Origin of the sequence: Streptomyces sp. NPDC091209 (assembly GCF_044757755.1) — a bacterium.
Classification (GTDB): domain Bacteria; phylum Actinomycetota; class Actinomycetes; order Streptomycetales; family Streptomycetaceae; genus Streptomyces.
This window is the reverse complement of sequence record NZ_JBIVVR010000025.1, coordinates 1-41,347: the sequence shown is the minus strand read 5'-3', so window position 1 is coordinate 41,347 and position 41,347 is coordinate 1. Positions and strand designations below refer to the sequence as shown.

19 protein-coding genes and 2 pseudogenes are annotated in these 41,347 nt (G+C 68.1%); 10 read left to right on the top strand and 11 right to left on the bottom strand.

Annotated features, from left to right (window positions below; genetic code table 11):
- Positions 1–10: 10 nt before the first annotated feature.
- The 5 genes and pseudogenes from ACIQRL_RS40420 to ACIQRL_RS40400 all read left to right on the top strand — a co-directional run bounded on the left by ACIQRL_RS40420 (position 11) and on the right by ACIQRL_RS40400 (position 14,390).
- Positions 11–8,335 (top strand): hypothetical protein, encoded by an 8,325-nt coding sequence (locus ACIQRL_RS40420; protein WP_401341273.1) that lies wholly within the window; start codon positions 11–13, stop codon positions 8,333–8,335.
- Positions 8,336–9,191: 856 nt separating this feature from the next.
- A complete protein-coding gene (locus ACIQRL_RS40415; RefSeq protein WP_401341276.1) occupies positions 9,192–9,854 on the top strand; it encodes a hydrolase in 663 nt (220 codons plus the stop codon).
- Between the two features lie 49 nt (positions 9,855–9,903).
- Positions 9,904–10,413: a DoxX family protein gene (locus tag ACIQRL_RS40410; protein ID WP_401341272.1), complete on the top strand. Its 510-nt coding sequence runs from the start codon at positions 9,904–9,906 to the stop codon at positions 10,411–10,413.
- A 424-nt stretch (positions 10,414–10,837) separates the two neighbouring features.
- The gene (locus ACIQRL_RS40405) at positions 10,838–12,532 is read left to right on the top strand and encodes an MFS transporter (protein ID WP_401341270.1); all 1,695 of its coding nucleotides are present in this window, start codon (positions 10,838–10,840) and stop codon (positions 12,530–12,532) included.
- 351 nt (positions 12,533–12,883) lie between these two features.
- A pseudogene (locus ACIQRL_RS40400) lies at positions 12,884–14,390 on the top strand (ISL3 family transposase).
- Positions 14,391–14,701: 311 nt separating this feature from the next.
- On the opposite strand, the gene ACIQRL_RS40395 reads toward ACIQRL_RS40400, so the two are convergent.
- Both ACIQRL_RS40395 and ACIQRL_RS40390 read right to left on the bottom strand, forming a co-directional pair.
- Positions 14,702–15,355: a LuxR C-terminal-related transcriptional regulator gene (locus ACIQRL_RS40395; RefSeq protein WP_401341268.1), complete on the bottom strand. Its 654-nt coding sequence runs from the start codon at positions 15,353–15,355 to the stop codon at positions 14,702–14,704.
- A 175-nt stretch (positions 15,356–15,530) separates the two neighbouring features.
- A complete protein-coding gene (locus ACIQRL_RS40390) occupies positions 15,531–16,325 on the bottom strand; it encodes an SDR family NAD(P)-dependent oxidoreductase (RefSeq protein WP_401341266.1) in 795 nt (264 codons plus the stop codon).
- Positions 16,326–16,923: 598 nt separating this feature from the next.
- Here ACIQRL_RS40390 and ACIQRL_RS40385 point away from each other — a divergent pair.
- Positions 16,924–17,190, top strand: coding sequence for a hypothetical protein (locus ACIQRL_RS40385; RefSeq protein WP_401341264.1), 267 nt, complete (start codon positions 16,924–16,926; stop codon positions 17,188–17,190).
- Positions 17,191–17,228: 38 nt separating this feature from the next.
- Here the strand turns inward: ACIQRL_RS40385 and ACIQRL_RS40380 are convergent, their stop codons facing one another.
- The 6 genes from ACIQRL_RS40380 to ACIQRL_RS40355 form a co-directional block, all read right to left on the bottom strand.
- Positions 17,229–18,020, bottom strand: coding sequence for an SDR family NAD(P)-dependent oxidoreductase (locus ACIQRL_RS40380; RefSeq protein ID WP_401341262.1), 792 nt, complete (start codon positions 18,018–18,020; stop codon positions 17,229–17,231).
- A 343-nt stretch (positions 18,021–18,363) separates the two neighbouring features.
- Complete coding sequence (locus ACIQRL_RS40375) at positions 18,364–18,843, bottom strand: cupin domain-containing protein (RefSeq protein WP_401341261.1); 480 nt, start codon at positions 18,841–18,843, stop codon at positions 18,364–18,366.
- Positions 18,844–18,857: 14 nt separating this feature from the next.
- Positions 18,858–19,853 carry an alpha/beta fold hydrolase gene (locus ACIQRL_RS40370; protein ID WP_401341260.1) on the bottom strand — a complete coding sequence of 332 codons (996 nt, stop codon included), beginning with the start codon at positions 19,851–19,853 and terminating at the stop codon, positions 18,858–18,860.
- A 249-nt stretch (positions 19,854–20,102) separates the two neighbouring features.
- Positions 20,103–20,321: a hypothetical protein gene (locus ACIQRL_RS40365; RefSeq protein ID WP_401341259.1), complete on the bottom strand. Its 219-nt coding sequence runs from the start codon at positions 20,319–20,321 to the stop codon at positions 20,103–20,105.
- A 426-nt stretch (positions 20,322–20,747) separates the two neighbouring features.
- A complete protein-coding gene (locus tag ACIQRL_RS40360; protein WP_401341257.1) occupies positions 20,748–21,701 on the bottom strand; it encodes a helix-turn-helix domain-containing protein in 954 nt (317 codons plus the stop codon).
- 131 nt (positions 21,702–21,832) lie between these two features.
- Positions 21,833–22,795 carry a helix-turn-helix domain-containing protein gene (locus ACIQRL_RS40355; RefSeq protein ID WP_401341254.1) on the bottom strand — a complete coding sequence of 321 codons (963 nt, stop codon included), beginning with the start codon at positions 22,793–22,795 and terminating at the stop codon, positions 21,833–21,835.
- Positions 22,796–23,414: 619 nt separating this feature from the next.
- Between ACIQRL_RS40355 and ACIQRL_RS40350 the strand changes: the two genes are divergently transcribed.
- Entirely contained in the window at positions 23,415–24,068 is a 654-nt protein-coding gene (locus ACIQRL_RS40350) for a hypothetical protein (RefSeq protein WP_401341252.1), read from the top strand.
- 65 nt (positions 24,069–24,133) lie between these two features.
- Here ACIQRL_RS40350 and ACIQRL_RS40345 read toward each other — a convergent pair whose 3' ends face one another.
- Positions 24,134–24,394 carry a WhiB family transcriptional regulator gene (locus ACIQRL_RS40345; protein WP_401341249.1) on the bottom strand — a complete coding sequence of 87 codons (261 nt, stop codon included), beginning with the start codon at positions 24,392–24,394 and terminating at the stop codon, positions 24,134–24,136.
- 481 nt (positions 24,395–24,875) lie between these two features.
- Here ACIQRL_RS40345 and ACIQRL_RS40340 point away from each other — a divergent pair, with 481 nt between their 5' ends.
- The gene (locus ACIQRL_RS40340) at positions 24,876–29,060 is read left to right on the top strand and encodes a carboxypeptidase regulatory-like domain-containing protein (protein WP_401341247.1); all 4,185 of its coding nucleotides are present in this window, start codon (positions 24,876–24,878) and stop codon (positions 29,058–29,060) included.
- A 464-nt stretch (positions 29,061–29,524) separates the two neighbouring features.
- Here the strand turns inward: ACIQRL_RS40340 and ACIQRL_RS40335 are convergent, their stop codons facing one another.
- Positions 29,525–31,783 (bottom strand): ATP-binding protein, encoded by a 2,259-nt coding sequence (locus ACIQRL_RS40335; protein WP_401341244.1) that lies wholly within the window; start codon positions 31,781–31,783, stop codon positions 29,525–29,527.
- A 460-nt stretch (positions 31,784–32,243) separates the two neighbouring features.
- Here ACIQRL_RS40335 and ACIQRL_RS40330 point away from each other — a divergent pair, with 460 nt between their 5' ends.
- Positions 32,244–32,804, top strand: a complete 561-nt coding sequence (locus tag ACIQRL_RS40330) for an SsgA family sporulation/cell division regulator (RefSeq protein ID WP_401341242.1) — start codon at positions 32,244–32,246, stop codon at positions 32,802–32,804.
- A gap of 183 nt (positions 32,805–32,987) precedes the next feature.
- Positions 32,988–33,572 (top strand): annotated as a pseudogene (locus ACIQRL_RS40325) (transposase); the annotation flags it as partial.
- 498 nt (positions 33,573–34,070) lie between these two features.
- Here ACIQRL_RS40325 and ACIQRL_RS40320 read toward each other — a convergent pair.
- Positions 34,071–41,090 (bottom strand): hypothetical protein, encoded by a 7,020-nt coding sequence (locus ACIQRL_RS40320; RefSeq protein ID WP_401341239.1) that lies wholly within the window; start codon positions 41,088–41,090, stop codon positions 34,071–34,073.
- Between the last annotated feature and the right edge of the window lie 257 nt (positions 41,091–41,347).

Here is a 41,347-nt window from a genome sequence, read left to right as displayed (position 1 = left end):
GTCTGCGGAGATGGTCCAGAAGAACACGCTGGGGCTTTCCGCGCTGAAGGACACCATCGTCCGCGCGAGCAGCGCCGGCACGAACGCGGCCAGGAACAACGACCTCAACACCACCCGCAACCACACCACCCGCACCACGCCAGCCGGCCGCACCACCACGACCGCCCACGCCATCACCGGACGCGCCGCCTCGCCGAGAGATGCGCAGGAAGGTCCGGACGCCGCTCCCGCCACCAGTGTCCGCGCCACCGACGGTGTCGGCACGGGGTTGCGTGCCCACGTCCGCGACGACCTCCCATCCCGGACCGGTCGGCAGGCCATCGCCTCGGACCTCACCACTCCCGTCACCCCTCATGGCCCCGTCCCTCGCACGAAGACGGAGCTCACATCCGAGGGCGGCCTGTCCGGGATCACGACCGTCCTCCGGCGCCCCACACCAGCTGTCCCCTCCACCGCTGATTCAATGCGGGCCGGCGACCGCTCCACGACAACCGCCACGGCGCTCGCTGCCCCCACCGGGATCACCGGCGGAGGCGCTGTGGGAAGCAGCGGTGCTGACGCCGACAAGGGCAGCACCGGCTCAGACCGCCCGGCCACCGGACGCGAACGCGTCGGTTCGATCGCGCGGTCCGCGTCGGACGTACGGACGACCCCACCGTCCACGGGCAGCGGCACGACACCTTCCGCCGTGACCGGAAGGCGCGCGGCATCGGCGGAGTCCTCAGCACACCGTGGCGCGCAGGCCGTCGCCAATTCGGTGTCTGCGGGCTCGCCTAGAGTGGCCGGCTCCGACGCGGAGTCGGCGCGCGATGCTCACCCGATCACGGCTCTGTCGGCGAACCCGGCCCGGACGGACCCCCGGTCTCACTCTCTCGGCGACCCGGGCAGCCCTGCCGAGACTGTCGACGGGCCGCGTCCCCTCGCCGTCGAACTCGACCTGCTGAAAGCGAGGCCGGGCTCCGACGAGATCGCGCGCATCGACGCGTTGGCCGCCGAGGTGGCACATGAGGCCGTGGAGAGGGACAGGACCGGTCGGCCGTTGCCGGACGTGACGTACACCGTGCACCGTCCGACCGCCGTGGCAGGCCAGCCCCACTTCGGACGTTCCCTGCGGACCAGCACCGTATGGGTCGAGCGGATCCGCGCCGTCTTCGAGCAGAGCATCGACGCCCGTCTGCCGGACCTCGCCGCCCGTCTGAGGAGCCGAGTCGTGCTCGAACCCGCCGACGCGGACGGCGGTGGCCGGTCGGCCACCAAGGGTGTCTGGGGGACCGACCGGGCGGTCATCGCCGTCCGCGACACCGCCGTTCCGAAGGAGTTTCTGGAATGGGTGAACAGGCATCTGGGGCAGCTCGGTGGCACCGATGTCCCGGAGGAACGCGTGCGGGCGGCGGTCCAGGCGCTGGAACACACGCGGGCTGCCGCCTTCACCCGCATGGACATGAAGGCGCGCGCAGAGGCCACGGCACGGCGCATCAAGGGGGTGGAGTTCGCCGGTATGCGCGGGGGCGCGCGTCCGGACCGCACGGACGCCGAGTCCTCCTCCACCGGACGTCACGGCTTGGTCGGGGCCTCGCAGGAGGGACCGTCGTCCTCCGGGGGCGCGGTCGGACCGCCTCCCTTGCGCGCTGCCGCGACCGCTCCCCGGCTGGTGTCGATCGGGGCGGACCTGGATCAGCGCCGACCGCCACGGATCGATCGTGAGCTGCCTCCACCCCCGGATGCCACCGGGCCGGTCCTGTTCGATGACGGTTCCCGGCTACCCACCTACATGACAGGCGAGATGACCTCGCGCAAGGAGCCCGGTGCGGGCCGACATGAGACGACCCGACAGGTGGTGCCCGGTACCGGCCGGCCCCGGACGATCCGTCCGTTCGTGCTCGGTGCGGGCCGGCACGAAGTGCGCGGTGCAGAGCTGGTCGTGGGGGAGGTCGGCGGCTGGCTCGAGCGGAACGCCGCGGTCCGGCCCGAACCGGGCAAGGGGTTCGAGGCGCACCAGGAACCGCCCTTGCTGCGTCAGCTGCTGCACGCTCTGGGCGGGGACCCGAGAGAGTTCGTCGGCGTCGTCAAATCGTTCCCCTTCAAGACAGTCCGCGGACAGGCGCGGGAGCTGCGGATGAACACAGTGCCGTACGGCGAGCCGGAGCGGTGGCTGGACAACCCGACCAAGATCGACACTGCGCAGCGGCTGATCCAGGGTGGTGGCCGTACCCGGGTCAACGGGACCTCGTGGGGCCTCGGTTTGTCCACGGCTCTGGGACCTGCCAGCGGGGTTGTCGCCGGCTGGTTCCACGGTTACATCAAGTTCGCCTGGGGCAAGTCGGCACGGCACACCCTGCAGCACCAGGTGATGAACCACACCGAGACGCGAAGTACGGACGGCTCCCATGTCCATCTGGACGCACTGGGCTACGCGTTCTGGATCACGGACGGCTCCGGCCGCCAAGTCGGGCTGAACGGCGGGCCAGTTGTGGGCGACGGGCCGCACCGGGAGGCCACGGAGCTGCGGTTCGCGGTGCGTGACGGCCTCAGCCTGCGGCTGGCGGACTCGCTCACCGCCACGGCATCCGAGACCGGCTCAACCTTCCCCCAGACGATCGATCTCACCAACCGTCCCGCCCGCCTCCATGAGGTGAGCGTCGAGGACGTCGTCCTTCTGGAACCCGTCGCGGATGCGGCGCTCACCATGATGGGCCTGGAGGCTGGGGCGAAGGGAGCCGAGCAGGTCACCGAGCTCGTCTCACCCGCTGCCCTGCGGCGGAGCATGCGCGCTCTGCTCATGGGTCCAGTGACGAGTCCGGTGCTGTACGGCGGTGCGCACGGCACGGATCCGCTGGGCATGCTCCGGATGGAAGTCGTCCCCCAGCGGCTGGTGCGGATCGGTGACATGACGACGGCCGCGGAGATCCGCGACATCGCGCAGTCGGTGGTACGCAGCGAGCGGGCATCGGGGGTGACGCGCAGTGTCGAGCTCGGCGCGGCCGTTGGGCCGGGCTTCCACGCGTCGGTTCCGGGCGGCGCCAAGCTGCGTATCCAGGCGGGTCCCCATGGCCGTTACGGAGCGTCCGTCTCCCGCACCACCGCCTTGGGGAACGCCGCCGGGATCAAGGTCGGTGCGCAGAAGAAGGGTGCCCCGACCGCGCTGTATCTGCTGGAGCAGAATCTTGTGATGACCGGTCCCGCCCAGGTGCACGGCCGGGCGGGAGCCCCACCCGACCGGGGCGCTTCGGGCCAACGGACTCTGCGGAAGAACCAACCGCAGCGGCAGCCGCGCGAGAGCAGCCAGGTGTGGGCGCTGGTGCGGCTGTCCGAGGGCGAGGCGCGGCGACTGGATGAGCCGGTCCCCGCGCCCGGCCCGGTGGAGCAAGGGCCGACACCGATTCCCCTGCTCGTAACGGAGCGTTCGCTCGGGGTGAGCCGGGTGCACGAGGTGAGCTTCCCGGAAGGCGGCTCGGAGCAGGGCGACCGCGGTCGGGTGCGACCCGCCGAATTCTTCGCGGAGAGCGTGCTGAGCCGACTCGGCGGCGCCTACCCCGGCATGGTGGCATCGCTGCCGGAGCTGTATCCCGGAAATCCCCGATGGAGCAGCACCGATCACTTCCTGACCGTGCTGCACAACACGCGTGAGGTGTACGACCGGCTGTCCCATCAGAGCATGGCGTCGAACCTGGGCTCGATGCTGGACACGGGCCTGCGGATCGGGCTGACCCAATGGACCCCCCTGGGGCGCAGGCACGTCGACGTATGGGTCCGTGCGAGATTGCACGACCGGGAGTACCTCGGCAGGCGGACGGAACAGCGCGGCCGGTTCAGTGCGCCCGGCAGTGACAGCCTCAGCGGTCAGCGCGGCAGCAGCCGTTCCTGGCAGGTCGGCGTCGAAGGCGCGGTGGCCCTGCGTGACGGGGCCGCGGGTACCGCCGGCATGCCGCTGCACGTGGAGACCGCCGCCGTCGGCGTGCGCTATGGCCGAAGGACGCAATCGGAGAGCGGCTATGCCCTGTCGGGCGGGGACGAGGTCACCTCGATCACCACGGGTGGTGCGGACTGGTATCGCTACGGCGTGCGGTTCACGGTCGAGAGCGGCGGCCACTGGCGGCCGAGGCATTGGATGCGCGGCGTGCCCTCCGGATATCTGCTGGGTACTCAGGCATTCGTGTCCGCGGACCGGACGAGAGCGCTGATCGGACCGGGAGCGGCGGGCGGCGATCACGCCGCGGAGCGGGGCGAGGTGGTGCTGAGCGTGCCGGTCGAGTACACCGGTACCGTCGGCCTCGAACGAGTCGTGCAGCATCGGGGGGAAGTCATGACCGCCGCCGACGCCCGCGCCATGGCGCTGGGAACTCGGTCATGGCTGGACGAGGCGGCCGCGCGGGACACGAACTCCGTCGCAGGAGGTCCCCGGTCGGTGCTGAGCTATCCCTACACCACGATCGACGTCACGGAGGGTCCGCAACTGCTCGACATGGCCCGGACGGTACTGAACCGGGCGACGGGCGGGTCCTGGCAGTTTCGCCTGCGAGGTGCGGACGGCAGCAAGGAGGCGGAACTGCCGGTTCTGCTTGAGAGCCGGATCGCGAACTTCGGCACGACCTCCGCACCTGTGGGCGGGCACTGGACCCTGCTCACCGCGGCGCCGTACCTCGACCGGACCACGATGTTCGCCTACCGCACCAGGCTGATCGAGGCGGCGACCGCGGACCTGCGGGGACTGACTGCCCTTACCCTGCCGATGAAGATGGAGGTCGAAGCGGCGGCCAACGCGTCGGTGGGCACCTGGGGCCGCGAAACCACGATCAGCACGGGGGAATTCGGCGGCCGCATCAACCAGCTGACGTCCCTCACGGACGCCCGGGTCGCCAGCTCCGTCGGTCTTCAGCTCGGGGTCCGCATCGGCAACACGACGTCCGCGTTCGTCCAGCGGAACGCCACCTGGGCGATGAACCGCAAGGACGTGGGCGGCTACCAGGTCGTGGTGAGCGCGCCGGTGGAGCACGCGTACGCGGCGGCCTCCAGCAGACTCGGCAAGGGTGCCCACGGCGTGCTGGTGCCCCCGTCGCTGTCCGACGCCCATGGCGAGAAACGTCTGTCGCGGTGGGTCGGCGTCATTCCGGGCAAGGCCGCGTACGAGCTGGAAGCGGTGCGGGACGGTTACGGTGCGGTGCTCCGCTACGACGAGCTGGGATGGACGGAGTTCCCGTGGCTGCGCCAGGCCCAGTTCGGCGGTTGGCCGGCCGACTCCCTCAACCCCGCGGCCGCGCTGAGCCGACTCGAGGAGGTGCTGCGCCCGCTGGGTCTGCCGGACAACGACTTCGAGCACTTGCGCCGGCTGGTGTCCGGGCGGGTGATCCGGGCTCTGAGCAACGAGATGGCGGGGCAGGGCGTGGTGATCCCCGCGCGGCTCGGTCGCTGGGGTTCCGAGACGCTTCGGACCTGGATCCGTTCACGCGAGGTGCAACTCCGGGTGCAGTTGATCCCCACGGCGAACCGCCGCTTCCACGGCCTGGATCACGGCGTGGAGCTGGAGGAGCAGCTGCAGGCGACTGAGACGGTGCAGCACAGTCGTAGCCGTAGCACGCGACTGGCGGTCGGCCTCACCGTGGCGGAGCGCGCCGACACCGGCAATCCCACGGTCAGCTCGGCGGGACCCGCCTATTCGCAGACGGCTTCTGCGACGTGGGCGACCGGCGAGACGCAGAGCGATTCCACCGGCTTCGGAACGATCGTGACCTACGCGGACCACCTGCACGCCGCGGTCGCGCAGGAGTACGACGTGCAGATCGACGTGCGGATCTCCGGTGACGGGGAGACAGCTGAGGCCACGTTGCTCCCGGTACGCAGGCCGGCCGGGGTCCTGCACAAACATCTCCCGCTCAGCCTGATGTGGAGCGGCCCCGATCCCGCCAGGGACGACGATCCGCTGGCTCCGACCGACCTGGTCCTGCCGGGCCGGACCCGGCGGGTGGCGTTGCCGGCGATGAGGGGTGCACGTGGCTGGCGCGATGTCGCGCACGCTGCCGGGGGCGGTGCCCAGCCCTTCGCGATGCCGGCCGAGGGTTTCGCGGTCCGCGGCTTTGTCGGCCTGGAGGAGCTGCACTCCGCGAACATCCTCGCGCTGGGCGCCGCGTATGACTCCACCATCAGGCTGCCGAGGAACGTCGAGATCGACGACGACGGCCTTCTCGCGCGGGCCCAGGACACGCCTCTCACCAAGATCGGCACCGGGGCGCGGGAGAACCTCGAAGCTGGTACGTCCGCGCTGGCGTTGACGGCCTTCTTCGCGCAGACGCTGACGGCCGACGGCTACCAAGTGGCCGGGCTTGAATGGCGCGGCTTCTTCGGAGGCGTCAGCGGCCGTCTCGACCTGCACTCCAGGCCGGACTTCTCCGGAGCACGGCTGCTGACGGTGGCGGACGGCGTGAAGTTCGAGAGTCCCCGCCAGAGTGCCCGCGGCAGTGTGTCCACGTTCGCCCATGCGGGCACCTCCGAGCACGGGGTGGACGTCGGACCGACCGGACCGACGGCGGCCGGTTCGACCCAGGAGGGCGGCAACGCGAGCGCCCCGGCGGCCGAATCGAAGTCCGTGGGGCTGTCGCTCGACGGGCAGGGCTCGGTGAACGTGAAACCGGACAACAAGCCGCGTGCGTATCTTTTCGCCCTGCCGGTGCGGTGGTTGAGTGTCGCCCACGCCCACCATGACGTGAAGGACGGGGCCCTGATGGCGGCTGTCCGGGGCGCCTTCCACCTGGCACGGCGGGAGCCGCTGGCGATGGAGACCGACACCGTGGCCCTGGCATGGGTGCGTGAGGACGTCGCCCGCCGGCTCGGGCTGCTCACCGACACCAACCACCCCGCCCCGGCCAGGCAGGCGTGGGACGCCGTCAAGCAGGCGAGCGCCGCGTTGGCCGCCTCGGACAAGGCTCTGTGGGACCTGCGTCTCGGCGCCGGGGCCGTGCGGGAGACCGCGCTGGACCGGGCACGAGTCCACCTCGACGAACTCGAGCGCCGCGACGTGGACACGCTCCCGGCGGTCAGGGAGGCGCGGGACACGCTGGTGGCGCTGCTGCGCGAGCACGCCGAGGACGACGCCGAGGCCGCCCACGAGGGGTGGGACCGGCTGCGCGGCGCCCTGATCGAACAGGCACGGGAGAGGCTGGAGCAGGCCCGTCGAGCCGGTGCCGACGAACTCACCGCGGCGCGGGCCGCCGAGGCCGAGGCGCGCGGCTCGGTGGAGGAGGTCGCCGAGACCCTGCGAGCCCTGCACGAGCACGGCCGGGCCCTGCATCGGGATCTCGTCCGCCTGCGCCGGGCCGCGGACCGCCTCACCGCCTGGCACCAGCTGTCCGCCGACGAGCAGGAGCGATTGCGCGGCCAGGACACCCCTGAGCCGGACGCGGTGACCTTCACCCCGCCGAAGGCGCCGGTGCTCCCCTCGACGGCCACGAAAGCGTCGAAGCCGGCCCCGCCCAAGACAGCTGCGCCGGCATCCCGGAAGGACGACCCGTCCGTAGACCCCCGCCGGGCGCACGCGACCGCCCCGTGGCAACCACGGCATGGGGCCATGATCGCCGAGGACGGACCGTCCTTCGACGTGTCCGGCGACCACCGCACGCTGACCATGACCGACGCCGACGGCGGGTTGCGCGTCCACGACCTGCACCCACCGCGGGCCGACGCGCACGGGGCCCTGCTGCGTCCCGGGCCGGACGGCAGCCTGGCCGCAAATGGCCGTCCCGTCGACGGCAATGGTTTCTGGGCGGCGGTGGGCCTGGCAGGGGAGCGGATTGAACAGCCGATGGATCTGGCTCTGCGCGCCGCCGGCGCCGACCTCCTGGGGCAGGACATCCATCTGTACCGGCGGGCGGTGTTCCACGTAGAAGAGGTGGAGAGGGTGGCACCGGAGGCATTCGCCCGCGACCCGGAACTGCGTCAACGGATCCGCGGCGACGGTGGTCACCTGCCCGAGGAGGTGAGGGGCGCGCTCACCGAGGAGCAGACACGGGCCCTGACGGCGACCACGCTGGTCATGGCACGCAGGTGGGACGCTCGGACAGCGGCCAGGGCGGCGGCTCTGGCCGCGCGCACCGGACCGCGAGACCTGATCGTCGTGGAGGAGGACGGCTCGCACCGGCTCTACACCGCGCAGAGTGCGGAGGACACCGATGACCGCCCCGTGGCGATCGTCTACCGGCGCGGTGACTCCTACCTGGCCGCGATGGAGAGGGGGAGCGACAGGATGCCGGCCGGTGCCCACGTGTCGGACGAGGCCAGGCGACGGGCGATCAGGGAGGGCAAGAGGCCGGCCCGCGAGCACGGTCCAGCAGGCGGGCACCACTGATCTCACGACGGGCGAACAACGCGACGTGGAGGTCATGGGACAGGCGAAGACCCGGCCGTGTGCAAAGGCGGTTCCACGCTGCCAGCCGTCGGCCCGTCGAGCTCGCCCAGGGACGTGGGGAGCCGACGCGTGTACTGCTCGCGCAACACCTCGAAGGTGCCGGCCACACCGTGCAATCCTGCGCCGGCGTCAAGGCCGATCCCGGCCTCCGGGAGGAGGGGCCGGGCCGGACTTCGGCACCGTGGGCGAGAGGCAGAACCGGATGCGGGAACTGTCCATGAGCGCACCGCAATCAGTCTCGGCAGTGCACGGAGAAGCAGTGCGCTGTCGGGACACATCCAGTGCCCTGCTGGAGCACCCGGACACTTCGGCTCCCAATAGCCTGGAGGCGCAGCAGTCGAGGGGCGCAAGTGCATTCGGACCCTTGCATCGCGCGCCCGGTTCTCTCCAGTCCGCCGCTACCGCTCATACGGACGTCCACTCGATGAAATCGACGCCGTTCATTCCGCAGGAGGTTGTCCAACGGTGTCCACGACGCCGGTCGGCGGGGACTGGTTCACCGCACCGCCGACCTGGCCGTCCACCCACCCCACAAACGGGGTGGGCCGCCGGACCGCGCGGCGCTGTCAGACGACTGCCTCACCCTGCCTGAACCGGACATCGCGCGCATCGAGTCCTGCCGACGGTAGTCGGCGGCCGGGTGGTCCATGACACGTCGAGTACGGGGGCTTGGACGGGCCCGATCACGAGCCGCCCCTCCCCGGGGCACCACCCCGACTCGCGCCGTCCACCGGCCAGTTGCTCTCGCCTGCGGACGCCGTCCGCGATCGCGTCCCACATGGAAAGGCCCACTCTCATGGTCAACATCGCCGAGGTCACCGCCGCCCCCAGCCCGGACCTGCTCACCCCGGACAACTGCGCGGTGCTGTTCGTGGATCACCAGCCGCAGATGTTCTTCGCTGCGGGCAGCGGCGACCGCACCGCCATCATCAACTCCACCGTGGGACTGGCGAAGTCCGCGAAGGTGTTCGACGTGCCGGTCGTGCTGAGCACGGTGGCCGCCGAGTCCTTCTCCGGTCCGATCTTGCCGCAGTTGGCGGCCGTCTTCCCCGAGAAGAAGATCATCGACCGCAGCACGATGAACGCCTGGGAGGACATCGCCTTCGTCGAGGCGGTCAAGGCGACCGGCCGCGAGAAGCTCGTCATCGCCGGCCTGTGGACCGAGGTGTGCGTCGTCCTGCCGGTGCTCTCCGCCATGGCCCAGGGCTATGAGGTCTACGTGGTCACCGACGCATCCGGTGGGGTCAGCCCGCAGGCACACGAGCATGCCGTCCAGCGCATGGCGCACAGCGGCGCGGTTCCGGTGACCTGGGTGCAGGTGTTGCTGGAGCTGCAGCGCGACTGGGCTCGCACCGAGACGTACGCCGCGGTGGGCGACGTGGTCAAGGAGCACGGCGGCGCCTACGGCCTCGGGCTCGTCTACGCCCAGGCTGTCATCGGCGCTCACGCGGCCGGCTGACCTCTTCACCCAGGCCGTCGACGGCACGTCAGGAAAGGGCAGGAACGTAGTGGATACCGGACTGTTGGTGCTCCGGCTGGTGGCGGGTCTGCTCATCGCCGGGCATGGAGTGCAGAAGGTCAGTTTCCGGCTGGGGGGCAACGGGCTGGCGGGCGGAACCGAGGAGTTCAGGCACGACGGTTTCCGCGGCGGCAGGCTCACCGCGCTCGCCGCGGGCGCCAGCCAGGTGGGCGCCGGCCTGTTCCTGGCGGCCGGTCTGCTCACTCCCGCGGCGGCAATGGCCGCCATGGGGGTGATGACGGTCGCGTCCACCGTCAAGTGGCACAACGGGCTCTGGGTGCAGAACGACGGCTACGAGTACCCGCTGGTCCTCGTCGTCGTCTCCGCGGTGCTGGCGCTCACCGGTCCCGGGCGCTTGTCGGCCGACCACGTCCTCGGGTTGGCCCCCTGGCCTTTGTGGGTCTCCGTCGCGGCTATCGCGATCGGTCCGACCGGAGGACTCCTCACGCGGGTGTTCCTGCGTCGCCCGCCCGTCCCGGCAGGGGGATCCCGCAGGTAGCTGCAGGTGATGACGACAGGCATGCGGTGACCCGCCCAGATGAGCAGGAACGACCGGGAACCGGGCGGGACGGCCGCGGCCCGCAGAGTCAGGTCGGGAGGGACGGGGACACGACAGGGCGCGAGGCCCGTGGGCGTGCACGATGACCGTGCTCTTCCCCCGGTAGCCACTTGCGGGGGCCGGCATTCGTCCCGGCGTCCGCCCGGCTTCCAAGGCCGCCGCAGGCCGGCCGGTGGGCGTCAGCTGCTCCCGCACACATCGCTCGTGTTCCCGCAGCGCTTCGCTACTGGACCAAGGACAGTGCGCCGCCGGGCAACAGAGGTACACCGCAGCGCCCTGGCGTGAGCGCTTGCCGTGCGCGCACGGCGCCTGACGCATTGCCGGATACGCGGCGCCCCCCGTCCTCGATCCGATATGGACCATCATGAGCACTGCACCGTCCCCGAAAGACAACCCCCAGCGGGATTCGCCCTGGGCCCCGCTCGCGGCACGCGTCTTCCGCGCGCTGTGGATCGCGCAGCTGGTTTCCAACATCGGCACCTGGATGCAGACGGTGGGCGCCCAGTGGCTGCTGATCGGGCACGGCGCCGCGTTGCTGACGCTCGTCCAGACCGCCTCCAGTCTTCCCGTCGTACTGCTGGCCCTGCCCTCGGGCGTGCTGGCCGACCGCTACGACCGTCGTACGGTGCTGCTGGTCGCCCAGTTCGCCATGCTCGCCGTCTCCACCGCGCTGACGGTCCTGGCGTTCGTGGACGTGCTCACCCCGGAGCTGTTGCTCGGTCTCACCTTCCTGCTGGGATGTGGCACGGCGCTGATGGGCCCGGCATGGCAGGCGATCCAGCCGGAGCTCGTGGAGCGCCGCCAGTTGGGACAGGCGGCCGCGCTCGGCGCCGTGAACATGAACCTCGCCCGCGCCCTGGGGCCGGCGGTCGGCGGAGCGGTGGTCGCGGCGGCGGGCACGGGCTGGGTGTTCGCCTTCAACACCGTGTCCTACCTCGGTGTCGCGGCGGTTCTCACGCTCTGGCGGCGCCCCCGGACCCAGGCGCCCCCGGGGCAGAGCGAGAAGCTCCTGACGGCTCTGCAGGCGGGCCGCCGCTACGTGTGGTACGCGCCCGGAGTCCGCCGAGTCCTGCTGCGCACGCTGTTGTTCATACCCGGCGGTGCCGCGTTGTGGTCACTGCTTCCCCTGGTCGCGAGCCGTTCTCTGGGGTTGGGCTCGGAAGGGTATGGGCTGCTGCTCGGTGCGGTCGGTGCCGGTGCCGTCGGCGGGGCCTTCGTCCTGCCGGCCGTTCGGCGAACCCTCGGCGCCAACGGCACTCTGGCCGCCGGCGCCCTCGTCTTCGCTCTCTCGCTCGCGGTGATGGCCGTCACCCGGCTCCCCTGGCTCGCGGTGGGCGCGCTGCTGCCGGCCGGACTGGCCTGGATCGGCGTGTTGTCCACGCTGAACTCGGCCCTTCAGACGCGGCTGCCCGGCTGGGTCAGGGCCCGGGGGTTCGCCGTCTACCTTCTGGTCTTCCAGGGCGGGCAGGCGGTGGCGGCACCCTTATGGGGCGCGCTGGCCGATGCAGCGGGCCTGACCGTCTCGCTTCTGGCCGGCAGCGGACTGCTCGTGGTCGGCGCGGTGAGTGTGCGCCGCTGGCCTCTGCACGGCACGGACACCATCGATCCGACGCCGTCCGACCACTGGCCGGTTCCGCCCCTGCTGTTCGAGCCCGGACGGGCCGACGGCCCCGTGCTGGTCTCCGTCGCCTACCGGGTCGGCTCCGGGAACAGGGCCGCTTTCGCTGGCTGCATGGACGATGTGGCCCGCTCGCGGCGTCGCACGGGAGCCCTTGCCTGGGGTCTCTACCAGGACGGCAACGATCCGGACCGGTTCATCGAGAATTACCTGGTCGCATCCTGGGCGGAGCACCTCGCCCAGCACCACGGCCGGGCCACGGCCACCGACCGTCTTCACGAGGAACGGGCCCGCAGCCTGCTCGTAGCGGGCACCGTCCCGGAGGTGACCCATGCCTTCGACGCCGCCGGGGGTCCTGTCGTACCAGAGATTCAGGCAGAGATCGGTGCCACCGTCACCGCCGGCGTCAGACCCGGTGCCCCGCACGGTGACACGTCCTAGTGAACTCCCGTGGTCTCAGAGGCCAGGCTCCAGAGGTGTCTTGGTCTGCCTGCCGGTGAGCTCCTCGACCAGCCCCGTTCGCGGATGAGTCCGTACCGCACGGTTCTGGCCGAGGACCTTGGATCGTCGGCCAGGACCGTGGCCTCCGAGGGGCCGTCTGACGGCACTCGGAGGCCCTGGCCGGCTCAGGCGCCTTCGACCCGCTGGTACCAGTCCTGGCCGATCACCATGTCACTCACGCCGCGGGCCTGGGACTGTCAAACGAGTGGCTCTGTTCCGTAGTCGGTGGTGACGGCAGGTGACGGGCGTCGTTGACGTTGTATGCGAGATGTCAACTCCCTTGTGGCTACGGTGTTTTCAGGGCTCTCGGCGCTGGTGATCGAGGATGTGGCGGACGACGCCGAGGTGATCCGGGTCTTGGCCCGGACCCGGGATGTTCCCTTTCCCTGCCCGATGTGCGGGGTCCCGACGGGGAAGGTGCACGGATACCACGTCCGGACAGTTGCGGATCTGCCGGTCGATGGCCGCCTGGTCGTGGTCAACGTCCGGGTACGACGTCTGGTCTGCCCGGTCCTGGGCTGCCGGAGGCAGACCTTCCGCGAGCAAGTCCCTGGGCTGATCGAGCGCCTTCAGCGCCGCACCACACGTCTGACCGGCCAGGTCTCAGGGGTGGTCAAGGAGTTATGCGGCCGGGCGGCCGCCCGGCTCACCCGGTTACTGGCCGTGCCCGTATCGTTCGCCACCGCCCTGCGCGTGCTGCGGGGAATCCCCCCGCCAGCGGTGCGGATCCCGAGGGTGATCGGGGTCGACGACTTCGCCCTAGCGCCGCCGTCACCGCTACGCCACGATCATCATCGACGCCGAGACCGGGGAACGCATCGACGTCCTGCCCGACCGCGAAGCCGCCACCCTGGAGGCATCGCTACGCGGGAAGAAAGGGATCGAAGTCGTGTGCCGGGACGGCTCGGCCACCTACGCCGAGGCGATCCGCCGGGCCCTGCCCGACGCGGTGCAGGTCAGTGACCGCTGGCATCTGTGGCGGAACCTGTGCGACAAAGTCCTGGCCGAGGTCCGCGCCCACGCCCCCTGCTGGGCCACCGTCAACCCGCCCCGGCCCGGCGGGGTGCGCGAGCAGACCACCCGCGAGCGCTGGCACAAAATCCACGCCCTCCTCGACTCCGGCGTCGGCCTGCTCGACTGCTCCCGCAGACTGAACCTCGCCCTGAACACCCTCAAGCGCTACGCCCGCATCCCCGAACCGCCCGCCGATCGCATCACCCCTCGCTACCGACCCACTCTGGTCGACCCCTACCGCGACCATCTGCGCCAACGCCGGTCCGACAACCCGGCCGTTCCCGTCACGCACCTCCTGCACGAGATCAGGGAACTGGGCTATACCGGCAGTGCCAACCTGCTGGTCCGCTACCTCAATCAAGGCCGCGCCGAAGGCGACCGCCCCGTGACAACCCCGCGCCGCGTCGCCCGGCTCCTGCTCACCCACCCCGAGCACCTGTGGACCAAGGACACCGACCTGCTCGGCCTCCTCACCACGGCCTGCCCAGAGATGACCGCAGTCGCCCGACTCACCGGCGAGTTCGCCACGCTCCTGACCCCGGCCCAGGCCAACGACGACAAGCTCACCCAGTGGATCGCCACAGTCCGCACCACCGGCCTGCCCCACCTGCACAGCTTCTGCAACGGCCTCGAACTCGACCGCGCCGCCGTGAACGCCGGCCTCACCCTGCCCCACCACAACGGTCGGACAGAGGGCATCAACACCCGAACCAAGAAGATCATGCGGCAGATGCACGGCCGAGCAGGATTCGACCTCCTCCGCCACCGCATCCTCCTGCAATAGGGAGAATGCACCGTCACCACCGACTACGGAACAGAGCCGAACGTCTTACAGTCCCGCCTGCTGGACTCTCCTGCCGGCCGTATGCGGGCCGTCGGTGCCTAAGCGTTGCCCGATAGGACGGTCAGGGGGCAGAACTTCCCCGTGCACCGGGCGTATCGGTTAGGCGTGTGTCTTACGAGCCGGTGCGTGATGGCGGGTGAGGTGTCGTGACAGGCAGGTGGCATGACCCCGCTGTGGCGATCATGGTCAATCGTTCGGTGTTGGCGCATCGGCTGTTCACGGGGCTCTCTCGGCGTCATCATGCTTGCCCGCTAGAGGAGGCCCTGGCGCAGCGCGTAGGCGACGGCGTGCACGCGGTTGCGCAGGCCGTGCCGGACGATCATCTCGTGGATGATGTACTTGACGGTCCGTTCGGAGTAGTGCAGGGCCGTGGCGATCTCCGTGGTGCTGAAGCCGGCCGCCAACTGACGCAGTACCGCGAGTTCCCTCTCGGTGAAGGACGACGGGTCGTCACTGCCCTCGGCCGCCTGCTCGTTCCAGCGCCGGGTGCGGATCTGCTCCAGCAGTGATCCCAGCATCGACTGCGGCAGCGCGACGGCGCCGCGCGCGACGGCGCAGAGCATCTCGCTGATGTCCGAGAGGGTGGTCTTGTCGCGGGACATGAAGGCCACGAGCCCCAGCCCGACCACGCGGACGAGTTGCTCGGCCGTGGGCTTGTTGGCCACGAGGATCAGCCGCGGTGCTTCGTCGGGGTTCTCCCGACAGTAGCGCTGCAGGGCTGCGAAGGTGTTCTCCGCCAGCTCGGCCGTGATGAGCAGGAGCACGTCCGGAGTCTCTTCGTCTCCCGGCCCGAGAACCTGTACGCGTTCGTCGGCCGCCACGTGTGCTTCCACGCCCTGCGCGGTCAGTCTGTCCTCAGCGAGGACGACCACCCGGATGCGGCGCGATGTTCCAGAAGCGCTCACCGAGCGTCCTTTCCGAGTGTCCGAAATCTCTCGCATCGCGCGAGAACGCACCGACCGTTGGTCGGTGCAGTCCGGTTCCCGAAGGGGTCGCCCGTGCTGTCCCGCCCAGGACCGCTCGGCGCTCGGGCCGAGGTGTTCGATCGGGCGGGACGGCAGGGGTGTCCATCGGGAACAGTCAGAGGGTCTTGATCTGTCCGCCGTCGATGACGATCTCGGCTCCGGTGATGTTGCTCGCCACCGGGGAGGCCAGGAAGAGCGTGAGGTCGGCGACCTCGCGCGCCTCGGTGATCCGGCCGGAGGCGATACCCATGCTCTGTGGCACGACCACGTCGAGCGCTTCCTGGGCGGTGACTCCGGCGGCCGCGGCCGTGGCGTCGGCGAAGCCGCCCGGGGCGGTCCAGAACGGGGTGCGGACCGGGCCCGGGGAGACGGCGTTGACACGCACGCCCTGCGGGGCGAACTCCTCGGACAGCGTCTTGTTCAGGTTGGTCAGCGCCGCCTTGGCCGCCGAGTAGTCGACGACCATGGGGAAGGGGAGCTGGGCGTTGATGGAGCTGATGTTGACGATCGACGCCTCCTCGGCCTCGATCAGGTGCGGCATGGCCGCGCGGGTGGCGCGGACGGCGCTGAAGAAGGTCAAGCCGAAGACGTTCTGCCAGTCCTCGTCGGTGACCTTGAGGAACGACTCGCGGGGCTGGGCCGCGCCGACGTTGTTGACGAGGATGTCGATCCGGCCGTGCCGTTTCACAGCTGCGCGGACCAGGGTCTCGGGACCCTCGGCGGTGGACAGGTCGACGGACACGACGGTTACGTCGTGTCCGGCGGCCAGGGCCTCCAGTTCGGGGGTGGAGGTGCGGCTGCCCGCCACGACCTTGGCGCCTTCGCGGACCAGGCCTTCGACGACGGCCAGGCCGATGCCCTTGCTGGCTCCGGTGACGACGGCGACCTTGCCCTTGAGGTGCAGTTCCATGACGTTTCCTTTTCTGGATTGATCAATACGTAATCATCGCGTGACTGCCCCTGGGACTGCAGGGATCTCTCCTGCACTTAGGGGCGGTGGGGCCGGGTCCACGTCGTCCGGTCGACCCTTCCGGCGCTTCCCGCGGGGGAAGCGTAACACTCTTTCTGGAATGTTCAATCAAGAATGAGAGTGGCGCTCGTCGCCCCTCGGGCAGGGTTTCGGGCGACGGTTCCGCCTCAACCGACCGAGGGCCGCCAGTGCCCCTTCGGATCGCTTCTTTCGAGGTGCTTCTAGATAACGAGAGGGTACAGATTTCTTGAATCATGTGAGATCTTCAATGCTCTTAAACTGCTATAAATAGGGCCACCGTAACCCTGTGTTCTTGTTGATCTTCAGTCACCTCTACCTAACATGTATGTAAGTGCTTGGTTGTGATCGCCGCCCGTCAGACGAGACAGGAGACGGGCCGACCGGTCGCTCACCGGCTCGGCGGGCCGCGAGCACTTCCCTCGCTTCCCAGCGAGGGCACCCGTCATGCAAGAGCGAACGTTCGACGCGGCACGCCATCGGTGCGTGCCGCACGAAGCGCCGAGGTGGGGGTAGCTCCATGTATCCGATGCCGGTCCGCTACAAGAGCGAAGAGAAGGTCGGCCATCTGCTGAAGTGGGCCGCCGGATGGGGCGACGAGTTCCCGGGCGAGAGCCTGTGGTCGTACTCCCTCAGGCTCGGGGGTTCCCACGCCTTGCTCAACGGATGGCTGAAGAACCCGAAGCTCCTGTCCGCCCTCACGCAGGAGGAGCGGAACATGCTCAGCGAGGCCCGCCGCAGAGCGAGTAACGCCAGGAGGGGCGCGCTGGCCTCAGCCGGCGGATGAGCAGAGGTGGACGACGTCCGGCGGCCCCGGACCTTCCATCAGGGGATGATGCTGTTCACCACGCCGCCGTCGACGCGCAGTGCGGCGCCGGTGGTGGCGGACGCGGCGTCGGAGCCGATGTAGTGGACGAGGTTGGCGATCTCTTCAGGGCGGATGAGCCGTCCCAGAAGCGAGGTGGGGCGCTCCTCGGCGATGAAGCGGCGTTCGGCTTCCTCGAAGGGGATGCCGTCGCCGACCCGGTCGGCGATGAAGACCCGGACGCCCGGGGTGAGGGTGGGGCCCGGCAGGACGGTGTTGACGGTGACGCCGGTGCCGGCTACCTCCTGGGCGAAACCGCGGGCGACGGCCAGCTGAGTTGTCTTCGTGGCGCCGTAGTGGATCATTTCCTTGGGGGTGTTGATGGCCGACTCGCTGCTGATGAAGACGACGCGGCCCCATCCGCGCTGCACCATGCGGGGAGCGTAGTGGCGGGTGAGCCGGATGCCGCTGAGGACATTGGTCTCGAAGTAGCGGCTCCATTCCTCGTCCGTGATCTCGAACGCGGGCTTCGCATCGAAGATCCCGGCGTTGTTGACGAGGACGTCCACGTCCGGCACGGCGTCCGTGAGGGCGCGGACGCCTTCCGCGGTGCTGACGTCGCCGGCGACAGCGCGGATCTCACCGTTTCCGGCGGTGCCTCGGATGCGTTCGGCGGCGTCTTTGGTGCGCTGGGGGTCCCGGCCGTTGACAACGACTTCGGCGCCGTCGCGGGCGAAGGCGGTGGCGATCGCTTCGCCGATGCCGGAGGTGGAGCCGGTGACGAGTACGGTGCGGCGGGGCGTGGTGTTCACGGGTGTCTCTCCTGGTCTGGTGGAAGTCATCCGGGCTTCCCCAACTGCACCAGTCGCTTCGACCTCGGCGGACAGCCGGCGGGGCTGCCCTCGGCGAGGCAGGCCTCGTTGTGACGCCAGAGCGCCGGAGCGTTGGGCGCGCGTCCCGGAAGAGGGTGGGCGCGGGTGGTGCGTCGATCGCGCTGCCGTTCGGCTTGTGTGCGCATCGCGCACGGGTGCGGCTCGATGGACTCAGGCTGTGCTGGGCCGAAGCCATGGTTGGTCGCCCTGATCGAGGGCGACGATCGGCTGGAGCCGCACCCGTCGCTGATCTGGTCGCTTCCGCCCGGTGAGGCGGACTGGTTCACAGGGTCGGCGGCGGCCCGGTGACACGCAGGTTGAAGGCCTCGGCGGAGGCCACGACCGTTTCGAGATCGAACTCCGGGGGCAGCTCGCCGGCCTCGGCCACCGAGATGCCGTTGCTCCGGAAGTACTCCTCGATGCGGGCCGGGCTGAACAGAGCCGCTATCCGCGCCCCTTCGGGCGAGCGCACCAGGTAGCTGTGCGGGACCCCGCGCGGTCCGTAGGCGACCTGTCCGGGCACCAGGTCGTGCCGCTGGTCGCCGACGAAGAAGGTCACCTCGCCGTCGAGGACGAACCAGACCTCCTCCTCGTCCTCATGGACGTGGTGCGGGGGCGCGTGGCCGATCGGGTCGGCGAACTCCATGAGGCTGAGCCGGTTGTCGGTGGCGGTGCCGGGAAGCAGGATCCTGGCCTGGCCGCCGAGGAACCAGAACGGTTCACGCTCGGCCGTCGGGTCGAAGGTCGGGAAGAACTGCGTCATCTTCGCTCCTGACGTCATCGCTGGTTGCCGAGGAAGTGCAGCAGCAGGTCGGTCATTTCCTCGGGGTGTTCCTCGTAGATCCAGTGGCCGGAGTCGGGGACGACGACCGGGGTCACGTCGGTGGCGTACTGGCGGACCTGCGTGCCGACCGAGGAGCCGAGGCTGCCGTCGGCTCCGATCGCGAGCACCGGCATGGTCAGGGGCTTCTTCTGGAAGCGCGCGTTGTCGGCGATGTCCTGCGGGAAGGTCCGGAACCATGCGAAGGACGCTTCCAGGTGGGCGTAGTCGCGCAGGTAGGAGGCGAAGACCTTCAGGTCGTCGGAGGTGAGGGCGTCCTTGTGCACGGCGATGCCGCGCATGAAGCCGGTGGTCCAGGTGAGTTCCCGGCCCTGGATGAGGCTTTCCGGGAGGCCGGTCTGGAGGGAGAAGAAGCCGAAGTTCCACACCCCGGGTCCCTTGGCTGTGAGCGCGGGGAAGTTGTAGATGCCGGAGTCGGGGATGGGGGCTTCGCTGAGAACGAGCTTCTTCACGCTGTGCGGGTACTGGGCGGCGTAGGCGTAGGCGACCATGGTGCCGATGTCGTGGCCGACGACGTTCACGTCCTGGTCCTTGCCGAGTGAGGCGAGGAGGGCGTGCAGGTCGGCGGCCATGGTCTTCTTGTCGTAGCCGGACGCGGGGGCGTCACTGCGGCCGGCGCCGGGCAGGTCGGGTGCGATGACCGTGTAGTGCTTGGCCAGGGCAGGCATGATGTCGTGCCACTCGTACCAGGTCTGCGGGTAGCCGTGGATGAGGACCAGGGTGGGGCCGTGGCCCCCGATTACGTAGTCGATGCCGGTCCCGGCCACGCGGGTCTTGTGCTCGCTGAACCCGGCCGGCATCTGCTCGCCGGACGAGGACGAGGCTGCCGACGTGTCGGAGGCCGCGGCCGTGACGGTGATCGAGCCGAGGCCGACGGCCAGGGCGAAGACCGCGGCCGTCAGGCCACGGGATCCGGACGTACGGAATTTCACTGATGTCTCCAAACGGGAAAGGGGGGCGGCGGGACCTGGTACGCCGTCTGGTGACGGCGAGTCAGAGGCATCCGGTGAGGGCGCCGTTCGATGACGGTCGCGGCGCAGCTGATGTCGGCTGCCGGGGGCCAGTGACCTGGAACAAGCGACGGGCGAAAGGGCCGCCCGGGGAACCGGCCGAGGCTGATTCGCTATGTCCACGAAACCCGGAGTCGCGGTCGTATCGCACCGGGGTGGTACCCCAGTGGGTTAGGGGTGGTTGCCGAAGGGGCCGAGGATGCCGGTGTCGATGCGGAGGGATTCGAGGAGGGTCCAGGCGTTGTCGTGGGTGAATATGTCGGCGGCGGCGAGGATGCCGGTGTATTCGGCGGTGATGGGGGTGGCGGCGGTGTCGGCGACGGCGTCGTGGAAGGGGTGTCGACCGAGGCTCGACGAGACGCACGTGGAGGCGCGTTGCGACTGGTTCACCACGAAGTTAGACCCGGCTGGGTTACCCGGACTTCCGGTCAGTGCACAGAACGTTGTCCGTCAGCGCACCGGCCCGAGCGTCCTTGCCGGTGCCGGTGCCGGCTCGCGTGAGTTGACCGGTGGGCATGGCAAAAGGGGCCTCTTGGCAGCTCGCGGTGGTGAAGTGCGGGGAGCAGCAAGAGGCCCCGTCGTCGATGACGTGGTCGGGGCCGGCGGGTGCGGTTCGTCGGTCCGGTCCCGTCGGCGTCCGCGCGAGGGGGTCACTCTGCCTACGGCCGACGGCCGCATGCCGACCGGCATGCGTACCGCGGAAGACCCGGGTCGACCGTGGCGGCGGCCGGAGGGGACGGTGGCTCGCCGCCGCGCGGGGTCGTGTTGGGGAGTTTCCCGAGTACGGGATCAACCGCCGTCACCGGCGTGGCGCCGTCACGCGGCGACCGTACCCATTTCTGCCAGGGGTTCCTTGAAGACCTTCCCGCCCGGGTCTCTCCACTCGGCCGGCGAGATCCCGTAGAGGGACCGGAACGACCGGCTGAAGTGGGACGCGCTGGTGAATCCCCACCGGTGGGCCACTGCGGCGATGGAGCGCTTCGTAGCGTCCAGCCCGGCCAGTTCACCTCGGCACTTCTGCAGCCGGCACCGCTGGATCCACTGGCCGACGGTTTCGCCGTCGGCCTGGAAGAGCTTGTGAAGGTAGCGGACGGAGATCGAGTTGGCGTGGGCCACGGTCTTCGGGGTGAGGTTCGGGTCGTCGATGTTCTGTTCGACGAACCGCTTGATCTGCAGCAGACGGTCGAGACTTGGCGAGGCCTGCGACGTCAGGCTGACCTGTTCCTCGGCCAACAGGGTAAGCAGGTCGATGGCGCTGCTCGCAAGAGGAACTCCCGTGGCTGTTGGGCAGTCCGCCGCTGTGTCGACCAGCTGCGTCAGAAACGCGGTGACCAGCGAGCCCATGGTCGTGTCGGGACGGATCGGCGTCGCGACGACGCGTTCAAGGTGGTCCTCTCTCAGACCGATGAGCCGACGTGGCAGGACGACGAACTTGGCACGGACCGGGCCGGGGAATTCGAGCGACATGGGCCGCGCCATGTCGCAGAAGACCAATTCTCCGGGCTTGAGGAAGACCCGTCGGTCGTCGTGCTCGACCACGGCGGCGCCTTCGTCCACCAGCATGACGACCAGGAGGCCGTTGTTCTGCGGGTTGGGCCGCTGAGCCCGGCGTAGCCGCAGCTCGCCTCCTTCCAAGGCGGCGAGCTGCAAGTGGCCCAGCCGGAGCGTCCGGATGGTTCCCACATGCCGTCCGTCGGGCACCGCGGCATCGACCACGCCGAGCATGCTGTGCAGAGCCTGGTGCCAGGGGCCTTCTGCCTGCGGAGTCACCTCGGTTTCACAGAGGCTCGTCGGGACGGGTTGGGGCGCCGCCTTCAGCGAATGTGGCGCCCCATCGGTCGCCTCGCGGGCGATCCGGGCACCGTTCACCGCGGGGGGAGTGAGAACGTGCATGGCCTTGGTCACCTCGAACCTCTACGTGCGGCTGCCTGATATTCCCGGGGAGAAATTCCGTAGGCGAGTCGGAAGACGCGGCTGAAATGGGATGCGCTGGCGAAGCCCCAGCTGTGGGCCACCACGGCAACTGTCGGGGCGTGGGACGTCGTTCGTGCCAGCTGCTTCCGGCAGCCTTCCAGACGCTGTTGCTGGATCCACCGGGCCGCGGTGACGCCTTCCGTCTCAAAGAGCTTGTGCAGGTACCTGAGCGACACTTGGTGAGCGGAGGCGATCTCCACGAGCGACAGGTCGGGATCCGCCAGATTCCGTACCACGTACTCCTTGATGCGAAGGAGCATCGCCTGGACCGCGGCGGGCTCTTGGGGAGCCAGCCGCCCGTGCCGCTCCTGGATCAAGCACGCCAGCAGGTCACATGTCACCATGGCGAGCCTGTCGGCCTGTGTGGGAGCGACCGCCTCCGCACTCCCGTCGAGACGCTTCAGGTGCCCGGCGAGAAGGGCGGAGAGCGGCTCGTCCTGGCCGAAGGGCGTGGCGGTCACGGTCCGCAGTTCGAGATCGCTCACTCCGAGCGCGGATCTGGGGAAGTGGAACGACGTGAGGCTGAACGCCTGCCGCAGCGCCTTGTCGAAGGGGCGTCGGGAATCCGAGAGCGAGAACTGTCCAGGGTGTACGGCCGCGTCTCGGCCGTCCTGCGAGCGCTCGGCGATCCCCCGGTGCATCAGCGTGAGCGTCACGGTCTCCTTGCCGTCTCTCGCGATCATCCGGGGCCTGCGGGCGAGCGTCTGCGGTCCGGCGGTGACCGTCGATACCTGCATGAAGCCCACACGGCGGCTGACGATCGTCGCCGGCGCCGGCTCCTTCTCATGCAGCTCGACATCCAGCGGGACGAACGTTCGCGACATGGCGTCCTGCCAGAAGTCGGCTCGGTCCGAGACGGACAGCGGAGCGGTGGACAGGACCACGGACACGGCGACTCCCCTGCGAGGTTATGCGGACGCGCAGCCGACGCGGCCGTCGGGCGCGAGTGGTCTCCGGCCGCCTGATCCATCGACGATCGCGGCGGTCCGAGGACTCACGTCGAGCGGTGTCAGCACATCGCACCTGCGCGAGAGGTGCCAGGAAGAAGTGCAGGAAGAATTCTCGGGACGCCCCGCGGCGCAGGTGTTCCGGGAGCCGGGCCGTCGGCGCCGCGGGTCCGGCGGGCGTGCGGGTCCTGAGGTGCAGGCGGCGGCTGCGGCCCTATGTCCTGGCTCATGGACCTGGGTGGCCTTGTCCGGCTGGTCGAAGGGCCGGAGAGAGGATCCGTCCGCACACGACTGACCCTCACCACAGGTCAGCCGAAGCCGATCCGGCAGGCTGCCGCCGCGCCTTGTGCTCTCCGGAGCACCGGCGGTGCGCTTTCGAGCAGATCTTGCTGCGAGTGTTGACGGTGTCCGGCGTCCCGCTCAAGGATCACGGTCGAGTTGCGCGCGCCGTCCTCTCTCTGCAATCTTGCTCGACCGTCGCCTGACGCGCGATCTCTCCAGAGCAGCCTGCGGCACCTCACCGGTGCGCCGGGACATGATGAAGAGCGTTAAGAGGTCGCCCATGGTCACGCCCGGATTCCCGCGCAACACGCTCGATGCGGAAGGGCTACCGGTCTGGATACGCGAGATCGCCAGCGAAGATCCGAACCACAGCCTGCATGTCGTACGGGACATGGGACCCGTGCGGGCACTGGAAGCACTTCGCGTCGAGCCCGCTTCGATCCGACGGTGCGTGCTTCCCGACAAGAAACCGAACCAGTACACGTCACTGCCGAGTGCCGCCTTCGACGGTGGCACGGGAGACGCTGCCACACTGCTGGCCGGACGCATCGGGCAATGGACCTTCGTCTACGACGACTTGGGATACACCTTCGACGGCACCGCCGAAGTCCTCTCCCGCGGGGGGCGGACAGCGGTCACTACGGTCTACACCATCAACGGGCACGCCAGTCTCCACTACGCAGTGGACGGCGAGGAGATCGAGGAAGTCGTCATCGATGAACTCAGCCTGGGGGAAAGACTTCCCGGCATGCCCGCCGAACTGGTCGCCGCGTTCGAGGCCGCGGGGATCGCCGATTGGGAGGACCTCGAACCCGGCGAGGCCGACAGCCTGGTCGGTATGCGTGTCGCCTGTGCCATGGCAGGGGCCGTCCTGACGCTGGACGACCTTCGCCGGATACCTCTGGTCATGGCACAGCGAAACGCAGGCCACTGACCTTCCTCTCGGACCGAGGGCCGCCCTGGAGCCGTCGCAGATGCGAGGGGCTCAATTCCGGTCGGTCACATCGGTGAGGAACGCCGCTCATTCTCGGTGTGGCCGCCCCAAACGCCGTACTCCTGCTGCGACGCCCGCGCGAAGCGGCCGCAGGGACCGCTCACGGGGCACTCACGGCAGATGGTCCGTGCCGCTTCCTCTCGCCGTTGACGAGCTCGTCCTCTTTCGCTGTCCGGTGAAAAGAAGACGGAGCTGTCCATGCCTCGGCATGCGGCGTCCTTCTGCCACGCCCACACCCGAAGAAGCGGCTCGGTGTAAGTATTCATGCTCACCCCTTTGCAGATCGGCTGAGCAGCCCTCCGAAGCCGCGTGGACTGCGACGGGGACCACGGCCCGCGGAGCGGTGAACAAGGGCTGCAGCGCGCATTCGAGAAAGCGGAATTGTCGTCCCGGACCCTACGAACTCGTGCTCGAGGTTGTGCGTCGATGAACGCACGGGCTCTTGCCCAGGGAGGCACCCCCGCTCACGCTCGCTCCGACGAGCAGTGAGCGACCGACCGGTCCAGGCTTGTCGACCTGTCTGCGGTCGCAGCGGCTTCCCGGCCCGGGGCTGACGACTCACTCTCCCCGCCACTGTGTGCGCTGAGGGAACAACATTCGTGCACGGACAGACAAGCGGGCGGACTCGCGGCTCGTAGTCTCCTCTTCGATCCGACCTGCCCCTGCTCGGTGTCGTCACCCACCGTCTCTCGGGCGCCGGCCGTCACCACGCTGCTGTGCCCACAAGGTGCCCATGGGCATCGTCACTTGACCTTTCATCAGTTCATCTGCGAAAACGTCTGTGGCGAACGGGAGTTCGTGGTCAACCGGTGGTCAAAAGGTTGGTCCGAGGTACAAGCGCACAGGAGTCGCACGTTGCGAATATCTAGGCTGTTCACCGCGAGACCCGGGCCAACGCCCATGCGTCTGGGGGCTGTCGGCTCCATCGTGATGGCGGTGCTCAGTGCCGGTGTGCCTCTTGCTGCGGCGGTGTCGGCGCAGTCCAGCGCGGACGGATCACTCCAGAACACGAACGCATCCGTGGAGTCCGTGTGTTCGGTGCCGCAACCCGGCAAGGTCGGGTGTTTCGCGCTACGGCGCACCGACGTCGTCGGAAAGCATGGAGTTTCGGCCGTCGCACCCAGCGGGTACGGCCCGTCGGATCTGCAGAGCGCGTACGGCTTGCCGACGGACGGCGGTGAAGGGCGGACCGTCGCCATCGTGGTGGCCGACGACGACCCGACGGCGGAGTCCGATCTGGCTGTCTACCGTGCGCAGTACGGTCTGCCCGAGTGCACCACCGCCAACGGCTGTTTCCGTAAGATCGATCAGCGGGGCGGCGCCGATTACCCCGGACCCAATGCCAGTTGGGCGGGTGAGGCGTCCCTCGACATGGACATGGTCTCAGCGTCCGCGCCCGCCGCGCACATCCTGCTGGTCGAGGCGGACAGTACTGACTTCGCAGACATCTTCGCCGCCGTCGACCAGGCGGTCGGACAGGGGGCCCAGTACGTCTCCAACTCCTATGGAAGCGACTACACCAGCGAGGCGGGCAGCGGCGAACTCCCGGAACAGACAACCGAGTTCGACGCCCACTACGACCGTCCCGGCGTCGTGATGGTCGCCTCCACCGGGGACCGCGGGTATGGCGTCTCGTACCCGGCCGCCTCGCAGTACGTGACCGCCGTCGGCGGCACGACGCTCAGGCGGAGCGCGACCGCGTCGCGTGGCTGGACCGAATCGGTGTGGGGCCTCGCCGGGTCCGGATGTTCGGCGTACGAGCCCAAGCCTGGCTTCCAGACGGACACCGGCTGTGACACGAGGTCGGTGGCGGACGTGGCCGCGGTCTCCGACCCACTCAGCGGTGTGGCGACCTACCAGACCTACGGAGCCTCCGGCTGGACGGTGATGGGCGGCACCAGCGCCGCGGCCCCCGTCATCACCGGTGTCTACGCGGCCTCCGGCGCTCCCGCAGCGGGCACGTATGCGAACTCCTACCCCTATTTCAAGCCCTCGGCCCTCAACGACGTCACCAGCGGTACCAACGGCACCTGCGAGCCGACCTATCTCTGCACCGCGAAGGCCGGCTATGACGGGCCGACGGGCCTCGGTAGTCCCAACGGCCTGGCCGCCTTCCGCAGCTACCCGAACGGCAAGGTGAGCGGCACCGTCATCGACTCCGCTGGAACTCCGCTGACCTCGGCCACCGTTTCCGCCGACGGCTACCAGGTCACCGTGAACTCCCACGGACGCTATTCACTCACGCTTCCGCCCGGCAGCTACGATCTGCGCGCCGACGCCTACGGCTATGTAAGCAGGACCATCGCAGCGGTCACCGTGGCCGACGGCGACTCGATCACGCACGACATCTCGCTGGATGCCGCGGCGTCCCGGACCGTCACCGGCAAGATCACTGACGGTTCCGGTCACGGATATCCGCTCTACGCGACCGTCACCGCCGAGGACGTGCCCGGCGCACCGGTCTTCACGAACCCTCGCACCGGCACCTACAAGCTCAAACTGCCGGAAGGCCATGACTACACACTGAATATCGTCGCCCAATACCCTGGCTACCAGACGGCCACGAAGGACATTACCGTTGGATCCGCGACACGAGCAGTCAACGTCGCCCTTCCCGTGGACCGCGAGAAGGACACGTTCGCCGGCTACGACGTGGGAACCGTCGGCCGCACCGCAGCGTTCGACGCGACCGATTCCCCGCCCGACGGCTGGAGCGTCGTCAACGCCGCCGGTGCCACGGGTGGCTGGCAGTTCTCGGACCCCGTGAACCGTACGAACAAGACCGGAGGCAGTGGGGGCTTCGCCTTGGCCGACAGTCTCTATTACGGCGACGGCAAGCGGCAGGACACGTCATTGGTGAGCCCGGTCTACGACTTCAGTGACTACACCAGGCCGCGGATCTCCTTCGACATGGCCTACGTGTCCTCGCACAGTCAGAGCGGGACGGTCGACATCACCACCGACGGCGGCGCTACGTGGACCAATCTGCGCACTTACACCACGGTCAGCCAGTCCGGACACGTAGACATTCCGATCGCCGCCTACTCCGGAGCCAAGACAGTCCAGGTGCGGTTCCGTTTCGTCGCTGCCTACGACAACTACTGGGAACTGGACAACGTCTTCGTCGGCGACCGCCCCACCACTCCTGCCAGCGGCGGGTTGGTGGCCGGTGTCATCACCGACGCCAACACCGGTGCCGGCGTCCTCGATGCGAGGGTCCGCAACGCCGATGATCACGGGCAGACCGGCCTGACGGCGGCCACTCCGAACGACCCGCAGCTGGACGACGGCTTCTATTGGATCTTCTCCGACGCTCTCGGCAAACAGTCCTTCACGGTGGCCAAAAGCAGGTTCGCCACCGGGACCAAGACGGTGCGCGTGGTGCCGGACGCCGTGACCGAGATCGACCACAGCCTCCAGGCCGGAAAGCTCACCATCAAGCGGGCAGCCGTGGACAAGACGCTGACCTTGGGCGGCAGAGCCACGACGAAGCTGACGGTGAAGAACACCGGCAAGGCTCCCGCCACCTTCACCGTCGCCGAGCAGGTCAGCGGCCCCGAGGCGCAAACGCCCCCGATCGACGGCGCAGCCTGGCAGTCGGGGGCAGATCTGCCGACGGCCACGATGGACAATGCGGTCGCCTCGTACGGAGGTCTGCTCTACTCCTCCTTCGGCTACACCAGCGGCGCCAACGCCTACAACTCGGACATGTACGTCTACGACCCCGGCGCCGACACCTGGTCGCAGCTGGCGTCGGCAGCCGACGAACGTGATGCACCGGCCAAGGGTTTCATCGGCGGCAAGTTCTACGCCGTGGGCGGATGGCGCAACGACGGCACACCCGATCCCAAGCTGGAGATATACGACCCGGCCTCCGACACCTGGAGTACCGGAGCGCCGACACCCAAGCCCTACGCCGGCTCCGGAAGCGCAGTCCTGGACGGCAAGTTGTACGTCGTTGGAGGATGCGCCGAGAAGGGCTGCGACACCACGGACGTGTACGCCTACGATCCGGCCTCCGACAAGTGGTCGGCGATGGCCCCGTACCCCATACCAATCACCTGGACCGCCTGCGGCGAGATCGCCGACATGCTCTACTGCGCCGGTGGCGAGACGGGGGGCAGCAGCATAACGAAGCACGCTTACGCCTACGACCCGGTGACCGACAGCTGGTCACCGATCGCGGACATGCCCGTAGCGCTGTGGGGACCGTCCTATGCGGCAGCGAACGGCCTGCTCATCACCGTCGGCGGCAGGACCGCGGCCTCGGTCACCAACAAGAGCTTCGCCTACGACCCTCAAGCCGGCACCTGGACAGCACTGCCGAACGCTGTTTCCGCGATCTACCGCGGTGGTGCGGCTCCTGGCTTCTACAGTGTCGGAGGCAGACGGACGGCCAGCTCGGCGCCGGTCGCCACCGCCAGTGTGCTACCCGGATACGACCAGGGCGACCGAACGGACGATGCGACCTGGCTCGGACTCCATGGGCAGCAGGCGACCCTGCGACCGGGGGCCAGCACCACGGTGACCGTGTCACTGGATGCCACGGCCTCCGAGGTCACTCAACCGGGCGCCTACGCAGCGAAGTTGAGCGTGCGCACCGACACGCCGTACCACGTCGCCTCGATCCCGGTGACGATGACCGTCGCCCCTCACAAGGGATGGGGCAGATACGTAGGCACCGTGCTCGGTGATGACGGAGATGGCGGTACAACCCCCCTCTCCGGGGCCACTGTCCAGCTCATCGGCAAGAAGTCGAGCCATACCGTGACGACGGCCGAGGACGGAACGTACTCCCTGTGGCTCGACGCTCGTGGCGGCCCGATCACGGTTACCGTATCGATGGAGGGCTACGAGTCGGAAACCACTCGGGTGAGACTGGCGAAGAACGGCTCGACTCCCGGCGACTTCACACTGAAGAAGGCCCCGTGACCGCCGCTCATGTGCCGGACGCCACAGCGGCTTTCGTCGCCGCACGGGATGCCTGTCTGCGAGTTCGCCCAGGTTCTTGTCGTCGTCGCTGGAGTTGCGCCAGGCGGCGAGCACGATGACAGATGACAGCCGACTGCGGCGGACGAACCCGTCCGCCGCAGTCGGCTGGCGGTCGCTTCAGTACGGTGTGCGTTCCGTCGCCGCCGTCGGCAACGCTGACTTCGACTCGGTCGCCCGGACGGTCGACACTCCCGAATTCGAGCGACACAAGAGTGCACTCGTGGACCAGCTGACGCGCACTGTCGGACGCACCGACAGGACCGAGAGGACCTAGCGTCCCTCTTGGCAGCCGAGTGGGATGAAGCGCCTCTCGCCTTCCACTCGGCCGCCACCATCCGAGTCCCGTCGCTGCCCGCGCGCCGACGGCAGCCACCGGCACTGCGATCGGCAGTGGAAGGACAGGATCAACCGTGATCGAGTTCCGCCAGGCGTTCCCGGGCCGTCACCACGTGCTGGGGATTGGCGGACTCTCCGAGTTCGACGCATTGGGCGTAGATCTCGCGGGCCTGTTCCCGATGTCCGCCGGCCCGCAGGGCGTCAGCGAGATGGATCAGCGCGCGGCTCTCAAGTCCCGGATTCGCACTCGCGCGGGCGAGGTCCACCGCGATGCGCAGGTGGTCGGCGGCCTTCGCCCAGTTCTTGAGGAGGGTCTGGGCCTGGCCGATGGATGTCTGCACGTTGGTGCGATTGAAGGCAGCGCTGTGAGGTTCGATGCTGTCGCCGGCTTGATCGAGAAAAGCGAGCGTACGGAGGTGCTCCGCGATGGATTCCTCGTAACGTCCCGCTCGCAGCAGGGTGTCGGCGTGGCTGCACATGGCGTGCACGGTCCCGTGCATGTCACCCGCAGTTTCGAACAGTCTGGCTGCTTCGCGATTGTGCGGTGCTGCCGCGGAGTAGTCGCCGAGGTGGCTGAGCGCCCAGGCCGTGTAGCTGTGGGACCAGGCCTGCTGGGGAAGATCATTGGCGCGCCGAGCCGCCTTGAGCGCCTCGGCTGATCGTTCCATGCTGGCGTGGTGGCGGCCTTCGCAGATCAGCAGGGCCCAGGCGTGGAGGTTCAGGTGGGTGGCTTCGAGACCGGGATCGCCCAGGGCCTGAGCGCTGGCGGCGGCGGTGGCGGAGACCTCCGGCCAGTGTCCCCAGAAGATCCACTGGTCGGAGAACCAGTGGAGGGCTTCCGCGAGCTCGACCACGGCGGCATGGTCCTCTTCGTGGGCGGTGGAGCGGAAGGCCGCAAGCCAATTGATGCTTTCCGTCTGGAGCCACTGGCGGGCGTGGTCCGCCGTCGACAGGTCGACGGTCCCGTGCCAAGTGGGAGGCGGGGCACCGTGGTCGGGCTCGAACCAGCGGCCGGCCACGACCGCGGTCTCCAGCAGCCAGCGATGCAGTGCGGACCTGGCCGCTTCTGCCGCCTCCTCGGATTCCTCGGCTTTGAGCCGGTTGCGGGCGTACAGCTTCAGCAGGTCGTGGAGGCGGTACCGGTCTTGGTCGGATCCCAGCAGTCCGGTCTCGACCAGCTCCTCCAGAGTGTCCTCGACATCGAAGTATTCCTGTCCGGTGAGCTGGGCACTGATGGCGACGCTGGCGTCGGGGCCGTCGACCAGGGCGAGGAGGCGGAAGAGCCGGGCGGCATGGGGGGTGAGTTGGCGGTAGGACAGGTCGAAGGCGGCCGAGACGCGGACGTCGCCGGCGGCCAGCGTGTCCAGACGGCGTTCCTGTAGAGCGAGACGATCGGCCAGGCGGCGGACAGTCCAACCGGTGCGCGTCGCCAGCCAGTTGCCTGCCACGCGCAGGGCAAGCGGCAGATACGCGCATCGCAGAGCGACCTCGGAGAGCGCGTCCGGATCCGAGTTCGCCCGGTCCTTGCCGATCACGCCGGTCAGGAAGACGGCGGCTTCGGAGGGGGTGAGCTCGCCGATCGGCAGGCGCTCGACGTCCTCCAATCCGGTGAGCATCCTTCGACTGGTGATCAGGACCATTACCTCTCCCGCGCTCGGCAGGAGGGGGCGGACCTGGGCCTCGTCACAGGCGTTGTCCAGCACGATCAGGCAGCGTCGCCCAGCCAGTGCCTGCCGGTAGAGCTCCGGGTGACCTTGCGGTCCGGCCTTGGTCAGATCCCGGTCGGCGACGCCGACGGCCTTGAGCACGCGCAGCATGAGCTCTGCCGGCATGGGGGGCTCGTCGTCCATGCCGCGCAGATCGAGGACGAGTTGCCCGTCGGGAAAGCGATCCGCCAGCTCGCGTCCGGCGTGCAGAGCCAGGGTGGTCTTTCCAGTACCCGGAGGCCCGGACACCGCTACGACCTGTGATCGGCCGAGGGTCGCCTGTCCTGCCAGCGCGGTGAGCTGTGCCAGTTCCTGCTCCCGGCCGACGAAGTCGTCGATGCCTCGCGGGAATGCACGCACGTCGGCGGGGCTCTGGCGGGGGTTGCGGCCGATCCGGGCCGCGGCGAGCAGCCGTTCGCGATCCGCCTCGCGCAGGTTCAGTCCGTTGGCCAGGGCTGCGACCGTTCCTCGCTGGGGAGTCGCCCGGCGTCCCCGCTCCAGGTCTCCGATCCCGCGACCGCTCACTCCCGAGGCCTCGGCCAGCGCTTCGATCGTCAGCGACGCCTCCAATCGCAACTGCCTGAGCAGCGCTCCGAACCCGACGTCGCTCTCTTCGGTCACCTGACCCACCCTCGTGTGCCTCGTCTCTCTGCGTCTGACCCAACTCGGTGCGGTCCGTGGCTATTTGTCCACCTGCTGGAGCCGGGAAGACGAACGCTCCTTGGCGATCATGACTGGTTTGCGGCTACAGGATATTCACAAAATCATGCCCGGTGACGGCAGGCGATACAGGTTGGTGCCGGGAGTGTGGCGTCTGTGGAGTGCCTGTGTGCACAGCGGGCCGGCGTTGCCCAACTTTCCTAAGGGTTCGCTTCGTTGCCCGATGCGAGGCTGCTGCCGCCGTCTGCCGCCGTCTGCCGCCGTCGTCACCGCGGGACAGGTCGACGAGGGGACGCTTTCGCAACTGCCGTGGTCTGCGCGGGCAATCCCCGGCGACGCGGCCGGCCGCGCAGGGGATCGGAGGCGGTTCGGCGGGCGCAGACCCGGAAGAACCGCAGAAGCGCCACCTCAAGGTTCCCTCGTGTTCGGTTCTCTCCTGGACAACCTTTCATACATTTCCCGGCAAGTCGCCGCTACGGGCGGGCCTAGGCTTTTTCGGACAAGAGGTGCCATCCCCCAGACCTTGTTGGACGGGCAGGAAATGACTCAACCGTTTTCAAGCGCCGCCGAGACGACGCTCACTTGTGAGCTCCAGGTGCACGTGGTCGTCGGAGGTGAACCGCATGTTTCCCTCCCCGCGGCATTTCACTATCACCGTGCTGACCCCTACGCCGTGCGTCTGTCGATCGGGGCGACCTCGCGTGGCCCGGTCAACTGGGTATTTGCGCTCAGTCTCCTGCAAGGGGGATTGAACCGGCCGGTGGGCGAAGGGGACGTTCTGGTGTCGCCCCGGCGCTCGTCGCACGGTCCTGTCATTCGCATCGTCGTCAGATCCCGGCTCGGGTCTGCGGTGCTCGAGATGAAGGCTTCGCCTGTCGCTGAGTTCCTGGACAGGGCTCAGGAGCTCGTGCCGACAGGCACGGAGGGAAGCTACGTCGACATCGATCACATCGCGACCCTGCTCCTGGCCGCCGACGAATGAGCGATTGGCGGGCGTCTGCCCGTCAGGCCGGGCACAGGGAGTTCCTTCCGCTGACGCTTTGCCGCAGGCGAGCGGGGCGGCGGCAGGTGGCCACCGTGCAAATCTCTCTGGTGAACGGCCAGTTCAACCGCGGAGGTGCCTGATGACCTTGTCCCGGTCTGACCTGCAACGCCTGCTGGAGTCATTACGCACGGCGGACGGGATCGAACTCGTTCGCAACGTCGCCGAGCGCATGCTGCAAGAACTGATCGAGGTCGAGCTCAGCGGCGGTTCAGCGCCCGGTGGAATGAGCACACCGACGCCCGCACCGCCTTTCGCAACGGCCACCGGGACAAGACCCTGGCCATCCAGGCCGGCGACCTGGACCTGACGATACCGAAACTGCGCGGCGGCAGTTTCTTCCCCAGCCTGCTGGATCGGCGGCGCTGCATCGAACAGGCTCTGTATGCGGTCATCGTGGAGGCGTACATGCACGGGGTGTCCATCCGATGGGTCGACAACCTGGTCAAAGCGCTCGGCGCGGATAGCGGCATCCAAGGGTGAGGTCTCGCGGGATCAGCGGTGACCTGGACGAACCGCTCACCGTGTTCCACGGCCGACACCTGGATCACAGCCCCCCACCTCTACCTGGACGCGACCTACTGCAAGGTGCGCGTGAACCACCCGATCGTCTCCAAGGCCGTTGTCATCGCCACCGGCACCAGCGAGGACAGCGGCCGTGAGGTGCTGGGCGATGGGGGTTCCCCTGGTCGACTGAAGTCGAGAGTGGGGTGGGTCGGTGACAGCGAGACCGAGGCATTCTGGAGCGAGTTCCTGTGCTCCTTGGCCGCTGCACGCGATTTCCTTCAGTCCTGCCCATCACTTCGCCCGCGGCCGGTCCGATCCGGCCATCCGTACGAAACCGCAGCTGGCCGCTGCTCTCGCGGTTCGCGGGAAGGCGGCAGGTTCGGTTGCCATGCGGTCGTCGCCGACTGTGCCTATTTCGTCAGCGATGACTGGTACCTCTCGCTACGCGAGGCCGACCTGGCCTACGTGGTCGTGCTCAAGCCGCACCGAGGCACGTGCCCCGCCGGCCGACCTCGCCGAGATTGTCTGCCTCTACGGCCTGCGGCCGTGGATCGAGCAGAGCTACAAACAGATCAAGGACGAACTCGGCTGGGCCGGCTTCCCCCGACCGACAGGCCCCGATCGACGCGGTTACCACCGGACACGGCATTGACCCCCACTGCCGGGTTCACGAACTACCGGTACCAAGAGGCCTCCTTTTCATTGCACCACCGCCACGTCGGTGATCAGCGCTGTGATGTGCTCGTAGTTCGCGTCGTTCAACAGGCTGCGAAGAAGTTGATCCAGTCGGGGATGTTCTTCGAGAAGGGTCGGCCAGGCCAGTTCGCCTGCGAGCGCCTCCTCTATCTCGGCCACCACTGAGGCTTCGTTCAGCGTGCCGGGCGCCGCAGGATTTTCCACCAGCGGCAGCAGCTTCCTGAAGATCCGGCGCCGCTCGGATATGTCGTGGCCCATCGCGAAAGCGTCCTGGGACTCCAGGAAATGGTCGCTGAACTCGTTTCCTGACATCAGTTTCCAGCCGGGGCGGGGGAAGCCGTGGAGTGTCGGCCTTGCGGGGCCAGACGAATCTGCGATTGCGACCTCTGCTTCGCGTGGAAGGCGTTCCGGAGTCCACCCACCGGGATTCTTCAGGTGGTCGTCGTCCACGGTTTTCAGAATTTGCTCCGCGGTTCCCTCGTGCATGTTTAAGTCCTCGCTGATGCCGAGGGCCTTCAGCCAACCCGGAACGGTGAGGGGGCCTCGTCCGAGTATGGGGTCGAGTACATAATCCTCGCGCGTGTCGCTGTCCGGGAAGTAGACCTCCACGAGTGGTGCGATGTGCTGGTCGAGGTGGATCGTGCGGGGCGCGTTCTGTGTCCCTCCCGGTGCGTCGGCCGACTGGAACTCCAGCGGACGGTCTCCACGTGCCACGGCGATTTTCTTCGAGTCGATGCCGAGCCGGTCTAGTTCGGTGCTCCACAGATGTACGCGGGCGCTGGAGTTTCCTTCCGGGTACACCGCGACGCGAATCTCCTCGCCGGAGTGGTGCCGGAAAGAAAGATCCTTGAGCTTGTCGTAAAGGGGGCGCAGTTGGGCCCCTTGGATAGCTGAATGAGAATGCATTCCGAAAAGGCTGTCAATGCGGTCCGAATGCTCCGAGAACGCATCTCTTGCGCTGATCCAGAGCTGTTCGCCGTATTGTTTATTTCCTGCGCGCAGAACGGCCTGGATGACTTGTCTCGAGCGGTGCATCTGTTCAAGGGCGGCGAAAGTAGATTCTATCCGTGTCGGCCGTCCCTGGCGGTGGGCTTGAACCTGTTCGTGCAGCTGTTTGGCGATGTTCCGGATGCCGGGATGTGAGGTGAGGTCTGCCGGACTTCTCACGCCGGTACTGAAATCGGGCATGGGCAGATCGTTTTCGCTGAATATCAGCTCGCGGAGCAGGTCGCTTCTCGTATGGCTGCTGATCTTCCCCACTTTGACGGTCAGGTCGAGTGCCTGGCTGAGCGACATTCCGGAAACTCTCTCGAACTCGTCGCGGAAAATCTCGGTGCTTTCCGGAGTGGCCGTGGCGGCACGCCGCACCAGGATGCTGAAGAGTTCTGTCGGCCTGACGAGACCGAGAAGTTCGATCGAGAAGGCTACGGCATATTTCTTTTCGATTTCTCGCACGGGGATCCGGTAGGTTCCGTCGGGGTGGTAGTTTCCGGCGTCCTCGCTGTAGATCCGGATCTGCTGGATTCCGTCGGCGGACTGCCGGTCCATGGCCTCCAGCGGAGACGACGGCAGCTTCGCCTCGGGACGGATCATCCGGGACACCATGTGCCAGAGCACTTTCGGGTCCGTCTCGTTCAGCATGTCGCTCAGGAACTCTCCGCCGATACGATGTGCCTCCGCGATGACATGGAGTATCAAACCCTCCTTGGCGTCGGCGCCGACAAAAACCACGTCGGCCATTTCTTTCGTGTGTGTCGGCGTTCCGCTCTCGGGGTACATCGTCTGCCAGCGTTCGTAGGTTTGTTGGGTCGACAGGTAGCTGGCCTCGCGCACGACCTTCCCCTTCCACACCAGCTCCCGCATTGCCTCCGGGTGCAGGGGGTCAAGCCCGTCGAACAAACTCAGCCAGCCCTTCAGACGAATGAGGTTCGCGAAGGTCATGACAATGGTCGAGGAGCCGAAACGAGACGTCGGTTCCTCCGTCGGGTTCAACTGGAGCCGGGCGAACCAGAAATCCTCGTTGGCGAGATCAGGTCCGTCGGCTTCCTGGGTCAGTCCGCTGGCCAGATGAGATCCGTCTCTTCGGTGCAACTCGGCCAGTGAGGACATGAGGCCGTCCCTCCTGATCGACTGCAGGGCGTTCGTCGCGTGCAGCAGGGTCAGGTCCAGGTCCGACAGTCTCCGGTACAGGGCCTCGTTCCTGGGGTCATTCAGGACCGATCGCGTCTCCTGGAGCAGTTCGGCGAGATTCTGCTGCGAGCGCCCTTCGAGATACGCAATGCGTCCGGCCCGGTCCCGGCCCGGGAGTGGGGGATCGCTCAAGTGCCAATAGTGGCCGTGCGTGAGGTACTCGTACGCCGCCCGGCGGCGGAATTCCCGAATGACGGAGTTGAGCCTGAGCAAGGCGTCGACGCTGACAGGCTTCTTCATCGTGGTCGAGGGCTGCTGCCGGTCGTTCGTCCACCTCTCGACGAACTCGGCCAGAGTGCGGGCGGCGGACACGACAGGTGTGTAGGTGCTACGGAGCCTGTAGACGCCACGGACATCGGCCGCCTGCGAGATGAATCCGTTCAGCGCTCCGGCCATCTTGTCGGCGGACTTGCGTAGTTCGGACAACTGGGCGGTCAGGTCGTCCGACCCCCGTGAGTCCTTCAGTGTCACGTTCTCGTAGTCCCTCCGCAGCTTCTGCCCCAACTCCTCGACTTCCCGTCCTGTCCAGTGCACGAGCGCGGGGTCCGGATCGGCGGCCGCCCGAGCCGCCGCGTCGAGCCTGGCCGAATAGTCCCGCACCTTCTCGGCGACATCGGGGGCCCCGTTCTGCGACAACATGAGCACCACCTCTTCGAGCTGCGACTGGGACAACTGATCGCTACGCACATGGCCGTCCGACTTCGCACGGTCGGCCGCCAAAACGGTGCGCCACTGGTCCCACGGCAGGCCCGACAGGTGTGCGGGGGATTCGACGATCGTCCAGCCATGGGCCGATTCGGCCGTGAACTGCAGGTACGGCGCCGAGATCCGGGGCCGTGCGGCGGACACGGCCGACGAGGCGGAACCGGAACCGGTAGCCGCCTGGCTGGTCCCAGTGGCACCGCCGGACATCCACGGCGACTTGGAATCGAAGAGGTCGTGCGGGAACAGGTGGGAACTCAGGCCGAGACGTCCCAGCGCACCGGCGTCCTCGTGATCGCGCCAGTCGAGGAGCGCCGCGCGCAGCGCCGCGGTGAACCGGGCGTCCGCCTCGGTGTGGTCACCGTGCGCCGCGGCCATCGGCCGCTTGCCCTTCACGTCGTCCGGGTCCGACACCCGATTGTGCCGGAGCACCGCGGCCACGGCCACCGTGGCCACCGCGCGGGGACTGAGCCCGTCCGTGGCGCCCATCTCGCGCAGCCCTCTGTCCAGGAACGGGCTGAGCAGACCGTCGGCGTAGCCCACGACCTCGCCCACCTCGTGCTCCGGCAGTCCCAGTGCCTCGGCGAGGCGGCCCATGACTACGTCCCCATCGACCGGCCGGACCGCCGTCAACGCCTCCTCGACCGCCATCTCCAGATCCGCCCGTGCCGGCAACGCGGCGTCGAGTGGGCCCTCGTGGGCCGTGCGCTCTGAAGAAGTGGACGGCCCCGGGCCGACGCCGGCATGGGAGGTAGCGGCGCCGAAGGCCCCGGCGGCAGGTGCCGTCGGTTCCCCGGGACCGCCTACGAAAACGCCGGGACGGTTGCCTCCTGGGGCTTGCTCCGCGGCCCTGGCCTCCTCGGTCTTACTCCCGGCGCCGAGCAGGCGGCCGGGGAGGAGGTGCGTGGGCCGGTCCGGCACGGCGCGGTTCCCGGGAGTGTGCTCGCCGTGTGGGTGGGTGCCGGAGACGGTCACCTGCCTGCGAGCTGCGGGAGCGCTCGGAACGGGGTCGGCGGCGTCCGACGTTTCGGTGGCGCGAGAAGTCGACGTGATCTCCAGCGACTGCGCCAATGCCGTGTGAGCTGGGTTCCGATGTCGGGGGCCGTCTTCTTGAGCTCGGTCGGAAGTGAGCGGTGACGGTGCGGTGCGGGGTATGGGCCGGTGGGTGTCCGTGGTGCCGCTTTGCTCGAAGGGCTCAGCGGTCGTTGCCGCAGGCTCCCTCCGCGGGGTTTCGGGGCTGAGCGATGGTGCTTGTTTGTCGACGGGGAGGCGGGAGTTGTCAGTGTGGGGGGTGGGTGAGGTGTTGGGGGAGACCAAGGGGGTGCTGCCGACGGTGGGGGTGCGTCGTGGGATGGGTTCGGTCGTGCGGTCGGGGATTGTGGCCGACTGGCTGAACCTGGCCGTGCGGCGTGCTCGTTTGAGGGCTGCTTCGAGGAGGGCGATCTCTTTCGGGTTCGGGCGGGTTGCTGCGCGGGTGTGGGTAAGGGCTCTTGCGAGTTGGTCGCCGAGGTCGGGGGTGTGTGCCTGGTAGACGTCCGGGTTGAAATTGAACAGATTCCAATCGAGCGGCGGGCCAGGGTGGGCTTCCGCGCCGGGGGTGCGGATGGCGGCTGTGGCTGCGGTGTGCGGGGCGAGGGAGGTTGGCGGGGCCTGTAGTGGTGCGGGGGCGTTGGAGCTGGTGGTGACGGTCGTTGTGTGCGGGTTCGCTGCGAGGTGTTCTCTGACGCGTTGGAGTATTCGGGGGCGCGGATCACCCGGAGATGTTTCCTGCCAGTGCATCTCCATCGTGTGAGTGTGCGTGATCGAGGCCATGTCTGTTAGACGCGTGTGATGGGTCCGCATCTCCTCGGACCGGACGAGGCGTTGTCCGTATGAGCGGACTTCTACGACTGCTCGTGCAATATCCGCGTGCCGGTTTGTTCCGGGGTTCGTCACGCTGATGCGATCAAGGTCGTCGAGTATGAACGTCTTGATGAAATCTTGCATGCGGACCTTGGGTGAGTGGCTTTCCGTCAGGCCGCTCAGAAAGTAATCACGTAGTTTAATCGCGTCAGACCCGGGGATCGGAATGTCAAGTACCGATTCAGGGTTTCTCGTTACGTTCGGGATTCGATCGTCAATAACCCTCTCGAACTCGCGCATAATGGATTCATGATGAACCGAGAGGAAGAGTTGGGCATTCGAGCTGAGGTTTTTGTGCAGGTCTTCAGGTTCGTGCCGCGGCAGGACTGCGGCATACGCTTTCAGGAGCGCCGGGTCGACTACTCTGTCCGCGTTTACGATTGCGGCTCCTACGATGTAGTGGAGCGCCACTACGCCGCGGAGTTCCTGTACGTCGCGCAATGGCGCATTGACGAGGTCACCCATGTCGGGGATGTGGTCCGGGGCGGAGCCGGTCGCCAGGAACGCCATGTAGCGCCCGGCGACCCCTGCGGCAAAGGTCAGGGCATCACGCAGATGGGTGCGCGTGAGGTAGCCGTATGATTCGTCGCGCCAGGTTCCGTGATGGACTTCCGACAGAAAACTTGGAAGTCCGGCAAGGGGGACGCCGATGTTGTGGTGGACGTGTGTACCTCCTGGGTCCCCTATGGGTCGTGAAGTCACGGACATCTGCCTGCCGATGTCCGTGAGAGTCCAGCCCGACTCACTCGGAAATAGTTCACTCAAGGGGATGCCTGGAGGAGTAGCGCCGGGAGGGATTGTTCCGTCGACCAGTTGCTCAAGTCGTTGTTCCGTAGAAGCATAGAAATTCATCCCTCCGTCGAGATTGCTGTACGTCTCGCCCGGAACATTGTTCATCACGCCAGGGATTACTTCGAGGATGAGGAAGTCGTCCCCTTCTCCCGTTCCACCCGAGGCCGCGGCAGCCTCTGAGGTTCGATACAGAACATCTGCTTCCCCGGGGCCGAAATATAGGTACTTGGCTTCCGTGACAATTCGCGCTCCGCCGGGTCCGCTGGCCAGGAGATCTGCGAAGTCGAGCGACAGATTCGCACCTGGATGCGTGATGAGGACGTTGTTGATTTCGGCTTCGATCGATGACCCCCCGCCGCTCAGTCCGCCGCGTAGATCTGATGCTTCGGGGAAAGCTTGGCGGAATTGGTCGATCGCGGCTTCGGCGGTGGTGTGGCCGGGAGTGTTGTGGCGGTGCAGGGCGTGGTCCACGTCGGTGACGAGTTGTTCGAAGTGTTCGCGGAGGCGGTGGTTGGCGTGGTCTGTGGCCCTGCGGTCGATGATCTGGACGGGTGGGCGTATTCCTTGGCGCTGGATGTAGGCGAGGGCGATGGATTGGTCGTGGGCCGAGGGCCGTTCGGTGGTGTGGCCGGCGCGAGTGGTAGAGGTGCTGGTCCCTTCCTGGCGGTCCCAAGCGGGTGATTGGGGGCGGGTGGGGTAGTTGCCGGTCTCGTCGCGGGTTTCGGTGTTGTGGCTGGTTCCGCCGCGCATCCGGGTGGGGTGGCCGGTGAGGAGGAACTCGGCGGTTCTGCGGCTGATGGTGCTGGTGTTGCGTTGGTTTTCGAGGGTTTGTTCGGCCAGTCGGGCGAGTCGGGTGAGGGCTTTGTCGAGGTCGCGGCTGTGGGTGAGTCCGTGTTCGCGGATGTGCTCGGCGACCTTCTTGACGGCGTGGGAGATCGCGTCGCCGTATCGGGATTCTGCGGTGTCGGCTGCCCTGGTCATGGTGTCGGCGAGGGCGGTCTTGCCCGGCTGGGGTGAGGTGCCGTGCAGGGCGATCAGTTGGCTGTAGACGTTCACGGCGAGGACCGGATCAACCTCGCCCGGTGCCTCTTGGTCCGCCGTCTCGGCCGGGTGGCTGGGGATGGGTGCAGTGGTCGGGGTCTGCGGGTCCATTGCGGGGGCGTGGGCGGTGGCGGGAGTCCTGTCCATCTCGGACAGGTCCGTCTCGAAGCCGCGCAGGCCACCGCCGTCGATTGGGCGGTTGTCGCTGGTGAGGTGGCCTGTTGCTGTGGGGTGTTCGCCGTCGCCGGTGCGGCCGCGGTCGGTTGTGGCTCCGGTGACGTCGGCCGTGGTGGCAGCCGTTTTGGTGGTCAGGGCAGGTCGGGGTGTGCTGGTGTTGCGGATGTCGGGGTGGCCGGGTTCCGTCGGGGCTGCAGTGTCACTGCCGGCCCCGGCCATGGCGCCCGCTCGTCCTTCGGTCCCGGTGCTGGCTGCGCTGCGTGCTCCCGCTACCGGGGTGAGGCCGGGGTCGAGGGTGGTACGGGCGACCGTGGTGCCTGTCGCGCTCGTGGTGGGGGTGGTGGTGCGGTGCAGGACGGTGTCGAAGTCGGCTTTGGTGATGGTGACGGGGTGGGTGGTCAGGGTGGCGTCGGGCCAGCCGCCGTCCTCGGGGGCGATGTCTCCGGTGGTGTCCTGTGTGGTGTCCTCGGCGGTGG

Excerpts from the sequence above, each read along its gene's own strand:
- ACIQRL_RS40420 (WP_401341273.1), top strand. The coding sequence starts at position 11 with ATGGTCCAGAAGAACACGCTGGGGCTTTCCGCGCTGAAGGACACCATC.
- ACIQRL_RS40415 (WP_401341276.1), top strand. The coding sequence starts at position 9,192 with ATGGTCAACATCGCCGAGGTCACCGCCGCCCCCAGCCCGGACCTGCTC.
- ACIQRL_RS40405 (WP_401341270.1), top strand. The coding sequence starts at position 10,838 with ATGAGCACTGCACCGTCCCCGAAAGACAACCCCCAGCGGGATTCGCCC.
- ACIQRL_RS40390 (WP_401341266.1), bottom strand. The coding sequence starts at position 16,325 with ATGGAACTGCACCTCAAGGGCAAGGTCGCCGTCGTCACCGGAGCCAGC.
- ACIQRL_RS40385 (WP_401341264.1), top strand. The coding sequence starts at position 16,924 with ATGTATCCGATGCCGGTCCGCTACAAGAGCGAAGAGAAGGTCGGCCAT.
- ACIQRL_RS40375 (WP_401341261.1), bottom strand. The coding sequence starts at position 18,843 with ATGACGCAGTTCTTCCCGACCTTCGACCCGACGGCCGAGCGTGAACCG.
- ACIQRL_RS40350 (WP_401341252.1), top strand. The coding sequence starts at position 23,415 with ATGGTCACGCCCGGATTCCCGCGCAACACGCTCGATGCGGAAGGGCTA.
- ACIQRL_RS40345 (WP_401341249.1), bottom strand. The coding sequence starts at position 24,394 with ATGAATACTTACACCGAGCCGCTTCTTCGGGTGTGGGCGTGGCAGAAG.
- ACIQRL_RS40320 (WP_401341239.1), bottom strand. The coding sequence starts at position 41,090 with ATGGCCGGGGCCGGCAGTGACACTGCAGCCCCGACGGAACCCGGCCAC.